The sequence below is a fragment of the Priestia sp. JNUCC 25 genome, from assembly GCF_053667915.1.
In genome coordinates, this window is sequence record NZ_JBSJYE010000002.1 from 1 (window position 1) to 57,354 (window position 57,354).

Consider the following 57,354-nt stretch of genomic DNA (forward strand, 5'->3'; position numbering starts at 1 on the left):
ATGTATCAAATGAGGATCTTTACATTAAGAGACGGTACTAAAAGGAAAATAAAGATCGAAGAGGGAATGACCCTTCAAGATGAGTTAAAAAAGGCAGGAATTACAGAATCAGATATATTTCAAATGCAATTAGTCGTACAAGAGGGTAAAATATAATTCTAGTTGTTCAATTTTGCTAAACAGCAACCAACATTATTTAATGTTGGTTGCTGTTTGTTTTTTGAAAATGATAAAACTTATTTCATAAAGAGACTACTATATGAGTTACTTTTCAGGTGATTTATCTTATATTTAAAAGAGAGAAAAAATTTAGATCTACTTTAAAAAAGAGAATTGACTAAAAAAGAAAAATATATAATATCTACTCCTCATGCATATTAAAGGTGGTCTTAAGATGAGATTAGTAAAAGTAAATATATTAAATTATAAATCGATTAAATACCAAGAAGTTGATGTTTCTGAATTGAATTGTTTAGTAGGACAGAACAATTCTGGGAAATCCACTATCTTGGATGCTATCCAAAGTTTTTATGGAGAAAAAGATTTGAGTGATGAAGACCATTATATGGGTACTAAAGATCAAATAGAAATAGAACTTTGTTTTTCACATTCCTTTAACAAAGAAGAAGTTTCTGATTTTTTTTATGATTTGGAATCCTATAGGCCAGATTCTGTTATTGAGGAACAATCAATACTTGTAAGAAGAGCAGAAACAGCTGAATTAGCTGTAGAAAAAGGATATTTAAAATTTATATTAATTAGAAAATATGGTCATAGAAATTCCAAACTTCATATTACCTTTTATGGAGAAAAAATTAATTTTGAAAAGTTGAAGTTATATATCCCACCTCTTTTCGTAATATCTGCTATAAGAAACCCAGAAACCGAAGCAAAAGCGTTAAAAAACTCAATGTTTCAGCAATTATTAGAAAGGATTCTCTCGGGATGGGAGGATTCTCATCAAATAAGTATCCCAACTGATCAAAGAAAATTTAGTTATAAGGAACTTAAAAGGTTAATGCTAGATAATTTAAAATTAATGTTAAATCCCATTATTAATAAAATAAATACTTATTTCCAATCAAATTTGAGAACCGATTCACTTTCTCTTAATGTACAAGTTAATTTTACTTCTGAAACAACTACTGAATACAAAATTAGAACATTTTTAATTGATAAAAATTTTCCGAACAAAGAAATTGATATACTTTCGTGTGGAACAGGATTACAAAATATTATGATCCTTTCTCTTTTACAAACATTATTAACATTTCAATCTAACATCAACCAATCAATTTTATTATTTGAGGAACCAGAAGTATATCTACATCCATCGTTGCAAAGAAAAATGATAAACGCTCTTAAAGATCTGAGTCTTAATAATCAAGTTTTCTTTACTACTCACTCTCCTGTTATAGTAAGTGAAGTAAACCAGCGAAATATATTACATATTACAAAAGATAAGGTTTCTTTACAAACAAATATTTCAAACTCTTATGCTACGGAAATAATAAATGATTTAGGCATTAAACCTTCTGACATACTTAATAAGAACCACATTATTTTCGTAGAAGGCAAGGATGATGAAACTCTTATTAAAGAATTAATTATTAAAATAACGAATAATCCTGAAATTTTAGAAAGACAAATCGGCATTTTTAATGTCGGTGGTTTTGATAAAATGGAATTTTATGCAAGTGCCAATGTTTTAGTTAAGGATAATGTTAAATCTTCCTATTCAATTATTGTAGACTCGGATGGTGAAGAAGTGAAAGTAAGAAAAAGAAAAATCTTAGAGAGGTGTATAAGTAATGGTGTGGGACTTTGTGAAGATTCTGTATTTGTTTTAAATGAATATGCTATTGAATCTTATTTTCTCAACCCTATACTATTAGCTAATGCATTTCCTGACTTAGAAATAAAAGAAATAGAAGAGTTGACAGATATTTATTTTCAGACATATGAAAAATATCATGATGTAGTTATGAAAAAAGAATTAACACTTATAAAAGAAAATAGACCAAGAGTAAATAAAAGTAAATTTAAGCAATACTTTAAACCTAAATTAATGTTTTATAACGATCAAAATGATATAACAATTCAGAACGCATTAACATTATTTGAATACAAAGATGAAGAAAAGTTTAAAGAGAGTAGAAATAAACTTGTAAAACATTGGACTACCTTCGATAATGAAACATCTATAAAAAGTTTAATAAAATCTAATTCATTAGAGTGTTTAAAGGAATCCAAATTCAAAGAAATTATAGATATTCTTGTGTACATTATAAGAAAAGTTCAGTCCTGATTATTGTAGGTGTATAAAATTAAATAATAAAAACAGACATATTATAAAGGAGTTAATTCTTAAGGGGGATATATGAAAATATTCAAAGATGCACCAAAAGACTGGAGAGATTTAGAGATTAAAACAACTAAAATTTTTTCAGAAATAGGTTGTAATTCATCTAATCAAGTAGACATGGAAACTGTAAGAGGGAGAGTAAACATCGATGTTGTAGCAAAAGATACAACACAGCACCCTCATTTAGTTTACTTTTGTGAATGTAAATATTGGGAATCTGCTATCCCTCAAAATATAATACATGCTTTTAGAACTGTTGTTGCAGATTCAGGGGCTCATTGTGGCTTTATTATTGCAAAAAAAGGATTTCAATCTGGATCCTTTGAAGCAGTGAAGAACACAAATGTATACCTTCTGACCTGGGATGAATTTATTGAAACATTTAAAGAAAGATGGCTAAAAAAAAGAATTGATACATTACACAACATCGCAAAACCATTGTATGATTTTTGTAACCCTACATCTACTTTCTTTCTAGACAATCTTAGAAAATTATCATCAAATGCTCAAAAAGAATTTGAGAATATAATAAAAGAATATCATTCTTATGCTACTATTTCATTAAGACAAGTTTACTATAATACTCTAACAGGGGATTATAATTATGAAGAAGTAATACGCACTATTAATGGCATAAATAAGAGGATATTATGTTCTCAAAGTGTAGAATCTATATCAGATTATTTTGACCTAATGATGAGGAAATGTGAAAAAGGGTTAAAGCAAGTAGATGATTTATTAGAAGAGAGAATACGAAAAAATAAAAGCTTTAATATTAGTTGAATAAGACTATTCTAATTTCGATTTACTTTGAATTTATAGGCAACATTCTTGGTTATTTAGGAAATTAATACTTATATATATAAATACATGTTTTTCAGTAATTTATGGAGAAGTTACAAAATGTATCAAATGAGGATTTTTACAATAAGGGACGGTACAAAAAGGAAAATAAAAATTGAAGGGGGAATGACCCTTCAAGATGAGTTGAAAAAGGCAGGAATTACAGCGTAAGGTGATTTGGGATTAGCAATTGAAGAAATTAAGAAATTTATAAAAAGGTAAAATAAGCAGTGGAATATGTTCACTGCTTATTTTGAACCCTTCCAATATTCACATTTGTTCTTATAAATCCAATTAATTAAAAGCTTGGACAACTCCATAAAATAAATTCAATATCATTATCTTACACTAAGTAGGTACCTAATACTTATCTCGGTATAGAATTAATGTTAACATATGTTACGGGAGATATCTTGATATCTAAACTGTTCTCTAATTCTTTAAGTGCTTTTTTCGAACAAACCCACCTTTGCAAAAATGGTTGTCTATATAGATAATCCTGAGCAATGTCTCTCATTTGACCATGAAAATATTCGAATTTAAGGACAGGATTATTATCTTTACACCAGATGAATGGATTGTTTTTAGATGGATACCATTCGAACATCTCTTGCCATAATAAGGCTGGATAGCAAACCATACTTTGATTATTAAATTCTCCTATTCCACCAGCTTTATATGTCATTCCTAGAGATTGAGTACCGATGGATTGTGGATCAAAGCGCTCTTCATCGTAAAGTGCAAATATACGGCCATTCATGGTGCCTTTTTCATGAATCAATCCTAAGTTAGATTCTTTATCGTGTACAATCGTATTAAATACTACCTCAACATCTGTTGAATGGGAGTACGTATGAAGAACTGCTCCAATTAACACTTCATCTTCGGAAAGTCCAGCGTATAGATGTGGACTAATACGTTTTAAAATCTTGTCCTTTTCTTTTGGTATAGAATCTAACTCGTAATCAACTGGCCACTCATTGACATCTACCGCTGGGTATGGACTTTTAGTAAGTATAAATGGTTCATCTGATTTTAAAAGAACTTGAGCAAGTTTTATTATAGGGACATTATTCCATCTACCCTGGTACAGCTCGTGATAAATTATCTTCAGTAAATTTTCTTTTTGCGGAAGAATATTTACTTTTATTTGACCTGAATGTATAGGAATTGGTTCAGGGTCAATAATATCAGGCTTAGAAGTATTGGAGTATGATGCAAATTTACGCTCGATATCCTCTATATAATCGTCTACAACTATATCAATTTTCCCAAGAAGACTGTGTACCATACCAATTCCATGTAATTCATAGGATAAACCACGCTTTATATTAGGAATATCTAAGACTCCTTTATCTCCTGGTGATAACGCCATAAATGATTCATGTTCAGGATGTATAGGCAGTTCCCATCTAGGATAATTTTCTCCTGTTCTACGCTCTAATCCTCTCAAAATCATCAAAGCCTGTAATTTTAAAGACAGGTCAACCCCTTTATAGCACTTCTGTACAATCTCCGAGAATAGTTCATATACAGAAGGAAGACTGGATGCCATTCTCTCCACAATTAATAAAATTCTCTCTTTAACGCTATGGGATAGGTAGTCCCAACGCTTGGAAATGTATTCTAAATCCATTGGTGATACTTGTGCAATACTCCAGATTCCACGTATTGCCACTTGGATTCTCGTAAGATTATCTGAATTTAAAACTCTAAAAAAATATTGAACCGCATATTCAGACCATGTCTCAGGAACAATATCATCTGGTTGTATTGTAGGAAGTTGAATACGTGTCATATCTGGCAGAAAACCGTTACCTCTAATCCACATTTCATGAAGGGAAAGATGACGATGTAAGCCATCAGTTAAATCTTTAACCCCAACAGAGGTTGCTCGAAACCTACAAAAATCATCTAAATTCTCCGCAGCACTATCAAGCCAAATTCGCTTATTACCCTCAAAATCTAAGTTAGCAATTACTCCTTTTAGTAGTTTAAATCTTACGTTATCACGTAAAAGTGGTAGAAGGGACTGGTATGCTAAATATAAATCGCCCGATCCGTTCCAACTATATGGAGTATGATTATAGGTTATTAATATGTGTACTAATTTTTGAAGGTACTTTGGATAACCAACGGGTTTTTCTTCCTTCAATCTATTGGCAATAACATATACTCCTTTCCATATGAATTTTGAATTATCCGGCTCAACCAATGTGTTAATTGCTTCTTCAATAGATAGATCCTTTATTAAGTGGTAGAACTCTTCTGTGCCCTGATTACTGTCCAATACACCTCCCTCTGCTTCTTCATACCATCTTTCGGGTATTCGATAACGGCTCCTATCCCCTTGGGCATTATATTCTGCAGGTCCTAAGTTTTCCATATCCTCTTCTATTGACTTAATACCATTGATCTTAGCAGCATATAAAATTGCATTTTTTAAATCTTGCAAGTAGCAACGTTCGCTACCATCCTGCCAATTTAAAGCTCCAATACCAAAAGCCCATATTGATAAAAGATCCTGCTTGGAGGCATCCATAGATTCAAGTGCAGCTATTAAACCATTAAAAATCATCTTAACATTATCTATCAGTGGATCTCTTACTTTTTGCGCGTTTAATAGGCTCCACATGGCTTGCGGCCCTTCACGTGCTATTGAACTTGCTATGATAGACTCTACAAAAATATTGGATCTATTATCACCTAATCTTGTAGCCTCCTGGCAAATTTCAAGCAATAACTTCCCTTCTTCTCTCCAGATTCCTGGATTAATTTTGGAAAGCTCTTTATACCATTCTTTTGTATTTTCTAGAACATATTCTTTGTGACCTGTATAGCCAATCATTCCCCATTTTAGAAGATGACGGGCTTCTGTCGCCTCTTCATAGAATCCAATTTCATCTGCAAGAGTGGAGAGCCTATTTACGATTTCAGAGCGAAATGCTATCTCTTCGTGCCAAACTCTTCCTTTTGGTCCACACCAATGAAGAAACCAGTTTTCTAATAACTCCTCATCTCCACGGTTCCAAAGATATCTCCATCCAATTTCCATCATATAGTTCACAGGGTACGATATACAGTAATTGTTTATAAAATCATAAATTGTATAATCAGCTTTTCCACCAATAAGAGTTGAACATTCAATCAAAATCTCTATAATTAATTTTGTTGGTAGATCATGATAATATACGGACTCATTATAACTACGTCTTTTTTGCAATAATACTGCAAGAGTTTGTTTAATCTCACTTATAGTTACAATTTGCTCAGCCGACTTTGTTCCCCTTCTCAAATAGGTACCTAACCATTTCCCTGCAAGAGCACTTCCTCGAAGCATTGCTGATAAGTGACCCCTCTTACGCTCATCTTTCCTTTGTTTAAAATAAACTTCAGTCCCCTGCGCTCCAATATTACTATTATCAAGGAAAGGTTTCGTCCACCCTAAAACAAAACTGATCATACAATAAAGCAGAGCATCCTCTTCTGAATTACTAATTGTGTCAATGTTATTGAGACATTGGAATCCTTCTTCTACTATTGGTTGAACCCATATATTAAACAAATCTTTCCGCCCAGTAAGAAGGCTAAGGCTGGCAGCCTTAATTTGAAATGTAGTAGGAAGCCGATCACGATAAGTCCCCCATTCCTTTAAAGTATAGGTAACTTCAATCCATTTCTTTTCATAGGCTAAACTCATTAAATTCTCTTCTAATTTGCTAATAGAGGAGAAAACTGATGATTGTCTAGAGTAAATCCATTGTTTAGCTCCACCTATTTTTATGGCCTCCTCCATCATTCCATTAGAGAAAAGAGACCATATTTCTTGCTCTATTTTATCCTTGGATTGATAATGTTTTTCTTCGTTAGGCCAAAACAAACCAATATGTTGACTTATCTTCCCCCATTTGGTTACAGTTCTTTTAAATTTTTCATTTAAACCTCGTTCATTATCGATTTCATCGAAAATAACATTCCCAAGAATAATAGCAAGATTAGTTGGTGTTATACCATAAAACCATCGCATCATTAATCCATGAGCACGTTTTTTTTCTTGCGACTCTATAAGACGATAAGCATCGTTGAGTGTGTCATATATTATATCTAACGTCCACGATTCTTTGATAGGTACCCTTCCCTCAGAAAATAGAAGGGGTGGAACATCGGGAATATATTCTAATCTATTCCCCATCCAATCAACTGATTTATACAACTGAACAAGAGTCGTAGTAGCGCAGGAAACAATATGCACACAATCCCATTCTTTTGTATCTGCTACGTTTATTAAGGCATGTTTACATTGTTCTTGTAACTCATAAATTGGTCTTCCTAACGCATACCCTTCCATTACATATTCAGGAGTAAAAGCTCTTGCTTGATCTGTATGACGATTGCTCTTTCTTAATAATTCAAAAAGGCTAGCATGTCTTGCTTCTGCCTTAGAAAAATCTTTCCAGTAAAAATCCGCCATAAGGCTAGCTACTTCACGAAGTCTTTCTGGTTGACCATGTACTTGCTTAGTGAGATGAACTCTAATATCATTATAAGTTAAGCGAAATCCATTAGTTTCTTCTACCACTAGGGGTCGAAGTGAACGAAGTGACTCGGTCCAGTCTGAAGAAGAAACACCTAGTACTTCAGTAAATATCTTAGATAGATCCTCACCTTTAATGCGTTCTTTAGTTAGAGAAAATATACAAGCTAATCTTTGCCCTATAAATGGATATTTTTCTTCAAGTTTCGCAACAGCTGCTGACCAAATTTTATTGTAGTAAATAGATACGCCATCTGTTAATCTTCGTTTTTCTAGAATTTCTTGAAGTTCTTCTATACTAGTAACTCCCTTTGCTTCCTCTATGGCAAAGATAGTTGCTAATGTATTACCTTGAGAAACATCACTAATTAGACGGACAGTTGCTTCAAAATCATCAACATGCATTGGTGAAATTTCAGTAGCGACAAGTTGAGCAATGTCTTCTTGTTGAATTCCTTCCACCTTCCAGTGAGAAACGCCAGGGGCACGTTGTTCTTTTAACCATGATGGATACTTTTCATAAGATTCGGCGGGTTGACCTACAATTAAAAATTTTACATGCTCTGGAACTTCATCAGGGGGAATCAGTGTATCAAGGAATGAGTACTGATCAACACCAGCACGTGCTGCATGGTCAATTCCATCTATTGCAATCACAGTGGGACGTCCACGTTCTTCTCCTAAAACATTTGCTAATCTTAATACCTGAGAGATAAGTTCCTCAAGGGTTAAAAAATCATTTCTAACTGGAATATTAAACTTAGCGAGACGTCCTTTGAAGAAGAAACTACGAATCTCTGTTAATAAATCACCCCATAGTACCTCTGCCTTAGTTGTAATACCAGCATCGGAAGAAAACCTTTCTGTTTGAGGGGTTATGGGTTTAAAAGCATGATAACGTAAATCTATAACTGGATCACGTTGATTTGCTAATGAGCTAACGACACTTGTTTTTCCTTGTCCCGGTAACCCAGAGAGGAATATAACTGGGTTAGTTCCTGTCCTTAAATCAGTAGATAGATCCTCAAGGAGTAGTTTGCGACTTAAAAAAAACGGCTCAGGCGGTCTAAGCATATGCTCTCCAATTAAGTTTTTGGAAGACATACTTAATACTTCATATACATCCTCACGATTTATCAATTCCTTTTTACCGCGATTTGTTGTTCCCCATTCTCTTAAAGCGTGGTCCAGTTGACTAAATAAGCTGGTTGCTTTTTCTGTTGAGACACCAAATGTTGCAGCAATTTTTTTAGTAACTTGAGTTGTAAGTTCTTTTAAACCTGGATGATTTCCCTTAATTGTTAGAAGTTTAAGAAATTCTAATTTTTCTCGGTCATTTGATAATACTTCGAGGCCTTTACACCATTCCTTCCATGCACACCCCCAGTCCTTTGGCATTTTAATATCACTAAGTTTCTTAGCACCTTCAACTTCAATCTGAAAATGTTTTAGAAATTCGTTAAGGGCAGGTCTTTCATATGATTCATTTTTCAGATTATCTGACTTATCTTTCTTAATATTTATCGTTGTAGATGTAGTACCAATCTTTCGATTCGATAAAAGTATAGGTGTACATTTATTCCATTTACTTTTTTGATTTGCCCAAGCTTTTGACATACTTGGTAAAAGGGATAAAATATTCCCAAAAGTGAGGGTATCCTCTTTACGAGTATGTTTAACTTGAATATATTCAGCATTTCCATTGGTGTATGTGACTACTACATCGTCTAATCCCTGAGCCTGTGTGGCTTGTAAGGTTACTGATTCTATATGGTTATCTGGATTAAGCATACTAACTACATAATCCTGGCCAATTGTCCATTCATACCAATAGGGATCTCCAATCCCTGCTGTAGGATTTTTATCATTTTTTGACATGAATTATTCACCTCTTCATAGATAATTGTATATCAATTATTTAAAAAATATATAGACTTTGTTACAACCTATTTGTGACTAATAAATAAAATTAATTTAAAATAGGCCTGTATGTGTTGTTATTAACACAGTAAAAAACCTTTATATTCAAAGTACTTTCATTTAATTTAACTAACTTATAAATCTTATCTTTTTTACATTCGCTTTTTTCATTGCCAGTACGGCTTATAATCCCCCTTTGTTTATCGATAAAAATATCGCGAGGAGAAATGCCAACTTACTACATTGATGAAGCTTACGACCTTCATTATAATCTCGACTGCTCACACGTATGTCTCCAAATTTTCTATTTTTATACTCATTTTGTTTTTCTCTTCCTTCGCCAAAACGTTCGTAAAAGTATGTGTATTTTAGCATACGTTCGTAATTTATTTTCAAACTTAAACGAACGATGAAAATGATAGATTCCTTATCTAAAATAAAAGTCCGTAAAGGTATACTTTTGCGAACATATAATTTTTTGTTTTTTAGAATGTGAGTATTGATATTAAAAAGAAGCCACTACGATTGTTTGGCTTCTTTTTACGTGTACAATGAATTTAGTTGCTATTTTCGTCAGACCATTTGTCTTCACTATCAATCCATTCGTTCTTCTTTAAATCAAAAGATTCTATATCATCATGAAAATCTAGATAAACAGGCAGATTTATTCCATTATCGCCAGCTTTATTCCAACAAGTGATAAACCATTTTGAAATCAATTCTTTCTCAGCAGCAGATATTTCTTCTTCATTTTGTTCATAAAAATCCCAAAACTCATCTGAATGCTCGTCGGCTAGCTCATAGTATTCAAACTCTTCAAGTAGCTCATAACTACCTGAAAAAATGGCACGATTGTTTCCTTCATAGAAAACTTCATTCGCTTCATTGTCCATAGAAAACATCCTAATAGACAAATCAAATGGCTGAATGAAGATTTCAAAGTTCAGTAAGTCAATGTCCTTATAATAATGAAAAGTATGTACTTTTTCGATATTGTTAATTAACTTATCTTCATTTTGTTCAAGTGTTTTCTTTAATGAACCAATATATGAATCAACCGTAAATAACTTATCACCTTTATTTTCTTCCTTTGTATGCTTCCAAGTATCAAAACGCTCATTAATCTTTGTATTAATAGCCTCATAATTATTCCACGTATCTTCTACCTCATAAAGGGATTTTATATGAGGAAATATAGCTTCATAATCATCTAAATAAGTACCTTTATCGAAATCAAAGTAATCTGTTGTAAAGGCCTTTCCTTCCGCATTCAGCATATCGCTGGCAAAGACGCCATCCCATTCCATATATATTTCAGTTCCGGTCATGTTCTTTTGTTTAAACTCTATAATTTCTTGCGCAGCCTCTTCTTCAAATTCTTTGCTATATAAGTTTTCTTCAATAATCCAACCGAGATACATTCCAGTATGAACGAATGCCTGCTTTTCACTCAAGTTACTCGGGAAATCTCCTTCATAATGCCATTTAGCTTTATCATAGACGGTTGTCATGGCCTCTTCCTCTTTCTCTATATCTTCTATTAAGGTAGTTTCTTCTTGTTCACGACTACTTTTTTTATTTAATGAGTCTTCGCAGCCTTGCAGGAACAAAATAATAAACACAAAAAATGGAATGCACTTTAATTTATACAAAATTCCCTCCATGAATTACATTAAAAGTAAATGATATACCACATTATATACTGTAAAGGTTAAACAATATATATTTAACCAATGAAAATAGGATTATAGTAAAAAATGTAGTTTCTAAAAAGCTTGTTTAGCTTAATCATTCTTTGCGGCTATAACTACTTTTTAATTGTTTTGGATCTAGGGCGGGTACACGAAATAATTGCTTTAGAAAATCATCGAAAGTATCTGCTATTTTGATATACTCCCATTCTGTAGTATCGTTTGTTGAAGCTGAGAAGTTTTCTGCGATATATATAACAGTAGGATCTTGTGATCTATTACGATAATCCAACAAGACCCAATAGTGAAAATCCGTCCACAAAACCACAAATTCACCTGTGAGTTTGACTTCTTTTAATAGTTCTTTGGAAGATAAGATACTTATATCATCATTTTCAAAATGTATAGGGTCAATTGAATCAATGTTTGCTCTTCCTCCATAACGAATACTTTCTGTATCGCCATCAGGTAACATAAAGTATCGGTAGTTTAATCCCCCACCATTTCTTATTTTCAGTAAATCCAATAATGAACTAGGTAGCTTAACACCTAAAATAACTTCAGCTTGCTTTATGATTTCATCATTTATCGGATAATCTATACGCTTATATTTGCTATCGTCGCTCCAAAAACTATCTCCCTGATAAAATTCTTTTTTCAAAACTTCACCTTCTTTAATTTAATGTTCAGAAGCTTCATACTCTTGCTTCTGATATACTTTCTAGACTATCTGTAATCCCCTTAATTAATCCTTCTAGTTTATATATAAAATCATCAACTTGGTTTAATTCAGTAACAAGATAAAAATTCACGCGTGTTCTATCTGGAATATCTAGCTTATTATCAAGTACAAACTCGACTCCGATATGCCCTTGATTGTTAAAATGAAAGAATCTAACTTGTACATAGTGAGCAGCACTTTCCTTATCTTCCCCTTGAATCCATTGATATTCTTTTCGTTTTAAGTTTGAAAATAAGATTAGATTATCTTTCAACTGTTTAAGATCTTCAATAGTGGTGTGAAAATAAATATTTGCTTTGCAATGGGGAGAAGTGACAATCATATTTAATTCAAGTAGGGTTTCATCTTCCCAAGTTTTCTTTAATTTAACTTTATACTCAGACATAAAGTATCTCCTTTATTCTTAGCTATTTTTAGACTCACCTTAGCGCTTCACTATCAGCTCTACGCTCCTACAATAAATATTGCATGATTACACCTCATATTTAACGTAAAAATAGTTATCGGAAATGAAAACCCAAGGCTATTATATTACACGGCCTTGGATTTTCTTCTTGTATAAATCTCGATAGCAGCTATGCCAAATGCGACCCCAAAAGCAGTAGAGAATGCCGTTAGGAAATCAGCCTGAGATTTAAATAATATATTAATAATTAAATTACCTCCAAAAAAGACTAGAAAATATAACAAGAATTTTATAGCACCTTTTTTCAAAATCTGTACCTTCTTTCGCTTTACGTGTTGAGTAATTGTTTTAATTCCTTTTTCAAGCTTTTATAATGCCAATTAATATGATCAAGCTCGACCTCTATTTCAATTAATTGATTTATTAGCTTCTCTTGGTCTAGTGAAGAACTAAGAGTGTCTGCAATCAATTGATCAAGTTTATTACTACTTTCGTAAATATCGTTTAAATCAACTGCTAATTCAACATATTCCTTGTTTGAATCGAGTAAGGAAAGCTTCTTTATGAGTTCATCTACAATAGTTGGGTTCATTCTATCTCCTCCCCTTTAATCAGTGTATATTCTAGGTGCTTCAAGCCTTCATAAAATGTTATTGAAGATGGTTAGAAATCTAAAATTGAATCAATGTTTTCGGCATATTCATCAACTAGTTGAGATCCTTTCTCTTCAGCTTCTTCCTCCTTTAATTCCTTATCTTCCAACCACTGTTGATAATGACAAAGTTCATGAGCAATGCTTTCTAACATCGCATACAAGGCATCTATTTTTCCTCTTTCTCTAATCAAGTCTTTATAATCCCCAGTAGCAATACGGATATATGGTTCAATATCTTTTTCGTAGGGAGCAAAGAAAGTGGCTGTTACCAACTCCTTTGTCGTTCGGTTCTTAATTTGATAATCTTTTTTTAGGTAAATAACAACTCGGATAGGAAAACCCATTTGCGTTCTTAACCATTTGCAAAAGTTAATGCACACTATTCTTACTTCTGGGTCTACGCCAGGCTCACTCCTTAATCTTAAGCCTGCTCTAGGATAGTCATTCATGCTTATTTCCTCGCATTCAATCTTTTAGTGACATTAGTAGTTTAATAGAATGGTTTAGTTCCATAAATTTCTTTATTTGTCATATTATCGACTCATTTTATCATACATCATGTATAATAAAGAAACTTAATAATAGAAAGTCGGGAACGAATTGAAAAAATTTCTTCTTTATATGTTATATTTCTCTCTTCTTTATGATGTGGTTCATTTAGTATATAGGACTATAGCAAAATATAGCCTTGAGAACCTCGTTTATGACGCATCTTTAGTAATAAGAGATTTAATTGTCATTTTGATTATCTTTAAGATCACTCGTCCTAAGAAAAAGCGAACAAAGTTTAAGCACTTTCATAATGCGGCTATTATTGCAGAAATGGAAAGAGAATACGAGAAAGCACTTGAGATTAGAAATGAAGGTCTAAAGCTTTCAGGGTTGAGCAATGCGGAGCGCGCGGGTCTACATGCTGGAAATGGAGGAACATACCTCTATTTGAAGGATTATAACAATGCTACTTTTTGTTTTGATAAAGCTTTTGAACTAGTTCAAGAAGAGAAATTTCCATATGATAAACAATACATTGAGGTTATTGATAGTTATGTAAAAGCGAATCGAAAAGAGGATGCTCTTAAGTTAGTGGAAAGTTTATTACAACGGCAATCTTATCATAAGAAATTTAGAAAGTTAGAACCCATAAGAGAGAAATTATTGACATAATACAATCAATCTTATGTAAAATACATGGTCACGACTGGGATGACCAAATGTACAAATTCAATCTTGGTTATAAAACCTTATATTTGAAAATATTTAATGGAGTGTACTTATATTGTTCATCTTAATTAGAAACTCTTTGATATTAGTTATTGTTTTTTATTTATCCATTTATGTCCTACCTGAAGTTTTACATGTTAATGAAACATTTTCAAAATACTTAACTGTAGCAGTTGTTGGAACTTGGCTTGTTAGATCTAATAATAGATGGTTACTTAATATGGCCTCTATACTTTTAGGTTTTTTAGGTCTTGGTCTTAGTTTTATAATTTTCGAATCATTTTTTCTGTAAATACTATCTAGTTCAGGATAGTACATGTGTAAAAGCTGGACTTTTATAAAGTGATTTTGAATAAGGAGTTATTTAATGAAAAGCCATTTAGATGGAATTGTTGTAGAAGGAGAAAGGGTAGGCATTTTTCTTTTAGGCATGTCTGAAGAAGTTTTGCTAGAAAGTCTGGTGCAACCATATAAAAGTGAAAAAAGACACGATTGTACAGTTTATCTAACTAAACACATGTCCTTTTTTATAGGTTTTACATGGTAGAGAAATCTTAGCAAGATTATCATAAAGAAAATGAAGTTTCCTATTATCCCTTAATTAGGTGGTGAGATTTTGTTTAACAAATTTAAACTTTTGTTTACAGCTAAGCAACAGGACGAAGCATCTGATAGATACGTTGAAGTACCAGCAAATGAAATAAATGAAGACTTAAAAAGTCATATAATCGCGTTAGAAAAGTTAGGCGGAAAATATAGTGAGGCTATTGAAAAGGAATACACAAGTAAATTTGAGTGCAACGGAAAGAAGAATTTAAAAATATGGGTTTGTAGAGACATTGATGGAGACCAGTTACCAGATTTAACTTCTAATCATTGCCTAGAAGGCGAGTATCGTTCTCAAGTTTCTATAAACTTCGATGGTTTCACAAATGAAGAGGATGCATATGTGTACTATATACAGTTGTGGTATTACTTTAGTGGAGGCCGTAAAGGTATAGGAACTCTATACGATTTATCAAAATATGACCTAGAAGCAAATATTAAAGAGCAGTTAGAAGTAATACTCAGAGAAGTATAACATTGTATGAGGAAAAAGAAGCGTCCATTTTAAACGCTTCTTTTTGTTGTCTAGAACAGCGACTAAGTATTCCAGGCCCATATATGATATATAGATTTTTAGTATTGATACTCAGTTAAAATCTCGGTTTCTTAAGATGAAGTTTCTTTTTATCTGTTCTTCCTCACCTTCAACAACTTCTGGGTAATATCTAGTTAGAAAATCAGAGAATTTTTCTCCCTTAGAAGTATGTACAAACCTAGAATATACTTCTGTTCCACTTGCTAGCTCTTCGTCTTCAAATAGCTCGAAAGCATCTAAACTTTCTATGTATTTAAACTCTACAAGTTGATCATAAACATTTGTATAACTATCCTCATGTCCCTTTGCTTCTTGTTCTGCAAGTTCGTAAGCTTGATCGAACGACTGGGCTTTAATTAATAAAATACTTTCTTCAAATATTTGATGTTCATTATAATTTGTGTCAATTTTCTCTGGAGTAGGCTTTCCACTAACTATGTGTTTATAAAGAACCTTTACTCCATACCATTTCCATACTAGGGTTTCTCCCTTGTGTGTTTGCATGTAACTACTCCATTCTGAAAAAACATAAAAAGAACAATAGCTAGGTTTAAGCGTAATTAAAAGGGAGACCTATTTTAATCTAAAAAGTCCAAAAACAGATTGAAGAAACTTAATTATCTAATAAGTGTCCGAATTCCCTAGAAGATTAGCAATTTCCTTATTACCATACTCTTTCGCATAAAACATAGCCGTTTTTCCATCATCATCTTTTGTGTCTTTATTTACTCCGTTTTTTAATAATAGTTCAACAGCTTCTTTGTGATTGTAACAACAAGCAATAATTAAAGGTGTTGTACCATCACTGCTCTTGACTTCAACATTTGCTCCATTTTCAATTAACCATCCAATAATTTCTATATAACCTTCCCCTGCAGCTATATACAATGGTGTAAATCCCTCTTCATCTTTTAAATGAATGTTAGAGCCTTCTGATATTAGGAACCTAATAAGATCTAAATGACTTTCTTGTGTGGCCCAATGAAGCATCGTATACCCACCTTGATCTCTTGTATTAATGTCTATTCCGAAATCCAACAGTTTCTTTATCTTTCCTAAATCACCGTAAGCAGCGTACTTAAATATCTTTTCTGTTCTCTTTTCCTGGTTTTTAGCTATTTTCTTTTTTAATCTCTTGTTCATTTTTAATCCCCTGATTTAATAGTTATTATCTTAAATAGAAAATCTCTCTTCGATCTATTACGGATAAGTGTGATCTCACTAGCTAAATTTGAATAAGTTCTTATTAAAATAAGTCAATTATTGAAAATATAATCCCTACTACAATTGAGAGTGTAAAGATTAATTTCCATTTAACCTTCTTTTCTAACCGATAGACATCCAGTTTTTCTAATACAAACGACACGAGCCACATTATAACGATTGATTCAATAAATTCATCTATAAAATTAAAAATAAAATCCATTTGTTCTCACTTTCTTATTTTTAAATATTTACCATTTATTTAAACCATTTATATGTAAACGTTGAAACAAATTTATTCTTGTACTTAATACTCTGTTAACGAAAAAAGAATGTTGCATATACTGTTTTGGTGCTATTCTATTGGGCTTGTATTTATTAACCCCAGAATAAGAAACAACCTGAAAGACACTAAACTCAACCTCTTCATCTTAATCTATTAATTGGTCATTAATTTGTACTACTCTTGAGTCTTCTGGGAAGCTTGAGCACACTTTTTGTATGGATGAATATCTATCCTCGTTTGAAAACAAGAAAAACCCTGCTCCATCATGGAAAATAGTTATGAATGTAGTATCTTCTTCCATTTTAAAAATAGGGGTAGATACGTTTTTCCATCTGCCCCATTCCTTAACTCTCTTGAGCTCAAATCTTATATTTTCAGAGTAAGAAAGTGAATAAAATTGGTTCATATTAGCAAGGTAAAAGGTATGTTCTAATGCTAAGGATAATATACGCGCGTCTTTAATTAGTAAAGTAAAGCGTCGAGGGTGATAGGTAACCCGTTTAAAAAATGTATAGTAGGCTTGTTTTTCCTCTAATAATTCATACCTATATTCTATACCTAATTGATTAAATTCCTCTTCAAACTCCTCTGCCATCATATCATCACAAAGGAATGTAAGATATAAAGGATACCTATCCTGCTTAATTAAGAAATCGCATAAGAATTCCCTTTGTTCATCCCTATCGTCAACGCTTTCCATTGTTTCAGATATAAAGTAAACAGAATCAATAGGTCCTTCCAATTGAACATAGTGCCCCACCATTTCATCAAACTCCGCATTTAACTGCTCTTGTTGAATCCAAATCTCACTCATATAAAACCTCCTTTACATATAAAAGAACCTGCAACAGTAATTTTTCCTATTTGACCTCAAAGATTTGCTGCGTCTTATATAGAAAAATAGTTAGGGTTCGAATTTGTATGTCTAAAACAGCCGTACAAATAACATCTGGTTTCTACTTGAGGCTTATAATCTATAATAGGAGCTTTCCCCTCATAAACTTCTCTAACTGCATTTTTAATAAAAGTAATCTCTTCCATCGTTTCTTCTTCGTATTCTTCTTTAAAATCTTCTTCCTCCTCTGGATCTTGAATGACTTCTTTCATCTCTTTTTCTTTTCTCTGAATAGTCTTAGAGGCAAGTTCTTCAATTTCTTTTGTTTTTGAAAGCTTCCATAAAGAATAAAAATAAGTCGGAAGAAATGCTTCTGAATAAAAATCCCAATCTAACTTAGAGTAAATGTTAACAAACTCTTCATAATCTCCCAGAATATAATATATCTCTGCTATATCAGCTTCTAATGCTTCTTCCTCTTTTTCACTCAAAAAAAGTAATTCTTTTGCAACTTCTCTTGCTTCTGATTCCCTTCCTAGTTGTGCTAGACAAATTCCGTAGCTAAGTAACGGAAACAAACTATAGTTGTTACAGGATCGTAGTGGGTGCGCTTTATGAAAACATTCAGCAGCTTCAGGTAACATTCCTTTTTTGTAGTAACATAACCCCAGATTACTTAAATTTTCTAGTGAAGGTGTTAGATTGCTGCCTTTTTTTAATACATTTATTGCTTCTTCATACTTTTCTTCTTTTATGTACATTTCCCCCATCAAATTATAGGGAAAGTAATGATCAAGTTTGTTTTTCAACAAATCTTCTACTATATCAAATGCTTCTTCATCTGCAATTTCCCATGTAGAAAACATTGATTCCTCTTCTGCATCTTCTTCAGAACTTCTTATTTCTTTAGTATTACTTGTAGCCTCTATAATTGGTTTGCCTTCTGTAAAATAAAAATAAGCTAAATTATAAAGAGTTTGAACAGAGGGGTTAATTTCAGCAGCAGCTTGTAGTTGAAAAAATGCTTCTTCATATTCATTTGTCTCCATAAACACTATAGCAAGCTCATTTCTTAGCTTTACGTTGTGAGGGTCCTGTTCAACTTGCTCCTGCAATTGAAGCGAAACCTTTTCAAAATCTATTTCATCATACTTGCTCATATTCATACTCCTTTTAAACATTAAACTCAATTTCATCTGTAGGCTTAGTAAAGCCCTTTATGTAAAAAAGCAAAATAAAAAGCAACCTCGACAATTGGCAAGCGAGGTTGCTTTTTACAGCTAATATTTGTCATGAGGTAGAAATATTAGTAAATAAATAATAACACATTTTTCTATAAAGACTACATTTTTCCGATTGGGCATATGTATAAAAGGCAGACTTTTTATGCATCCTCCGGTCATTCATCTTTTCAGGTAAACCCCGTTATATCAAGGATGTATAAAAAGCTGCATATCCCGTTCGAACAACAAACTTTGAATCCTTGCCTACCAAGGGTTCTCTTTTTTCGTGTGTTCCGGAAAGAGGTATTATGTTAACTAAAAATGTATGGGGTATTCATTCTAAAATAATTCCATTTTCGAACAATTCTCTTAAAGAATCGGTAACCTTTTCTCTACCTCTACTTAATATCTCTTCAGATTGATCTCCTGAATCGTGGTAAATTTGAAAAACTGGATACTCAGGATTATTGAAGTTAATGAAATACGGATCCCCTGATCCAGAAGGATCAATACCAATACATATATATCCCTTATTTAGAATGGGAATGCCGGGATATGCATTATAGGATTCATCTATCATATCTTTTGGAGCTAAAATTTCAATATATTGTACACCATCATAATCATCCTCAGGTTCATCGGCCTGCCACCCAATTTCCATATGAATTAACGGGAGTTCAGAAATTAAAAAACAATACCAATCTGGAAGCTTTGAACCAAATTTGTGCTTTAACAAATTAATTTCTTCTTCTGTTGCAGTTCTACCTAAGGTTTCTTCACTCAACAACTTTGCTCGTTCTATGAATGATTTTGCCATATTTAAAATAGTGTTTTCCATGATGTCTCTCCATCTATTAATATCGTTTTTATCAATAATATCAGTCAGAGAGCTAAGTTAGTATTAATTCGTTCTCGTAAGTAACATTATGGTGGCCAAAAATACATGGAGTATTGGGAATGAAATAAATAATTTTGTTTAAAAATGTTCTATATAATTCATGTAAAATTAGAACTTAAGAGTTATATCAAACAAAATTAGATACATTTGTAAGGAGAATAGGAATATGAAGCAGCTTTGGAATGAATTTGAACAATGGTTAGAATTAAACTATTTAGAAAGTAAAGATATATTAAATGCGGCAGCTTCTAAAATGGAAATTGCTCAGGCTGAAAAGATAATGGGGTTAGAATTTCCAGAGAGTTTTAAAGACCTTTTACTCATGCACAATGGGCAAAAGAGTGAATGTGTAGGGGTTATAGGCAATTACGACTTGTTATCTCTCGATGAAATAGTACATGGTTGGCAGATAATGAAGGAGCTTTTTGATTGTGGTGAGTTTGAAGATTTTGAAGAAGTAGAACCTGTTGGACCGGTTAAAGGAGAGTTCTGGTGGAACCCCCTTTGGATCCCTATAGTAACTAATACCACAGGTGACTATATATGTATTGACTTAGATCCAGCTGAAGGTGGAAAACGGGGCCAAATTATAACCTTTTGGCACGATTGGGAAGAACGTCAGGTTGTATCAGATAGTTTAGAGAAATGGTTTCACCAAATTGTAACACACCTTAAAAATGGGACTTACAAGCTTGTTAAAGAAGATGGAGAGTTTATGTTTAATAACTATGGCTTTATAGAAGAATAGAAAGCTTTTTAATTTCTTACTTATTTCTACTATATTTCGACTTTCTATAAATCACATTATGTAACTATGATTGTATAGAGTATACATAATGCTTTGGGGTGATTTTCATATACAATTAAACAGTATGAAATGATTTATATTTTTTGTAATTGTGAAGGGAATAAGAGCTTATGGAAAAAATAAATTGGAACAAAACTCAGATTTGGCAAGGGTGTATGCTTTCTTCTATTGCTCATGCAATATCGGTTGCTCAATATCCTGAATTTGCAAACGAACATTCTTGGGATGGAGATAATTATAGTATGCAAGATAGTCAGGGTGGAAGGGGTACTATAACATTTAACAAACATTATTGTGTAGCTGCTTTTCGTAATGATAATAGTGATCGCATTGATGAGCATAAAGACGCTTTAGATTATTTGAAAGAAGCACCACAGGAAGTTCAACAGTTGGCAGAATCAGAAGCTCTCCAATATTTGTTGGATGAAATAGATGGAAATATAGCTCCTGTTATCACTACTGCTTTTTGGTGTATTCAGGAGGATGTTTATTCTCAAGATCCATTCCATGCAATGATTGAACATGGAGGATTTTTGTTAAATAAAGAAACGATGGAAATCGAATCAGCGATAGATGAATTACAAGAGTACCATGATTTAAGCGAAAAGCAGGTACACTTATTAAAATCTCTTTTCAAAAGAAAAATTAGTAAACCTTCAGAAACGATTGTACTTACTGAAGAAGAAGTTCTAATGATTGAAGCTGAAGATGAGGAAGCTCTATCTGAGAGTAGAATTTCTTTTGAAGAGATAGGTATTAAATTTTAAGAGCAGTTAGTAAAAGGCTAAATATCTTTACATAAATCTTATGTAGAGATATTTAGCCTTTTTTATTTCCGATAAATCACATTATAGTAACTGAAAATGAATATGGTATACAACGTCTTTTGAATCCACTTTCTGATAAAATAGTAATTAATAGTAATATTATTATCTGTGGAGGAGTGATTAGTATGTCTGACAAGGAGAAAAAGGAATCAGAAATTGAAAAGCCCAGCCTAGATAGAGCAGGGATGAGGTCTTATATGGGTAACCCAGAGAAATTCGAGTTCTCCTTTTATGGAGTATTGATGGCTTGTGTTCCTTTAATAATAGCTGGGATTTTCATTTGGTATAACTGGTAAAGAGATTGGATCAATTGACCCAATCTCTTTCTTGCTGCCGATAAATCACATTATGTTGACTACGGTTGTATATCGTATACAGCGTTCCTACCAGCCAAATTTATAAATATTTTAGCTAATTCAACCGGTTTTTCCCAATGCGCATTATGTCCGGCCGAAATTTCAATGTATTCCCATCTTTCTTGTTTAGCTCTATCAGCAAATTTATTGATGGGCTCCAGAACAGGATGACTACTCTTTTGGGTGCAATTAATAAATGCACGTGGAATTTGTCTCAGTTCTGCTTTATTCGTTAATTTAATCTTTTGTTCAAATGTTTTAAAAGGATGATCTGTGTTATAGATCGGTCCACTATCAGGTTTTGGAAGTCTGAATCCTTCTCCTTTTGATTGAACAATCTCTTTTGTTTGTTTTACGAATGATTCTGAATATAGATCATTAATTGATTGATTATCTTCAAGTATTAGAGCGTCAAAAAAGATGAGTTTGGAAATCCTATTCGGTAGTTGATCTGCAGCACCAATAATAACCCCACCACCGTAGCTGTGCCCTACTAAGTAAATGTTGTTTATATCCTCAAAGAGTATGGTGTTTACTACATCAGTAATATGGATTTCTAAGTTAATATCAGGTGTTAAAAGATGATTTCGATCGCCTAATCCAGTTAAAGTTAATGAAAAAACTACATGCCCTTGTTTTGTTAGTTCTTTTTCAACTTCTCTCCATGCCCAGGCTCCACCAAAAGCTCCATCACAGAGGACGAAAGTAGCCATATATTCACCTCATCTATTATTTTTTATAGCTATCTTATGTATTCATTTTAAAATACTGATAACCTTTTTAGTTTGATAATAATAGTTGCGTATAAGCAGCTTTATGTTAACTGAAAATGTATGACTTATACAAAGTTAGTTACCATAATGTGCTTTATAGATACTAAAAAATCCTTATACATGGGGGTATAAGGATTTTTAATCTTAAATATATTTGATTACTACATGGTATTAGATTATAATTCTCTAGATTTGTCTCTCGTAGGTAAAATCTGCTGTTCCCCTTTTTCATACAGCCATAATAGTTTTCTTATAATATTAAGACGAGAGACAATAAAAGAGGCAATAAAAGTCGAAAAGATACTAATTATTGCTCCAACTATAACATCAGCAGGGTAGTGCACACCTACCCAAATACGAGAGATCCCAACAACAAGGGCAAGCATAATCCATATGTACCTCCATCTCTTTTGATACATAAAGAAAGTCATACAGAATGCAAAGAACAAAATAGTGTGGTCACTTGGGAAAGAGTTGTCTACTGCTTTCTCAATTAATTTATTTACATTAGATAATTCAGCAAATGGTTGGTTGTTTGAATGCAACGTTCCAGCAATTTTTCCCATCATCTCAGCTAAAATAAAAGAAATAGTAGCTGAAATGATCATCATCCTGTTCCCCTCTCTCCTAGTAAACCAGAAAATTAAAGCGATAAAGGCAAGGACAAAAACCATATATTCAGCCATAAATATAAAAAAATTATTTAAATAAGTATACTCCTTACCAAGATTATTAATCGTTCTAAACAAATCGACATTCATTTCAAATAAATCCATGATTTATATTTCCTCCTTGAATTTATATCCATATAAAAGAAGTACAGATAATCTTCTACAAATTAATAATTAATTTATCTTACATTATCCTTAACTGGAGTTGTATATTGTATTCATCTCAAGCTTCTTTTTTAATAATAAAGTAGTAAAAAGCAGAAATTCCTAAAACGACAAACATAATAATAGATTGATTGTCTTTTTTCACCTTCAATATATTTTATCCCTTCAGTTAATTGTAAATAATTTCTATAAATAATTATAATACGAGATTTAATAAAGCTCACCTAACAATAATGTAAGACGGGCTTACAATTTTGTTAGATGAGCTTCATCTTTTGTTAAGAGTGTCTAGAACACACATTATGTTAACTACACATGTATATTATATACAGCTTAAAAACAGAAAAAACTACCGGCTCATCAGGGACCAGTAGTTTTTTCTGTGACATAATTAGAAGTTAGTTTTGATGTTTTTGCACATCATGAGTAGTTTGTTCAAAGTTTCTACATTAAATTCTAATTAATTACATAAAAGGACTTATATTGAAGGGAATTTGAAAAATTATGTTGAATAAATAATATCAATTTCTAATGTTTTATTATTAAATGTTAGAGTCAGATTAATTCCGATTAGGAAAGTTGGAGGAATTGTGAGTGCTAAAAGAAGATAGTAAGCTTGATCAGGAATGGATAGCTCTTATGAAAGAAGCTTATCAATTAGGTCTCTCAATCACAGAAGTAAAAGAATTTATATATTCAAACCAAAAAGAACCTGTCTCTAAGTGATTCAGGTCTTTTCGGCTTCTGATAATACCTGCTATGTGAACTAAAATTGTATGTAATGTACAGATTGACAGTTATTTAATACTCATTTGTATATAAAATTTGGTTATCTTTTATGACTGAGACCTGGACAGATTCTCTGGGTACTTCAGGAGTGGTTTTTTCTGAAAGAATATATCCTTTTTGATTTAAAGATATTTTTTTTCTTACTTTTGTTCCATCTTCAAATTCCATTTCTATATATTTTCCTTCTTTAATTAATTTATTATTTGTAATATATATACCGAGATATGGAACCCCTGATAAGGCTCCTGTAACCTGTATTGGTAAGGTTTTGTCTATTGGTACTTCCACTCCCTTGTACTCTTCAATTCCTCGTCTGCTTTTTGTAAGGATGTAAGTACCTAATTTAGTATTATCTTTATATAAAATAAGAGCATGAGGATCTGGCTTAGCTTTTACATTCTCCTTTTTAAGAATAGATAGGTTAGATTTTCTTTTATGCTCTATGAAATCGTTAATTTCTCTTTTAGATAGCATCTTATAATTGTTACTGTTATATAAAAAATAGCTACTAAATCCTACTATGATTAATAAACTTAGTAAAATTAATTTAAGATTACGGGATGAAGCCATATTTGTTTTCCCCTTCATTATGTTATTAATATATAACCACATTTTAACATATAAGGGTAAAGTAAGTTAACGTAAGTGTGTTTATGTAAACTAGCATTCCATATGATATTCATTTATTTCCCTCTCTTTATAATGTGTTAAAATGTAATTATAAGGAAAAAAGGGGATGTTTATATGTTTACAGTGGGAATCGATGTTAAGAAAACAGAAAAAGAATTAATCATAAAATGGCAACTTGCTAAATTTAATATTGCACTAGAAGATATTATTGAAGTTACGGAAGACGATACGTATGGCGGTAAACAAGCTGATGCGATCCGGATAGGTTCTCCATATGGAACGACTGATCGAATTTTTATTAAAACTAAGAAGCAAGATTATATACTTTTCACTACAAACAGGGCAACAATCTTAAACAGAATACACTCATAATCAATAATTTTCATGTACATATAATGGCCATATTTAATAATAGACGTGGCCATTAATATTTAGCGTTACTACCCGGAATATGGATTATGTAAATAAAACTTAGGCTAAAGTATGAACCTCATTCATCATTAGGTATGATTTAAAAATTTCTATTTTTGTTATTATTTAATTAACATATAACGAATGGGGGATGGATATGAAGCTTAATCTTGAAGGAGTTTCAGAATTGGTTTTACAAGTGAAATCAATGGATAGAGCAATAGATTTTTGGTCTAATAAATTGGGTTTTCCAATTGTGGAATAGTGGGGATATGAAAATGGCCATTTTAGCGAAAGTAATAAAGAAGAAATTCGAGCAACCTGGTTATATATAGGGGGACATACTAGGCTAGGTCTCTGGCTTCCTAGAAATTTTTCAGCATTAGACAAAATAAAAAAAGAAAAACCAATTTCCAACTGGAAGGGACTCTATGATCAAGGTGGCGTTCATATACATTTCGCTTTACATATAAAAGCAGAGAACTTTGATTCTGCTATTAAAGTATTGAACAGTGCTAATATTGACCATAAGGTTATAGAAGAGGTTAATATCAATATGCAAAAGGAAAAAAGGTTGTATTTTAAGGATACTGAAGATAACGTTGTAGAATTTTACACGTTAGATATGAGAGAAGATTATAAGGAGCGAATCAAACTTTGATTTGCTCCTTTTTTTAAATGGTTGCCGAGAATTGTGATTATGTCAACTAATTTTATATATGATATACAGCCTTAAATTCTATTTTGATTGTATGTTACAATGTAATTATAAGGAAAAAGAGGTTTATATAGGTATGTTAACTGCAGTAGTTTTAACTATTTCAATTTTATCTTTAGCTTGGATTGTAGGACAAAGAGAGCAGCAACGTGAAAAATAATTGATAAGAAGAAAAAGCAATTGAGGTGATTTATATGCAAAGACAACAAGGTATTACTGTACTTTTACTAATGTTAGGAATGGCATCTATTTCTTTAGGGATGGCCATGAAAAATATATTTGAGTACTCTCCTGCTGTAGGATGGCTTTTAGGAACTCTAATATTGATAGTTAATTCTATTTATACAGGTAAAAATATAAAAAAGAAAAGCAATACATAATTAAATTTAGAAGTGCCTGGATAACAATTATCCAAGCACTTTTTATGTCGATAACTGTGATTATGATAAATGAAAATGTATGGGGTATAAAATTCTATTATGTACGAGTCTTAAAGTAGTTCAAGATCCTTACACAATGCTGTAAATACTCATTGTAATAATAGTTTGGACCACTGAAATGACACCTAATTGTATAAAAGAACTACTTCTTTTAGTAATATACGTATCGTATAAAATATTGATAATAAAGAAGCAAATGAGACCTATAATAGCTTCAATTATAAACATTTTTCTACCCCTCCATTTAAATATTCAACATTAGATTTAACTAACTTCTACCTCCATATAACGGATACCAAAAAAGGTGTAATATGTAACGCGATAATTTTTTATTGATTTTTGCTTCACACTGTTCCAATCGTGTCCATTCGGTTTTGCTTGATAACCTTGCACCATAAATTTATCCAGTGGTCTAAGTGACCATTTTCTGAAATCCCCTTCAAGATGCGCTACCTTTTTCTCTTCTTCTGGTGAACTTAAATAGCGTGCTTCACTATTTGTTATTCTCGGTATACTGATAGCTAAAATAATAATAACCCCAATGAAGATGCCCCCATTTAACAAGCGTTTTTTCATCTTGGATATTTCTCCCTTTTTTATTTCATTATATTATATCTATCGATATACGACTAATATATTACGTCAATTAAATTAGTAACGCTTCTTTGTCATATTTGTGCCGATAAGGGGTTATATGTAAACTAACTCTATGGATGGTATTTATAAAGTTAACGTCTCTTTTTCTCATGGTCTTTTTGGGTATCTTTTACTGTTTTAGCCATAGCTAGAAATATAATTAATGCAATGATAATACCCAGTATAATACCTCCTGACAATAGGCTCATCTCCTTTTTAGATTCCTATTTTTGTTAATTATATCATATAGATTAAAGAGGTATCTCAGAAGTATTAAGTACATATAAGTAATATTATGGAAAAATGGATATATATAGTGTTTAAATAGTTAAGGTATTCTTATCTTCTTGTGTTAAAATAAATTTGTATAATTTTGTAAAAGAGGTGAAGGCCAAATGACTAAGTGGAGAGGCGCTGCTGCAATTTGTATAAATGATAAAAACGAACTATTAATGGTAGCTCAGGAGAAGCCGAATCAAACAGAACTATGGTCAGTACCTTCAGGTGGTATAGAAGGCTCTGAGACATATGAAGAATGCTGTATAAGAGAGGTTTGGGAAGAAACGGGATACAAGGTCGCGGTCACTGATAAGATATGTGAACGTGATACGGTCACCTATAATGTAAATGTCCATATTGAGTATTTTGAAGTGGAGTTGTTAGGCGGAGAAAGGAAATTTCAAGATCCAGATGAGTTGATATTAGATATTTGCTGGAAGCCTTTATCAGAGATTAGTAACTTAAAAATGTTATTTGAGGAAGAACGCCAAATGCTGATAGATTACATACAGGAAAGAAAAGGACTACAAATATAAATCTTTAGATATATGCACTGAAAAGACCTTAAACTTTAAGGTCTTTTTTGATGCCGATAATGTTTTGTATGTTAACTGGCTTTTTATATTATATTCATTAATTTCTCACCCTTTATTTAGAAATATAAAGAGAACTTACTATGATAAAATTATAGTAAGTAGAAAAAATTGTAAGGGGAGTAAATTATGAAAAATACAGATTTTCTATTATCTATTGTTCTAAATGTGTTTTTAGCTTACCTCTGGATCTTTCTTATTTATTTAATTTTTGATTTCGTTAAGCTAAAAGATAACGCTTTATTGTTTGGGTTAGTTTTAGCATCCATAGGTACTTTACTCTTTGCAGAGGTGATAAGAAGAGTTAACCCTTTTATTGAATATAAAATTACTCATCCTGTAAAAGTTGCGGGCTTTATATCTTTTGGCTTGATTGCTGTGACCAATTTATATTGGATAAGTTTTTAAAGATGATGATAAAGATTAGAACAAGCAGTTTAAATTAAGCTGCTTGTTCTTTTAAGTGCCGGTAATACGTTTTATGTTAACTAGAAAGGAATAGTTAAACATATACTCTAACACCGGTGTATATAGGGATGTTAAGTATAGGCGTATCTTTTTATAAAGGCCAAATATATGTTGAAGGTTATAAAAAGTGACAGCTTAGTATGAGAAGTTGCCACTTTTATTTTACATGATTAGTAACATTATTTGTGATACAAGAATCTAAAAGAGAATCCTTAATTTCTGCTTTCATATTCCATGATTTTAATACTTCTGTTTCAAATCTTTGTATATCTTTAAAGCTTGTTCATATGTATTGTTGTTCGAAGCAATTTGATAATTTTTTGTACTATCATCTGTATGAAAAATTCCCTTATCATCTATCATTAAAGTTCCCGAAATTTTATCATGATAGACAAATATTATTGATATTGCCTTATCATAATTCAGTTGTTGGTTGGTTTGTCCTATGTATTGAAGTTGATTATAAGAATTAACAAGTGATTGAGCGCTTTCTTGCTCAACTTTATTATCTCCCTCGTATAAACTTTGCCCTAAACCAATATCAACGTAATCTGCTTTGATTCCCTTTACAGAGTTATTACTGCATCCATTTATAATAAGGACTATTATTACAATGCTAAGAATAAATAATAATCTTTTCATAATTCTAATCCCTTCAAATTATTAGTGTTATTACTTTTTAAGCTTTAATAAACACGTCACTATCTTTTTTACTTAGACCTATATATTTAAAATACCTCCTGGAATTTTTTGTGTTATTAATGGTAACATTTATTTTTAAATTTAAATTACTAAAGTGTAAAACTAATTCAAACTTCCCAGAGCGCACATTAGGGTAAATAAGAATGTATATATTACTCGCTTAAAAACAAAGATTTCATTTCAATTTTTTCTATTTTATGAAATAATTGTATGGTTCATTTAAAATATGACAATCAAATTTATAGGGAGAAGAAAAAATGAAATCAGTAAAAAATATTGTATTTTTTGTGCTGTTGTTATTTATTATTTCAGCTTGTTCTAATTCAAAAGATATAAAGCTTTCAAAAGCAGACGCTATAATAACTAATAACAAAGACCTTGTAGGAGTAACTGTTAGAACCATAGGAGAAGGTAAGAATCAAACAACTGTGGACACGGTGTTATACTATACGTTTGTAGTAAAGAACAATTCTAATAAATCTATATCTAATGAAGACTTGAACCAGATAAAACTAAAAATAAAACCTAATCAAGAATTACTATCAGTTGTAGAAGATACAGTAGGATCTAACATTTATAACGTTAACAAGAGCAAAATAGGAGGGGGCCAAGGAATAGAGGAGATTCCAGCTCATGGTACTGGAAAGTTTACTATTTATTATAACTTAAGTACAGATAAACAGGGGAATAAACTACCTTCTATACCTACTAAAGAGGAGTTAAAAAGAATAAAGGAAAATGCTTTAAAATCTACACTTGTTGTCTCAGAAAATGGAGAAGAGATTGCTCACTTCAATTTAAATAAAAATTAGTATGTAATTTAGAAATACATAGAGTAATTAAAGAGAAGACCATTTTAATGGTCTTCTTTTTAATTACTACAGATAAGCTTTATTATCCTAATCAAGGATGCATAGAGTATATTACTTGAACCTAACTAACTTTAGATTTTTCATTCATAGATTCCGTCCTCTAGAAAAGATTAAAAATGTTATTGTTTTATTAGAGCAGATATACTTATTACAACTTTGGTTATTTCCGACAATCTTAATTATGGTAATTATAAAAAATAATACCTTGTAATAAAAGGTATTATTTTTTATAATCAACTAAGAGGTGGAAAATTTGGAAATTAGCAGAGAGATCTTAAAGGGTCATATTGATACGTTGATTTTGTCGTTACTTTATCAAAGGGATATGTACGGTTATGAATTGGCCAAGATTGTTCGAGAAAAAAGTGATGAACAATTTGAACTGAAAGAAGGAACTCTTTATTTGTCTTTAAAGAGATTAGAAAAGAATAATTGGATTTCTTCTTACTGGGGTAGTGAGCAAGGTCCTGGCGGAAGAAGAAAGTATTATAAGCTTACCTCCTTAGGTAAGCAAGGCTTTGAAGATAAGCGTTTAGAATGGCAATTTATAAAGAAAATGATGGATTCGTTTTTATGGGGAGGAACTAAGTGAAGAAAATAGAAGCATTTGTGGATTCTATGTATCTAAATGTAGACGGAGATAAACAAGAAATCGACGAATTAAAAGCAGAAATGAAAAATCATTTGTTTGAATCAGTTCAGGAGTTAAAAGAAGAAGGAAAAACAGAACAACAAGCTATTACAATTGCAATTCAACGGTTTGGTGAAGAAAAAGAAATGCGCGCTGTTATTGGACAATTGTTTGAGATACAAAAAATATTTGCAAAGCGTGTGCTTTACATAGCAATAGTCTGTTTAATATTAACAATATCAATGGGTAGTTTTCTTTGGAAAATTGACGATTCAACTGCTCAAGGATTATCTGAAACAAGTACATTAATATCTAAGGAATTAGAAAATAAAGACGTTATGACCTTCAGTATGAAAAGGAAAATTGAAACTTTAGTAGAGGATACGAATTATATATCTGAAGTCACTATCTATAATTCAAAAGATATAAGAAGTGTTAGCCAAAATTCTGGTGAGTATCATTGGAAATCACAGAATCCAGATTTTCAATATCAAAGAACGATTTGGGCTCCAAAATGGCTAGGGGTGGATTCTTCCACGTCTGGAAATGGAAATGAACAATGGTTTGTACTAATAGAGAGTAGAAGTTTTGATCAATTACAGGTAATTGTAATATTTATGGGTGGAGCTATTTACTGGACACTGTTCACTATTTGGGCAATTATTAATGCTCACCATCAAAAACGGTTACGAATTAGATGGATTTTTATATTTGTAGGGCTTAATGTTTTAGGTTATTTACTTTATTATTTTACAGGAATACGGAGCGTTTCTTCTAAAGAGCATGAGAATTTATATTAAAATTCTGTATCCTCTACCTCAAAGCTAATATATACACTTATAAACTAATATGGTAAAATTACTCATATTTTGTCGTTAGGAACTTAAATTTTGTTGGAGGTTACAAATGAGTTACGGCGTTTCAGTATTTTTTATATTAGTGCTTATGTGTATTATTGCAAGTCAGTCTTACTTACCAAAATGGTTAAAGTGGTTAGTTGGTGTCTACTATTCTTTAGGAATATTACTTTTTAGTTATCTTCAAACTCGTTTAGCCGATAAATGGTATGTACATACTCCTGTTCCAGACGAGTATTGGGATGCAAATTCAAGATTAACAGATCTATTTGCTGCTGTGTTCTTTATACCTGTCTGCATACTTTTTTTCATACTATATTATAACTGGTTCAAAAAACTAAAAAAGCCCCTACATCGTGTGTATTTGGGAATTAGTGTGGTTCCTGTTTTACTTATAGGTTTTGTATGTTTCTTTATGTTTGAATTCTTGTATGGGTATAGGCCTTAAAATCATATTACATTCTACTACTCCAAAACTAAGCGTACAAAAAATAAACCTTTGCTAATATAAGCAAAGGTTTTTCAAATTTATTGGAATAGGGGGAATACGTTATTAGTTTGGCCAGATCTATAGATTCATATACATATATCTTTAAAAATAAATCTTGTAATCGACTATAATTACGCAGAATAACTTTTTCTATTTATCATAATTAGTTATGTAAATATTAAAGTATCTCATTTATTATTAAAGTTTTACCATTTACTCTTATTGACGACAAATACATAGTTTTTCTACAAGATATGTAATAGGTAACGCTATTTTTAATAAAATAAGTTAGCTTTTACTTTTATTAATAACTTAAAATTAAATTTATATAAAGATCATTATATTTTATACATATGTACCACATATTATAAAACTGCATAATTTATATAAATAATTAAAATAACGAACAAATTGTTGTCAATTAAAATAAATAGTGAAACTTTAATAATATACGAAGTACTTTAGTATTTACTTAACAATTAATAATAATTGAGTAAGAGAAAAAGTCGGTATCTTTTAAAGTAGAGTCGATTATAAAATTCGTTTTTAAATCTATATGTATTAGTATATCTTTTAAGGAATTGGAACAAAATGTAATTAGAGTACCTTCCGACGTTGGTATTCGTAACACGATTTTCTAATTGTCTGTATGAGAAAAAACTACCGTTGGCGAGGAACGGTAGTTTTTTCTATTTTAGGCTGTATATGATATTCATTTCTTATTTCTTGTTAAGTCGGGTAAGCGAGGGGCATCACTGCCCCTGACTCCCTTAAGAACCGTACGTGAGCCTTTCAACTCATACGGCTCAAGCCTCCCATTGCAGGTCCATTTGCTGTCGTATCCTCATCACATACCATATCGGTAAGTAAAACGTACGCCGACGCTCCAAATGGAGGTATACATAACAGTACGTTTCTTTCGTCAGAAGATAGCCACAACCTTATGTTCCTACGAGAGACCAATGAGAAGTCAGCTCCCTTTCGGGCCTATCATAGGCTTGTCCGTAAGGACGATAGTATCATCCAGTTATACAGTTTACTGCTTTCCTGTTCTCTTTCGAGATAATGGCATTTGCTTTCTCTCATATCCTTTCCCCTCTGCCACATTGTTTGACTTTGCAGTCACCCTACTGTTTACACAGATGACAAAGGGCTTACCAAGTTCCGCATCTTATAGATACAACGAGTTTAGGTGGGTTCTTTACTCCGGGTAAGATACGGGACGCGTCACAGCAACTTTATGAACCTGCTTTTCCTCTTGCTAATAGCTCAGAAATTGTAACACATTCGTACCCTTTTTCTTTTAGGATTGGTAAAATACGTTTGAGAGCCAAAATAGTCTGGCTTTTTCCATTCACATGGTCGTGCAAAAGAATAATATCTCCATTTTCTATATCATTTAATACATTATGAACAATATAATTCACCCCAGGTCGATCCCAATCACGCGTATCATGCTTTTGAGACCACAACACAACTCGCAAGTTAGATTGTTCCACCACTTCCACGAGCTTTTGGTTGTAAAATCCTTGAACGGGTCGAAATAATGAAGGCTGATACCCACTTATATTAGAAATAGCTTTCTGAGTTAATTCAATTTCTTTGATCAATTGTTTCTCGGAAACATTGCGAGTCCAAATCAAATGATGAAATGTATGGTTTCCCACTTCATGACCTTCTCGTATTTCCCTTTCAATAATAGGTGCATAACGTTCTACACGAGACCCTACAACGAAGAAAGTCGCTTTTGCATCGTATTCTTTCAAGAGATCTAAGATTTGTACCGTTTCATCTGATGTTGGTCCGTCGTCAAACGTAAGCGCTATTTTCTTCTTTTGGATAGGAATCGAGTGGATGACATGCTCTTGAGGTAGAGAAACAGAAAGTAGTGGACTCTTTAATGAATAGGCGTTAATTTTTTTTCCACTCATTATGAAAGAGGCAACTAAAAATACTCCAACCAACAAAGCTATCCGTCTCATAAGCATCTCCTTCTTTAAAACGTTATACGTTAAGGTAACCTATTGAGCAATTTTCATGTATAAGATATCTATGTTAACGATGAGTATGCTTGAGGGAGTAAAGAATTCTTTCAGTGTTTATTGTAATAACGTGCTTTTGTACGTCTCTTCTCCTACTGTAAAGACCTAGTTAAATTCTGTCTTTACAACTGTACTAACTCTAATGAGGAGTATTATTTAAAATCAAAGATTGAATGACATTAACTGCATGAAAAGCCGAATGTTTTTGTTGCTTAGTTACAAAGGAATTTCTTTGGTTTATATGAATTGGATATCCATCACCTAAAAGCCTTATGATGTTAGCTTTTAAATCAGAGGCATCTTTCACAAGAGTACCTGCATTGATTTCTACTAAAAACTTGGTATTATCCTGTTCCTGTCCACCTAGTGGTTGATAAAGAAGGATAGGGATGTTTAAGGCTAATCCTTCTGAAATAGTAATTCCTCCTGCTTTTGTAACCATTACATCACAAACAGCCATAAGCTCATCTATATAGTTAACAAACCCCATAATGCTTATGTGGTGTTTTGAATCTTTCAGAGAGCTCTCTAAGGACTTCTTAATCTTTTTATTATGTCCACATATAATAATAATCTGTAATTCAAAAGGGCATTCTTCTAGAGAATGAACAATCTTATCAGGGCCACCGATTAAACCATAACCTCCACCCATAATAAGCATAGTAGGGATATTGTGCTTTAAACCATACTTTTGTTTAATTTTATCTTTTGGGTGCAAATCTGAGAATTTTGGGTGTATGGGTATTCCAGTAACCTTAATCAACTCATCATTTACACCAAGTTGGTTCAAACCACAGCTTATATTGTAGGAACCCACAATATATTGATCGGTATAAGGATAAATCCACATACTATGAACCGTATAATCTGTGATGATAGTAACAGTAGGAATGTGCGTTAGATTACGCTTCTTAAGATATGACATCATACCTGCTGCAAAAGGAAATGTACTAATAACAACACCTGGTTGTAATTTGTTAATTAATTCAAGAATACTCCAAACTCCTGTTCTTCCTACTACCTTCAAAAAAGACGAAAAATGATTGGCTTCTCTTGATTTTGTATATAGGTAATTATAAAAGGATGGGAACTCTGTTACTCCTTTGATGAAAATTCGACGACTAATATTACTAACAAAAGGATACTTATAAGCAGTTATATCAACAATCACAGGTTCAAGATCAGGTTTCATCAACTTGATAGCTTCTTCTATTGCACGCGCAACTTGATAATGTCCTTCGCCATAACTACCTGTTAATATTAGAGCTTTTAATTTTTGATTATACATTTTACCACCCACTTACTAATTAATTATTCAATTACAAAATTTATGGTTTACAACAATCTTTTCATATACCTAAATTTTTTTCTCTTATTATTTTTTGTTCAAAGCGCTTTTCTTGATATTGTAGATAGAATTCAATAGCTATAGCTACATAATATTTACATGGATAAATTATATATAGTGTAGACACTCCCCTTAAATGCTATAATATGGAATTATAATAGACGTGAAAGGTTTTATCTATCCATGAACAAAAGAAATGTAGATACTATTGTTTTTTCCTTATGGTTTGTCATTTTATTTTTTCTGTGGGTCATTATCACATTACTCATAGGCACTAATGGACAATGGTGGTCGATTTACCGCCTAAATCCACAAGAATATGGTCCTTGGGCTTTACATGTGTCCGAGATGAAAATGTTAATAGCAGGAGGTATTTTTCTCCTAATAGCTTACGTCATGACCTTTTTATGTAAAAGAAAATGATAAAGAAGCCACTAATTGCATGAACATCCCCTTTTTCGCACATACTCGTACGGAGGTGGTGTTTATGGTTAATCAGTTAGAAGCTCTTACCCAGCATGTTAATGATAAACAATACGATTACTGGCTTCATCATGATTTATTTAGTGTTCAATGGTGGCTAATTGTGATTTTAAGTGCGCTCTTTCTATTCATTTTTTATCTGCTCGTTGACCGACAACGAATGGTATTTATTCTCTTAGTCTTTTTCATTAGCTTTGTGTTAGTAGGTATTGTGGATGAACTGGGAAAGTTCTTTGGTGTATGGAGCTACCCTCATCAATTCCTAGTATTTACTCATCGGTTTAATTCCGTCGATTTTGCGGTTATCCCAGTTATACTTACGTTGGTGTACCAATTCTTTAGCAAATGGAAGTTCTATTGGATTGCTTCTCTTATCGCGTCAGCTTTTATTGCTTTTATTGGCGTACCGATATTTACCTTTTTTCATTTGTATGATTTGAATCATTGGAATACATGGAAGGCATTGATAACCATCTATCCAATTGGATTATTCATCAAAGTTATTAGTGATTTCATCTATTCTAATCAACATAAGTAGCCTGTTCTATAGGGTTTGTTATTCTAGATGAATAAATAAAGCACAGAAACGCATACTACTTAAGGACACCCAAACAACTAGGTTCCTCTCCTAAAAAACGACTAATGAGATGTTTAGTCGTTTTTTATTTCATATAGGTATAACAATACCTATAAAGCATACTTAATCGTAGAAATAAAAAAAGCTCACCTTAAAAGGTCAGCCTAAATAGGGGAATTCTATAGAAAAATGCTGTGTCGCATTGATAAAACTTATAATAGCATCTAATAGTGAAAAATTGGTGAAATGTAGTCTACTTACCTTTTTACAAATTTCTTCTTTGAGAAAATGAAGTCTATTAAGTCTGAGCTCAATACAGTCCACGCTCTTATACATCTTTATTCTATTAAGACCTATGAAAGTTAACTGTTTTTTGGTCACCCCCTGTCCGTTGGCTTTATCAGATTTTATAATACCTTTACTTAGGATTGGTATTGTCATAACCTTACTTGGAGCAACAATAGGATTTTTTCTCTCCAAACGCAGCAAAAAGAGCTTGAACGTATTAGTTCAGGCTCTTTTTGAGGTATACAGCGTAACTATTCTTCTTTGTGATTATATTTAACTAATTTTATAATTTGATTATTGGAGTCTTTTAATGCTTCTGGCATTCCAAATTGGTTAATGTTTATTTTATAAATAAGTGTGTCTGTCGTGTTTAACTTTTGTTTTCCATCTAAGATGACAATTCGATGTGCAAAGGTGATATTAACAGAGTGAGTATATTCGCCTGATGATTTCTTCTTGATTTTTGATATTTCGATTGAGACATCTTTATTCTTTGAAGGCCAAACTTCAACATGTCCAACACCTTTTTTGTATTCATTTAAATAGTAATGCATGGTATCAGAACTACTCCAATTTTGTAGTGAGTGATTAATGTAATCTTTCACTATGGCATCAGTAACTATTGTTTCATTTGCATTTATAGGCGTACTAGCAGTTGCTGAAGCTAGGTTCTTTGATTTCATTTCGTTAGTAGTATATAGACCAATTGAAAAAAGCAGTAGAAATAATAATATTCCAGAGTAAATGATTAATTTTTTCATCATATCACCTCAGCTTTAAATATATGCTAAAGCTATAGATATATGTGTACATGCTATTACAGGTGCTGGCAACAGCTATTATATAAACCCCGAATGTATATCAGGTTCACATTTAATTTTATAAAAAGATAGTTTACTTCAATTTACTCTGGTAAATTAAAGTAAGGTAGATATAAATTGAGATATAAGGGGTCTCTTATGAAAAAGAAAAACTATTTACGGTTAGCGATTATTGCTGTACTTTTATTTTTAGGAGGATATTGGTACTACAATAGCATAGCCATTTGGGGAGCATCTGATAATGGGATGTGGAAAGCGACATATCGAAAGAATTTTGATTATGTCGAGGGAGGATGGAATGGAACCATTAAACAAAAATCAGGACCAGCTGTTACTGTAAAAGAAGTGAAATTTACTGATAATGGAAAACAATTAATGTCAACTGGCGATTTTGAAGAAGGTGTTTCAGAAGATGGAGAAAAAACAGTCCTATACCCTCTTTCAGCAGAGTTTTATGGACTAGGAGATCCACCTAAAAAAGGCCATGTTTATAAATTGTATGTAACTTGGACAAATAAAGGAAAAGAAGAGACTGATATGTTTGTTCTTAAGTAATTATGTTATGTAAAAGGATTTCTATGTAGAAATCCTTTTTTTAGTGCCCAGAAACAACATTAAGACAACTACGATGTATAACATATACAATTTTCAGTTAGAAGGAACCATTTTAAATACATATTTCAATATAATCGAACTAATGCCAAAGGGTATTGAACAACTTAGAGCAAGAATAAGAAATGGTTTAAATTCTAAGAAAATACTTATACCATCACTTAGCGAAAATATTAATAATATGATTGAAGTCCCTATAACTCCAGAAAGGGCGTACAACAGGAATTCAATTAAATCTTTATACTTCTTTGTATCTCTTATAATCGCGTCAATCATCATAGAAAAAGGTATACCAAATATCAAAACAAATGGAATAACGATCAACCCAGTCACGAATTGGCCAATAAAATCAGTAAAATCTATATATCCCCCTTCTATGAATAAAGCTGAAAAAACCAAACTACCGCAGATGGATGAAATAACCACTGGTATAAATCTTTTTACCATAAATGTAGTCTCCTAATAGAGTTTTACAATTTATATTAGCATTTGTATCAACTCTAAATTTAATAAATTGGCTAGCTTTTTTTATCAGCTTCAAACAATTCTATGATTTTATCAAGTTTCTTATCAATTTCAATTGAATGCTTGCTCTTGGTTGAAGAATTAATAAGCAATCTCCGAATAAATAGCGTAAAAGAAATCATGAAGAGAGCAATAAGACCAATGATTATAACCAAATATACTATAGAAATCACGTTTGAATTATCTATAATACTTCACCCTTTTCCATTTTCTGATAATATAACATATTTTTATGACTTCGAGTTCGAAAAATGACCTTAATTATAGAGGTATATTCGATAGTACTGATTATGTTAATCAAAATTGAATATAAAAAAGCGTCTAAAAAGGTAAATTACTTTTTATGCGTACATAAAGGTTTATTATATTTACTAAATAGACATTCTGTCATTTGATTATAGATAGTCCGAAAAGGTGTAGCTTTTTAGACTATTGAAAGTTATAGAAGAACTATGTATTTCTCGACAATAGTGATTTTAATTTTCTTTAATTATACTTGAAGGGCTCTTTTTATTAGGCAAAAAGACAAACTTCGAATCAATAATGAAATGTAGTGCGATAGGAACCCACAAAGAGCCTGTCCCCACAAAAAGAAAAAACATAATACCACCTAAATAGGAAGTGAATAGCACTCCTTTCCAGCCTTGGTATAGATGAACAATTCCAAATAACAGACTTGAAATAATTCCAATTACAACGATAGATAAATGAAAAGGGAGGTGGTCCAAATAATGAAACATTGCACCACGAAAAATAATCTCCTCGCAAACTCCTGCTGTAACTGCTATCAAAAGAAAAAACAGCCTTTCCTTAAAGTTTGATGGCAACAAAAATTGAATACTCTCATCATTTAATCTTTCGGAAATTTTCTTTCTTGCGTTTTTGGAAAAAGAAATCATAAAAACAAGGATTGCAATACTAATTCCTGCTCCCACTCCCGCAGACAGTAAAAAATCTTTATCTAAAGAAAATAAAGGTTTTTTAATGGAAAATAAGTTGCTAAATGTGTGTTTAGTCAAAAGCCAATAGACTAAAAATATGGTGACCAATATCCATTGAGTAACAACAATTTCTCCGTACATTCTCCACTTGTTTAGTTGGTTACTTTTTATTTTCTTTAAATAAAAATAATCCCATACTGGATATCCCACAATAATTAATAGTAAAAACAGAGTAAGAAATATCATGTTTATCACCTCTTAGTTGTTAAATATTTTCAAACCCAATTAATTATAACATTGTTATTTTTAGTAATTAGAATAAATTATGTTTTATTTTCCAATTGCAAACAATTAATACTGTAACCATTCTTATATTGGATATTAACAAAAGACAGGTGTTAACGTTGAGACATCTATCTAGGACCCTTATTTAATGAACAAGAGAAGCTACCCCCTTCTCCCAAAAGGTAGTTTCTTTTGTTTTTAAGTTCTATATCAACTTTCTTATATCTCTAGTTTTCATAAAACCATTTACCGGAATCAAAAAAAGACATTCAATTAAGATGTCTTTTTTGTTGGAGATAAGAAATTATCCAACTAGTAACAAAAGTAACAGGAAAGATAAGGAGCATCATAATGACAAATAATAATTCAGGAAGTGGCAACAATCCGCCACCACCTGGTACCCCCCCCTCCCCCGCCAGCTTATAGACGTAAGGAAAGTCACATCAAAAGAGAAACAGGCTTTACAAAAACAGGGGCTAGCCAAAAAAACAAGCGAAGTAATGTGTAAAAAAATCGGTGCTTGTACCGTTTTTTTTAAATTTTTAAAAACATTTTGTTGTTCAGTTACTTAAAAAATAACGGTTATTGCTATTTGTTCATTTCTATAATCATAGCAATAACCGTTACGGCCCATCCAATAACCAACAACACAGGTAGTGCCAGTGTTAAAATGAAATCAAAATTATCAAGTTCCTGTTTCTCTTTTGGATTATTCATGTTAGATACATCCCTTCCCAGTGTAAGCTTGATTATGAACCAAATCCCTCTCCAATGTGTAATAGCAAAGCGAATCCTGCTAATATTAGGTTAAAAGACACTCCTAGAATAATAAAATAGGAAATTCTTGAGCAAACGGCAAATGCCACTCCGAGTACAGCTAAAATAGTTAAAACCGTATCCATTTGATTATTAAACGCGCTCGGACCTCTGTTTATTAAAACATAAAGGCAGCCTGCTAAAAATGTAACGACTGATAGATACCCACTTATAGTCTTCAATAGAGTTCCTCCAGTCTGGCATCACAGCAAGTAGCCAACTAGTTTATTTTTGTGATTCCTTATATTTAAGTGTTTTCAAATCGTAACGAGCAATTTCTTTCTTGTTTCGGTAAAGGACTAGATCTCCTTCTCTTGCTTTTTTTCTAAGCTTTTCAAGCTTATCTTTTGGTGGAGAAAGAGGGACAGCGTCATTCTTTTCGTTAGCACCTAACTCATAATCTAAGTTAATATGACCTTTACCTTTATCGTTAAAATCGTTAATTCCAATACCTGTTCCTAAGCCTTCTTTCGTATGAGCAAATACATTGTATCCTAGTACTTCTTTTGAAGTGGAAATTAAGGAGTCATTCGGAATAACTTTAACATCCATCTCCGAGTTAGGTTTGTGTAATTGCTTACGACTATTCTTATAAATGTCCATTGAATAATAAAGTGAGTTACTTACGATTTGTTTTGTTTTACCGTTCTCATCTTTTGCTTCTGTACTACCTGTTAGTTTTGCATCGTTGACAATGGACACGTCAAAATTTTTAATACTAAAAGGTCCTTCTTCTTTTTTAGCTGAAGAACAACCTGCCAACCCTCCAATTGCTAACATGCCAGTTAAGACACATGCCATAATACGCATTTAATTTCCTCCGTTCGTAGCTGTTGTGTTTACTATATATGTATGTGCTAAATAAGCGATTCATAAGCAGTTACGCTTATTTTTCAATAGGTTTTAAGTCTTCTAATGAATAGCGAGCAATTTCTTTTTTATCTCGTGTTAATACGAGTGTCCCATGTCTCGCTACTTTTGCTAGTTTCTTAAGTTCTTTATCCGGTGGCGCTAGAGGAATATAATTATTTTTAACCGTTGCTCCTACTTCATAATCGACACTTACTTTTCCTAATTTTGTAGCATCGAAACCTACCATGCCCATGCCATATCCATATTTGTCGTGGTTCTTCTTAAAAATGTCCACGCCAACAATATCTTTAGATGCTTTTTTTAGGTCTGGATCAGGAATGATAGTTGCTTCAAGAACATCCTTGTCCTTTTTAAATTTGTCGCGGTCTCCGTTTTGTTTCATCTTAAACTCGTAATATAGTGCTTTGTTCTTTACATCAACCTTTTTTCCACTGTTGTCTTTCGCAAAAGTTTGGCCAATAAGATGAAAGTTATCTGTAATGGCTACATTTACGTTTTTTACTGTATAATCTGGTTGCTTCTCGCTTGTTGAATTGGAGCAAGCTGCTAAGGATGTTGCTAGAAATATACTAACTAACACTATTGCTATTTTCTTCATGTTGTCACCTCTAGATTATTTTACCATATAAGGAATTTAGATGGGGGTTTAATAAAATTATAAAAACTATAAATCTATATAGTTTTATAGTGATATAAACATATTTTTAAAGAGTTTTATGGAATGTCTTTTAATACATAAAAAACATGTGTTAGGAGGGGAAATTATGACGGATATTCTTACCACCTACGTTTCCAAAGGAGGCACGGGTAAGACAACAATTACAGTTAATTTTGCTGCAATGGCTGCTAGCAAGGGAAAAAAGGGTAAAGAATTCGATTATGAAAGTGGATGTAGTTATGAGACGTTTTCAAACAAGGAAGGCTGGCAGAATGCTCTCTAAGAACTAAAAGTGAGCTGAAAAGCTCACTTTTTATATTCATACTACCGATAATGTGTTTTATGGTGCGACATTCTAGGTACTCTTAGTAGCCTGAAAGTCTAATTCAACCACTGGTTTATATAGGAGTTTACCAAAAACAACTAATATTATCGTGATTGTCTTCCTAACTTCGTTTATATTGGGAATGAAGGAGGAGAGACAAATGAATTTAGGAAATAAATTAAAAGAACTTCGAAAAGAACATAATTACTCTCAACAACAATTAGCAGAAAAACTACATGTAACTGCACAAGCTATTTCAAAATGGGAAAACAATAAGTCAGTTCCAGATATAATCAACCTTGTCCAGTTAAGCGAAGTATATGGTATTACCCTAGATTATCTAATAAAATCAGATAAACAGTTACAGAAGAAGCTATCTATCAACAATATGCGTTTAAAAGTTTTTAACCTTTTTGTAGTAGCTTTTATTTTAGTTATGATCTTAACCTTTAGTATCTTGATAAAAGCTCAGTTTTTTATGTCTAATCATAGCTTAGGTGGATGGCTATTTGTAAGTTTGGGATTTTTATTTATTGTCTTTTCGTTTTTAAGCCTGTATTGCTACATAGTAAAGAAAAAGTATTTTATATTCCTTTGGAGTGCTTTTTTAACGTTAGGCTGCATCGTATTTGTGGGGCTGTTTTATGACTATATTATGCAATTACTATTTCCCTTATAAAGTGGTTGTAATTAATGAATACCATATGCAAAATCAGTTAACATAATGTAGCTTACAGGAACGAAAAAGAGCACATAATCATTTACCGGTGCTCTTTTTCTCTTTTTTAGATATTAATACAGATTAATAGATAAACCAATAAACTAATGGTTATACAATGATCAAAATAAATCCATTTTCAAAATAAATTTTGTTAAGATTACAATATATGTATGGGAAGATCAAATGTTCATGCAGATACATTTGGCATACACAGAAAGGGGAAAGAAATTTGTCGATTTACCATAAAGTAATTGGAGATGGATATCCCATCGTTATGTTGCATGGTTGGACACTTGACCATCAAGTGATGTTAAATGCAATGGAACCGTTATTCGAGAAACGAAGCCATTGGAAGAGAATATACATAGACTTACCAGGGATGGGCAATTCCGAGCCTCAATTATCTATTCAGAACTCTGATAATATTTTAGAAGCGATATTATGTCTTTTGGACGAAATTATACCTGACCAACAGTTTATTGTTTGTGGCAATTCATATGGAGGATACATTGCCAGAGGTATAGTTCATTCACGTCAGGAAAAAGTTCGTGGATTACTACTAATGGCACCATTGATTATACCTGAACATGATGAAAGAGTGGTGCCCCAACAGACTGTTCTAAAGAAAGACAACGACTTGATATCACGTTTGTCTCCAGAGGAGGCTGATGAATTTTGTTCCATGGGGGTAGTCCAAGGTCAAACTGAATGGGAGAGGTTTCAAAATGAAATTTTACTTCCTTCTAAACAAACAAATCATGAATTTGTAAACAGCATTCGTCAAAATGGATATGGCTTTACCTTTGATATTTCATTTAAACTTGAGCATCCCACACTCATTATAACAGGGCGTCAGGATAATGTAGTGGGCTATCAGGATGCGTGGCAACTAATCGAAGATTACCCAAGGGCAACTTTTGCAGTGCTTGATATGGCTGGTCACAACCTACAAATTGAACAAACTGATGTATTTAATGAATTAGTGCATAACTGGTTAAACAGACTTGAACTGGACAACCTTTGATTGGTATAACTTATCTTTATACTCATACTTAACATAATCAAAGTTATCGGAAATAAGAAAAGAATCTTTTACCAAGATTCTTTTCTTACTATGTATTACGGATATGATTTATCATTGGATTAGATTTTAGGTTAAATTTAGTTATAAAAGATTCAACGATAGCTTTAAATAACTTGAACAATATTAGATATCCTACCAATGTACCTAAGAAATTGAAAATGACATCATCAATATCAACAAATCTAAACGTATATCCTGCGTACAATGCTGTTAACAATTGTCCCATTTCAAACAGTAAACTAGAAACTAACCCAATGTATATTACTTTTTTTAGGGATACTTTTATTATAAAAGGCAATCCAAATCCTAATGGAATAGCCATTAAAATATTATAAAAGCTTGTCATAGAAAAATCATGTTTTAGTGGAATCAAGTTCATGTCTCTCCAAACATTTTGACCCCCAAAGGCTTTACGTTGATCATCATCTATATAAATTGGAAATTGAGTAAGATTGATCACATTGCAAATATATATATACATGACTGTGAAACAGAAAAGATATGTATAACTTTTCTTAAACTTTAATTTCATAACCAATGCAATAATACAATATAAAACTATAAAACTATTCAGAATGATACCGTTAAAATAGATAGCCATGCCATAACCTCCTCTAAAAGTATTTATTCTAACAAACTCATACTTTTGTTGTATCTTTCATAAAAAAGACAACTAACTATATAGCTGCCTTTTTTTGTCTTATTTGCTTATTTATTAAATATTGGCTTATCAACAAGGCTAGATAACCTATAATTGTGCCAAACGTGTTGAGTAAAATATCATCAATATCCGAGCTACGACCTATAAAATATTGAATAAATTCAATTAAACCTGTAACAGATAAACCTAGGATTGTTACTTTTTTAATTGAATAATATCTTCTCCAAATAAGAGCTACAAAAAAGCCTAAAGGTAAAAATAACATAACATTTGCAATTAAATTTAAAAGAGATACGCTATTCCACTCATCAACATTTGTATTCGTTTGAAAGAAGTATTCGTAAAGGGTATGAAAAGGTATGATATTTACATGAGAAAGTTCGTTTGTAAAATAAATATCAAAAAAAGGCTCTCCAGTATCTGTAACGATACCCGCATTCCAATTTGGAACAATGGTTTGAGATGCTAAACCAACAAGATATAATACAAACAAACCTAAAATAAGTTCCTTCTTGAAAGATGTTAGCTTTCTTTTCTTTTTAAAAAAAATAAAACGAAACCCTACATAAAAGGGTAATGCAGCTAAGATATACCCAAGCATATCTTCTACATATAAAGTGATTAAACCCATTAAAACTATTTCAACACCAATCTATTCTAAAATAATAAGACCACATTATACCATTAAATGAAATAATAAGTAATAAATATCTGCTGAATGATAATTTAGTCAACATAATGTGTGTTACCGGAACAAATAAAAAGGTTCCCTGAGATAAGGGAACTTTTAGAGAATTTATTTAATCCATTGAAATTCCTTCAGAAACCAATAAGCTAGTTTCACTTTTTCTACGATTTTATCTACCGAAATTGTCCCCACTTTAAGAGATTTACTATCGTGTATACTTTGTAGGAAAGTTAAATTTCAAATTTTATAATTCAAGGATAACAAATTCAGAAAATTATTTTAATATAATTTATAACCACATCTACAAATCCGTCACCCTTCACTCTCCCATGTGATTAATCGCTTACAATGTATGTTAAACAGAATATTTACCTTTTTCCGAAATATAAAAACCGTGTTTACATACATCTATAACTATTATATTGTTATAAGGAAATTTATTCTATAAGAGATGTAATTAATGAAATTAAAGAAAATTATTCTATCAACTGCTTTAGCCACAACACTTTTATCTCCAGTTGCAGCAAGTGCAGCATCAACTCCTGATTTTAATTTTGAATTTAAACATCAGTTAACATCAAGAAGCTACGCTTTAGGTGGTAAAGATGTAAAAATCACTACTACAGCTGATACATATGGCGAAGCAGGTAACTTTACAATTGAATTATATAGACTAAAGAGTGGCGGAAAATCTACTTTCTTAGATGCTAAAACGTTTAGTAAAAATGGAACAACTTCCCGAGTTTATTCAAATGGTACAAAAGGTAGCTTTTACATGATATTTAAAAAATCTGCTACTTCTCTAAGTACTGGAGGATATGGGTATATTGACAACAATTAATCCAAAGAATTTATAATCTTGTATATGGCAGGTGTTAAAATAGAATGCTAACAGAAATGTTTCCTTTCATTTATGGTTCGTGGTTTTTAGGTATTGTTATATTAATTCTTTTGGTTAACCGTATAGTCTTGAAAAAGAAATATAAATTCGAAAAGGTTTTTATGTTATTATTATCAATCTTTTATTTAATAGGTTTACTATCTGTAACATTATTTCCTATGCCTGTAGATAACAATTTAATCCAATATCGAATTAGTAGTGGAGATAATGAAGTAAATAACTTTATTCCTTTAAAATCTATTATTGGAGCGATAGATGGAAATTTCATTATGTCAATGATTCATCAACTAGGTGGAAACCTTATCCTATTGTTTCCTTTGGGAATTTTTATTCCAATTTTGTTTCCTAAACTAACAAAATGTAAGACAATTGTACTTATAGGATTTTTAGTCTCTCTTCTTATTGAATCATCACAGTTTACTATTTCTTCAATTATAGGATTTACATATAGAAGCTTTGATGTAGATGACCTACTACTAAACACAATTGGTTCTGGAATTGGTTTTCTATTTTACAAATACATATATGTGAAGATTCTAAGAGATGAAATATTTGGATTAAAATAAAAGCAGCCAATTTTATGGCTGTTTTTATTTGTCTCTCCAGCCTTTAGGGTTGAATGTTGTACTTATTTCGTAAGACTGATCTACCGAGTATAGAATACTTAATCAATTATTAACGATGTTCAATATAAATCATTCAAAAGGATACATATATTTGGACGGTGAAAAAGCCAATAATAAAAAATCTATTCAATATTTGTAATAAACCTTATTGTACTTATAAAAGGTGATTTTATCATTTAACACCCTATAGAAAAACTCACAATTTGTCGTCATTTAAAGTAAATAGTAAAACCTTAATAATACATAAAATACTTTAGTGTTTACTTAATGAATAACAAAACGAAGATAAGGTTATTTCTTTATAATATAGTCAATCACCACACTTGTTTTTAAAGATATATGTATATGAATCTACAAATCTGGCCAGACTGGTAACGTATACCCCCTATTCCAATAAATTTGAAAATCCTTTGCCTATATGGGCAAAGGATTTTTTTTATTTCCATATCATACAGATGGGTAATTTCATCATTAAGAAAGTACTCTACGTATAAAATCCTCTCAATTCAACATTTATATAGACCTTATAGATTAGCCTAATTCAATAAAATGTATTTTGTTAGATAATTAGAATCATATTATTTTCACAAAAAGAACAAATATGGAAGAAAATAAAATATAATGTAGTTATAAAAAATGCATAAGAGGGAGTAAAAATGATGAATAAAAAGAGAATACTTATTGCTTTATTGGTCTTGCTTGTATTTGGGGGCACTATACAAGCACAAGCTGATGTAAGTGTACGTGGGTACTACAGAAAAGATGGTACTTATGTTAGACCTCATATGAGAAGTGATCCAGATGGCAATTTTAACAACAACTGGTCCACTAAGGGAAATATTAATCCTTATACCGGAGAAGAAGGAACAAAGACTTCACCAAGTGATAGTGGTTCTTACGATTCTTCTTATGACTCGAACTATGACTCATCAGATAACAATTATAATGATTTAGATGATTCCTATTCTGATGACACTTATTATAACGAAGATACAGATTACACCGACGATAGTTCTTCAGGTCAAGAATATGGCGAGAATGGTTATATATACGATACAGATTCCGTAGATAATGAAGATGCGATGGTTGCAATGGATACGGTCTATAAATACTTTGATAAATTAAATGAAAAAGAGTACAAAGATGCCTATAACTTATGGAACTCTAAATGGAAAAAGAAACATTCTTATAAAAAATTTAAAAAGGGATACAAGGGTGTTACACACGAAATAACTACAATTTCTATTGATTCAAGCGATGACGGTAAAGTGATTGTTGAGGGAGACGTAGCAACAAAAGAAAAAGGTGAAAAACATAGCTACTCTTTTATTTACAAAGTAAAAGTCAGTGAAAGTGGCAAAGGAAAAATAACAAAAGGAACGTTGGTAAAGTCATATTAATATAAGCAGGCTCAAGACTGCTTATCCTTTTACTCGTGCAACAGGATATTGCAAATTTTCTATGTAAAGGTTGCATCAGCTATGCAACCTTTATTAAAACATCATGTTCAACAAAATGAACATAACGTTCTCCAAACCTGAACATATATGTTCACTTTTAGTTAATATAAAACCATTTTTAGGAACAAAACAAGCTCTGACGATATAACGTTAGAGCTTTTTTTATTAGGATTTCTCCTTAATATCAAATTCAAATATAGATTTCTTCTCGTCTTTAGACATTCCAGTAAAAAACTTTTTATGTACTCTTAATTTTCTCGTCTTTTTAGGCAATATCGTTTCTAACCATGTGACTCCCATAGGAGTATGTTCTGGTTGAGCATTTACTTTTTGAAGAAATTCTTCATATTGTTTTAAAATCTCTTTATCTATGAGCGAAACATCTTGTTTTCTACTTTCATAATCAAGCCTAGCAAGATCTTCTGCTGTAACATGCCCTTGAATCTTTTTCACAACCCCAATTTCAGAAGGCATACGCTCACTATTTAAAGATACAAAGAAGTAAAGATAGTTTGGTAAACGAAAAAGTCCCTTTTTTGTATCTCTTTTATTCGCAATATAAAGCCAATCTCCTTGGTTGCCATAACAATTTAACTCTTTATCATTGAGCCCAACTAGCATTTTTTCGTACTTTTTCATGAGAGTAACCTCCTTATAGATTTATAAATTAAATTACATCTTTTAATTTATAAATCTTATATACATTTTTAGTTAACATAGTCAACATTATAGGAACTGTTCATAAATAAAATGTTTTGTACCTATTTAGGACATTAATTCTTTACTAGATTCTTTTAAGTACTCCAGGAATTTATGTATTAACTTCTCTTTACCACCTTTGGGATAAACGACGCTAAATTGTATAGTTTCAGGTTTATAATCAACTAAAGGAATCGTAATGATATCGCCATTCTTTACATAAGCATCATTTAATAACATGACATCTGTAAGTAAACTGATAGCTAAATTCTCAGCTATCATTCTTTTGATGGCTTCTGAGTTATCTGTGGTACATAATACATTAAACAAACCTACACTCTGCTCATAATTGTCAATATAACTACTCCAATTTTGGCCACTGTAAATAACTAATGGGTGGTGCCTAAGTTCTTTAACTTTTAGCTTGTTTTTAGATGCGAGTGGAGAATTTTTCGACACACAAACATTCATTTTTCCTTCTAGAAGCGACTCAATAGTTAAAGACCTCGAAGCCTTATGGCTCATTTCATCAGAAAGTATGATTAATCCTATATCTACGTCATTCTTTAGAACTCCTTCTGCAATTTCTTTACTCCCTATTTCTCTAATAGTTAATTTAACTTTTGGAAAGTCTGATTTAAATTTAGAAAGTACTTGAGGCAAAAGAGTGATAAATAAGCTTGGAATAGAAGCAATGACTAATTCTCCACTATAAGAACTATTTAAATACATAGCTTCATCGCGAATTTCATTTACTTTATTTAAAATTTCATTTGCTATTCTTATGATTTGTCTACCCTCGTTTGTAGAAGTGGTTCCTAGTCTTGATCGCTTAAAAATAACAACTCCGATTTCCTTTTCCAACAAGGCAATTGACTGACTAATTGCTGCTTGAGATATATGTAAATTTTCAGCAGCTAAGGAGATTGAGTGAGTTCGATCTACTTCAGCTATATATTGCATTTGCTCTAAATTCATATTTTGGAGCCTCCATTTAATATAAGTATTGATTATATATACATAATAAATAACAGTTTTACATAAGTAGAATTTATATATAAACTAACGTTATCTTAAAGCTTTAAGGAAATACACGTTTAGATTTTAAGGAGCGTTTACATTGAAATACATTATTTTCACCATTATAGCAGGCTTTTGTTACTCACTAATGTCTGTATTCATAAAACTAGCTTATAATTTTTCTAACGAGCCAACCATTACATTTTTTAGATTTTTTTCTGCTTTAGCTATGTTGCTTCCATTGTATTTTATATCTGGCAAACCGTCCATAAAGACAAAAGTACCCTATCTTCACTTGATAAGAGGAACATTTGGCTTTTTAATGTTTACTTTATATACAATCTCATTGCAATACATACCAGTGGAGAATGCATTAGCTTTAAATTCAACTTATCCTCTCTTTATTCCATTGATCCTTTTCTTTGTGTTTAAAGAAAGTATTTCTTTTAAAACAGTTATAGGGATCATAGTAGGATTTATAGGGGTTTATATAATTATTAATCCATCTGCAAGTGATTATATGAGTTGGGCAGCTATATTGGCTTTAGTGTCAGCTATTTGTTCAGCTGCTTCAAATGTTACTATTAGAGCGTTAAGAAAAACAGAAAGCAGCTTTAGTATTGTTTTCTACTTTTTCTTAATTGCTACAATTGTATCTTTCTTTTATATGTTACTAATGGATACGCAAATAAACACCAGAGCCATCTGGCTTCTCCTAGGAATTGCAGCAACAAGTTTAGGATCTCAACAATTATTATCTTATGTACTTAAATATTTACACCCAAACTTAGTTTCTTCACTCATGTATAGTTCAATTGTATTTGGATTTCTATTTTCCTGGTTGTTTTGGGGTAAAACACCAACTGCTTTAGAAATAGTGGGGACCTTAGTCATTATTAGTGGAACAATCATGTTAAAAAGTAAAACTACACCAGTTAAACAGGTTCAAAAAAGATCATATAAATAAATAAGACCTTCGAAGAGGATGTATAAGATATACAATCATAGTTAACATAATACAGCTTCTAGGAAACAAAAAAAGGTGTCCCTTGGTAAATTAGCACACCTTTTAATTATTTAATCAATTAATTCTTCTTCATGAAACAAATTAGTTCTTTTCTGTTACGATTATTAAAAACATCGGTCTTCTCGTTTCATGTACCATTTCAGGGATACTTTCTAACATTTCATTCCTTCATAAAATCATTAATGTGATGATACAATCTCTCAGGATGGGTGAGATTGACCATATGGTCAGCACCTGGAATTTCTATGATGTGAGCATCTGAGTGCTTTCGAAAGTAATCAGCAACACGAAGGTTATCAGGTGAATCCTCCTTACCAATTATCAACAATGTTTTAGTCGTCAATTCTCCTAATCTTTCGATTGCCAATGGTTGCTGCCAAATCAATTTAACGGCTGGCCATTCAAACATTCGATTCATATGGTGCTTGAGCATTTGAACCATTAAACCCCGTTGGGGACTCATCGTTAGAACACGATACGATGGATCGCTGAGCAAAAGCTCAACCATCTTATCTATATCTGGGGCAGCTTGATGAATCTTCTTCATGTTCTCTTCAAATTCTTTGGAATAGGTAAACCCAGATAATCCAGGCGCAAGCAAAACAAGTTTTGAAACCCTTTCAGGATAATTCAGAGCGAATTCAGTAGCAATTTGGCCACCCATTGAGTGACCGATAAGCGTTGCCTGGCTGATTTCTAGATGATCAAGTAGTGACAGCAAATCTTTAACAGGGTTGACATCTTCTAAAGGAACCGGTGATTTCCCCGTCCCACGTCCATCACAAGCAACCACCTTATAGTGTTTTGCTAAAAGAGGTACCATAAATGTCCAGTTCCTTACATCAGCACCACCAGTTAGGAGAACAACAGGATGGCCATGCCCATTAACTTCGTAATACAAATCCATTGAAATTCCTCCACCCATTACAATTTAATATTATTTTATTGTCGAATGAAATTTTATTCATTGTTCAAAAGTGGTAGTAGGGTATCTTTATTTTAAAGAGCCAATCACCTTGACATCGACTTATCGCCATTCAAATAATTTACTTCGTCTCATTTATAAAAAACCCTTTATGAATTCTGTCCATTGTATGTTCCTAAGTTGTATATAGTATTTATTCTTAGATACCATAATGTTTATTATCGGTAATAGCACAAATAACTCCGTTTGAATAAATCGAAACAGAGCTATAATGAGTATGAAAATTTCCTGATTAATTACAGCATTTTATATATTTCAATAAGATTATTATCTGGATCCCGAAAATGTGCAATACGCGATCTCCATTCTTTACGATCGTGTGGTTCAGTAACAAATTCAATCCCATTTTCTCTTAAATAATCATAGGTCTTATCAACGTCTTCTACTTCAAATTGAAGCAAAAAGTTTGATGGGGATTCTCTATCTAAAGACTTGTTTTCCTTTCCAATTACTTCTGTCATGGCCTTTTGAGATAAAAGCTCAATTTTCGTTTCCCCATTATTGAAAAGTGCATACTCCATTTCTTCCTCATACCAACTTATTGGAATTCCTAATAAATCTTTATAGAATTCAGTACTCCTTTTAAAATCATTAACTAATAGTCTGATTTGTAGCAGCTTCAATTCAATCTCCTCCTCATGATATAATTCTCTTTATTTATCAAAAGACCTTCGTGCTTTCTCACCCGTGTACCCTGCACATTTTTAGTTAACCTAATAGAAGTTATAGATAATTATAATTGTCCTTTCTTAATCGTGAGTTTTCAATTTTTCTAGCTTTTCTATGTCTCCATTAACTATTACATCAATATGTGCAGAAATAATATCGATATTTAAATCCCACCATTTAATCTCTAATAATCTATTAATAATTTGTTCTGGGAAACGTTCTCTGATTTTCTGTGCAGGATTTCCTCCAACAATCGTGTAGGGTTCCACATCCTTTGTAATAACTGACTTGGCTGCTACAATGGCACCGTCACCTATATTAATTCCGGGCATAATGACTGTGTCCATTCCAACCCAGACATCATTTCCAATTATCGTATCTCCCTTAAACGGCAATTGATCTAGCGTTGGTGTATGTTTTTCCCAACCTTGCCCAAAGATATTGAATGGATAAGCTGAGAAGCCATCCATCCTATGATTCGCTCCATTCATAATAAATTTTACGCCGGGGGCAATGGCACAAAACTTCCCTATAACAAGTCGATCACCAAAGAACTCATAATGATACAATACTTGATCTTCAAAGGATTCTCCCCTTCTCGCATCGTAATAAGAATAGTCACCTACGATAATATTTGGCCTAGTAATTGTATTTTTAATGAATTGCACAACGTTATTTCCTTTAATTGGATATTTATCTGTAGGATCTGGGCTGTGTGCTTTATTCGATTCCATAAGTATTCACTGCCTCTCATGGTTTTTGGACAAAACTCAATCGACCTAACTTATTACATTCCTCTGCGAACCATAAGGCTTTATCAGATCCGACTACAATACCATGCGGCTCTGCATTTGCTGTAGGAATAGGATATTCCGTAATTTCTCCGTTCACGGTAATACGTCCTATTTGATTGCTTCCCCATTCAGTAAACCATAAAGCTTTATCAGGACCTGTTACAATTGCATGTGGACGAGCATTCAGGGTAGGAATAGCATACTCATTTATAACTCCAGAAGTGGTAATTCTGCCAATATTATTGCCGTTAATTTCTACAAACCAAAGTGCATCATCGGGCCCATTTGTAATCCCTATAGGACCAGCTTGTTCTGTAGGTAACTGATACGTAGTTACTCCTCCTTCTAACGTGATACGCCCTATTTGATTACTTTGATTTAGAGTAAACCATAAAGCTTTATCAGAACCTGCCACAATAAAAGAAGGGTAGGAAGCAGGATGCGGTAGATCATACTCGATTATTTCACCTGATGATAATATTCGTCCTATTCTATTTCCCTTCATTTCTGTGAACCAAATGTCTCCGTTATGTCCTTCAGTTATTCCAAAAGGTCCTGAATCTGGGTTAGGTAGGACATATTCCATAATCTCTCCTGTTATTGTTAGTTTTCCAATTTTATTAGCTTTATTTTCTGCAAACCAAATGTCCCCCTGAGTTGTAGAAGTAATGGATAGCACCCCTGCACCACTAGTAGGGACATGAAAATGTTTCACCTTACCTTCTACAGTCATACGCCCAATTTGATTGGTTTTATATTGTGTAAACCAAAGTGCGCCGTCTTTTCCTGAAGTAATCCCATAAGGTCCTGAATCTACATGAGGCAGTTCGTATTCTTTGATTTTTACGATCAAATAAATTCCTCCCTTTCTTTATATAAAATCTTTTTAGTAATTCGTTATAAAATAATTAGATTCCTGTCAAAGAAGTCTTTTATACGACGAGCAAAGTTAGTTAACATAATCCAGATTATCGGCAATAAAGACGTTATAGGGAATTTATGATATAATTTAGGTGTACTATACAACTAAATAGAGAATATAAGTAACTTACCATTTCATTAATCTTAATACACTTTTCAACATGTTTAGTCCTCTAATCCTCATCTATTAGAGGACTTTTACTTTTTTAGATACTAGGAGGAAAATCTTTGCCCTATATACAACAAGAAAAATTATATGCTATCAGAGAAAATATTTTACAACGAAAAGAAGAGCTAGCTGAAAATAAAAGAGAAGATCTTGCGGAGTCTCATAATATCTATACAGAGTTGACTACTTTTCGCTTGGATCTTCTTACCACTTATGCCGATTCTCTTTTGATGGAAAAAGAGGCAGCAAATGAAGTCATGGAACAATGGGGAAACAATATGGCTAATTTATTAGTCAATCACGGACTTCCCTTAAACCTAGCTTTAGAGGAGATTAGCTATTATCGAGATGTAATCGGGGAAATAATCAAAGAAGAAGCAAAGAATAATGATTTTTCCCTCGATGCTTTTTATCAAATCATTTCTCACTTTAATAGCATTGTAGATAACGCGATCCAATTCGTAAGTAAGTCGTATATAAAAGATTACACTGAAAAAATAAATTATGCTCAATATGCCATTGATGAATTATCTGTTCCCGTTGTCCGTATGACAGAAGAAATAGGTATCCTTCCTCTAGTAGGTGATTTAGATACCAAACGAGCACAATATTTGATGGAGAGTGCCTTAGAGAAAGGAAGCCAATATAAATTAAAATGGCTTATTATTGATTTATCAGCAGTTCCTATTATTGATACGATGGTAGCAGATCAACTTTTTAAAGTAATAGCTGGGCTACAGTTATTAGGAATTGAAGTCGTCATTAGTGGGATACGTCCGGAAATCGCTCAAACCATGGTAAGCTTAGGAATAAAGGTTGAGGAAGTTAGAAGTTTTTCTAGCTTACATCAAGCTGTTCAGTATACGAATTCATTTACAGAATCTTTAATTTGAATATTTCTATATATCCTGAGCAAACTACTCAAGATGCCGTAAGGCATTCTTCCTTTGATAAGATATGTGTAACAGAAAAAAACTACCTCTTTTGACTGGTAAGAGATAGGTTTTTCTGTTTTTAAGCTGTATATTTTATACATTTCTAGTTACCGCAATGTCATTTATCAGAAGCAACTTTTAAAATAAAAGAGCAGGCTTAAGCCTGCTTTTTTATTTCATCTTTACTCTTTAAAACATCTTTTATAAACAGCTGATATAAGCAATTGATAATGGATATAGCAATTGATAAAGCAAACAACTGAAAACGAGTCATGTTTACCACTTTATAAACCTTTAATTTTTCTGCAAGTGTAGTTAAAGGATACGCGAACATATAATCAAATAAGCCATAATAAAATAACGCTAGAGTTATTTTATTAAGGAGTACTCAGATAGAACACACTTTATGTTCCCTTTCAAAAAACTATTTTCACTTCTAGAAATTAATGTAATATTTGCGCCTAGAGAAAAATTCTCTATTTCTCCTATATTTGGTTAAGCTCTAGATATTCTTTTAAAGTTTGCTGTAAAGTCCCTTTTGCTTCTGCTTTATCCTCAAAGGAGATTCCTGAGTGAATCATTGTGCGCACTAAGTCAGCACGTAAACCTGTAAGAATAACTTTACTTCCCATCATTGAAATGCCAGTTAATATTTTTTGAAAATGGTCAATAACATGCATCTCCATGTTAGCAATTCCGGATAAATCTATAATTAATGTTTGAATCTTTAAATCCGAAATGGCTATCAAAACTTTTTCCTCAATCGTTTGAATACGATTGAGATCAATCATTCCAATCAACGGTAATACAGCTACAGATTGACTAAGGGGTATGACGGGCACCGATAGATGTTCAACTAAGTCCCTTTGGGAGGCAATTAATTCATCTTTATACTCGGAATAACTAATGAGAAAAGTGTTAAGAAACTGGTCAATCTTATCGTTAATTCGCTTCTCTAAGGCATAAAATTCTTCACGACCATTAAAATGGTTATTTATTCGATCATATTGATAGAGAAAATGCCATAATGTTCGCCTAATAGCCTGTACCCACTCTAGTTTGAAAGCAAGAGTTAAGGCATGCTTTGCCCAGGCTATCCCTTCTTGTTGAGCGAAAGCAACGAGTTGTTCTTCTTTTTGTTCTACGACATATAGAGATAATTTTTGAGCATTTTTTAAAAGATCAATATTTCCGGTTTCTAAAATGTCATTAATCTTAGTGGCCACATTAACTGCCTCTGATAAGAGTTTATCCTGGAAAATTTGTTTGTTATCTTTAATAAAATCGGTCATGTTCTCTCTCTGATTGTAATTAATATCCA

66 protein-coding genes and 1 pseudogene (1 of these 67 only partly in view) are annotated in these 57,354 nt (G+C 32.1%); 29 read left to right on the forward strand and 38 right to left on the reverse strand.

The genetic code is table 11. The features are described from left to right. The 3 genes from JNUCC25_RS26580 to JNUCC25_RS26590 all read left to right on the forward strand — a co-directional run bounded on the left by JNUCC25_RS26580 (position 1) and on the right by JNUCC25_RS26590 (position 3,148). Entirely contained in the window at positions 1–156 is a 156-nt protein-coding gene (locus tag JNUCC25_RS26580) for a hypothetical protein (protein ID WP_368896138.1), read from the forward strand. 238 nt (positions 157–394) lie between these two features. After that, on the forward strand, positions 395–2,308 hold the full coding sequence (locus JNUCC25_RS26585) for an ATP-dependent nuclease (RefSeq protein ID WP_454223337.1): 1,914 nt from the start codon (positions 395–397) through the stop codon (positions 2,306–2,308). Positions 2,309–2,380: 72 nt separating this feature from the next. Further along, positions 2,381–3,148, forward strand: coding sequence for a restriction endonuclease (locus JNUCC25_RS26590; RefSeq protein WP_454223338.1), 768 nt, complete (start codon positions 2,381–2,383; stop codon positions 3,146–3,148). Between the two features lie 427 nt (positions 3,149–3,575). On the opposite strand, the gene JNUCC25_RS26595 is transcribed toward JNUCC25_RS26590, so the two are convergent. The 7 genes and pseudogenes from JNUCC25_RS26595 to JNUCC25_RS26625 all read right to left on the reverse strand — a co-directional run bounded on the left by JNUCC25_RS26595 (position 3,576) and on the right by JNUCC25_RS26625 (position 13,605). Next, positions 3,576–9,620, reverse strand: coding sequence for an ATP-binding protein (locus JNUCC25_RS26595; RefSeq protein ID WP_454223339.1), 6,045 nt, complete (start codon positions 9,618–9,620; stop codon positions 3,576–3,578). Between the two features lie 1,130 nt (positions 9,621–10,750). Beyond that, positions 10,751–11,173, reverse strand: a pseudogene (locus tag JNUCC25_RS26600) (DUF7832 domain-containing protein); the annotation flags it as partial. A 277-nt stretch (positions 11,174–11,450) separates the two neighbouring features. After that, the gene (locus tag JNUCC25_RS26605; RefSeq protein WP_454223340.1) at positions 11,451–12,014 is read right to left on the reverse strand and encodes an SMI1/KNR4 family protein; all 564 of its coding nucleotides are present in this window, start codon (positions 12,012–12,014) and stop codon (positions 11,451–11,453) included. A 34-nt stretch (positions 12,015–12,048) separates the two neighbouring features. Further along, positions 12,049–12,480 carry a hypothetical protein gene (locus JNUCC25_RS26610; protein WP_394549276.1) on the reverse strand — a complete coding sequence of 144 codons (432 nt, stop codon included), beginning with the start codon at positions 12,478–12,480 and terminating at the stop codon, positions 12,049–12,051. 146 nt (positions 12,481–12,626) lie between these two features. Further along, entirely contained in the window at positions 12,627–12,809 is a 183-nt protein-coding gene (locus tag JNUCC25_RS26615) for a hypothetical protein (protein ID WP_048022150.1), read from the reverse strand. A 20-nt stretch (positions 12,810–12,829) separates the two neighbouring features. Next, on the reverse strand, positions 12,830–13,093 hold the full coding sequence (locus JNUCC25_RS26620) for a hypothetical protein (protein WP_247807229.1): 264 nt from the start codon (positions 13,091–13,093) through the stop codon (positions 12,830–12,832). Between the two features lie 71 nt (positions 13,094–13,164). Beyond that, positions 13,165–13,605, reverse strand: a complete 441-nt coding sequence (locus JNUCC25_RS26625; protein ID WP_247807230.1) for a hypothetical protein — start codon at positions 13,603–13,605, stop codon at positions 13,165–13,167. 151 nt (positions 13,606–13,756) lie between these two features. On the opposite strand from JNUCC25_RS26625, the gene JNUCC25_RS26630 reads away from it, so the two are divergent. The 3 genes from JNUCC25_RS26630 to JNUCC25_RS26640 all read left to right on the forward strand — a co-directional run bounded on the left by JNUCC25_RS26630 (position 13,757) and on the right by JNUCC25_RS26640 (position 15,458). Then, positions 13,757–14,320, forward strand: coding sequence for a tetratricopeptide repeat protein (locus tag JNUCC25_RS26630; protein ID WP_168761505.1), 564 nt, complete (start codon positions 13,757–13,759; stop codon positions 14,318–14,320). Between the two features lie 424 nt (positions 14,321–14,744). Next, positions 14,745–14,924 (forward strand): hypothetical protein, encoded by a 180-nt coding sequence (locus JNUCC25_RS26635; protein WP_155008227.1) that lies wholly within the window; start codon positions 14,745–14,747, stop codon positions 14,922–14,924. Between the two features lie 69 nt (positions 14,925–14,993). Then, positions 14,994–15,458, forward strand: coding sequence for a hypothetical protein (locus JNUCC25_RS26640; protein ID WP_108674922.1), 465 nt, complete (start codon positions 14,994–14,996; stop codon positions 15,456–15,458). Between the two features lie 111 nt (positions 15,459–15,569). Here JNUCC25_RS26640 and JNUCC25_RS26645 read toward each other — a convergent pair whose 3' ends face one another. From JNUCC25_RS26645 to JNUCC25_RS26670, 6 genes are all read right to left on the reverse strand, one after another. Next, entirely contained in the window at positions 15,570–16,022 is a 453-nt protein-coding gene (locus tag JNUCC25_RS26645; protein WP_108674921.1) for a DUF4288 domain-containing protein, read from the reverse strand. A 117-nt stretch (positions 16,023–16,139) separates the two neighbouring features. Then, positions 16,140–16,661 carry an ankyrin repeat domain-containing protein gene (locus JNUCC25_RS26650; RefSeq protein WP_454223341.1) on the reverse strand — a complete coding sequence of 174 codons (522 nt, stop codon included), beginning with the start codon at positions 16,659–16,661 and terminating at the stop codon, positions 16,140–16,142. Between the two features lie 103 nt (positions 16,662–16,764). Next, entirely contained in the window at positions 16,765–16,944 is a 180-nt protein-coding gene (locus JNUCC25_RS26655; protein WP_108674919.1) for a hypothetical protein, read from the reverse strand. A gap of 208 nt (positions 16,945–17,152) precedes the next feature. Then, entirely contained in the window at positions 17,153–17,821 is a 669-nt protein-coding gene (locus tag JNUCC25_RS26660) for a hypothetical protein (protein WP_247807232.1), read from the reverse strand. A 74-nt stretch (positions 17,822–17,895) separates the two neighbouring features. After that, the gene (locus JNUCC25_RS26665) at positions 17,896–19,002 is read right to left on the reverse strand and encodes a tetratricopeptide repeat protein (protein ID WP_454223342.1); all 1,107 of its coding nucleotides are present in this window, start codon (positions 19,000–19,002) and stop codon (positions 17,896–17,898) included. A 397-nt stretch (positions 19,003–19,399) separates the two neighbouring features. Then, complete coding sequence (locus tag JNUCC25_RS26670; RefSeq protein ID WP_454223343.1) at positions 19,400–19,903, reverse strand: SMI1/KNR4 family protein; 504 nt, start codon at positions 19,901–19,903, stop codon at positions 19,400–19,402. Positions 19,904–20,129: 226 nt separating this feature from the next. Here JNUCC25_RS26670 and JNUCC25_RS26675 point away from each other — a divergent pair, with 226 nt between their 5' ends. The 3 genes from JNUCC25_RS26675 (at position 20,130) to JNUCC25_RS26685 (ending at position 21,894) form a co-directional block, all read left to right on the forward strand. Then, positions 20,130–20,711: an SMI1/KNR4 family protein gene (locus tag JNUCC25_RS26675; protein WP_454223344.1), complete on the forward strand. Its 582-nt coding sequence runs from the start codon at positions 20,130–20,132 to the stop codon at positions 20,709–20,711. Positions 20,712–20,881: 170 nt separating this feature from the next. Continuing rightward, entirely contained in the window at positions 20,882–21,538 is a 657-nt protein-coding gene (locus JNUCC25_RS26680) for a hypothetical protein (RefSeq protein ID WP_454223345.1), read from the forward strand. Positions 21,539–21,723: 185 nt separating this feature from the next. After that, positions 21,724–21,894: a hypothetical protein gene (locus JNUCC25_RS26685; RefSeq protein ID WP_221818468.1), complete on the forward strand. Its 171-nt coding sequence runs from the start codon at positions 21,724–21,726 to the stop codon at positions 21,892–21,894. A gap of 59 nt (positions 21,895–21,953) precedes the next feature. Here the strand turns inward: JNUCC25_RS26685 and JNUCC25_RS26690 are convergent, their stop codons facing one another. Together JNUCC25_RS26690 and JNUCC25_RS26695 are read right to left on the reverse strand one after the other, a co-directional pair. Next, positions 21,954–22,667 carry an alpha/beta fold hydrolase gene (locus tag JNUCC25_RS26690; protein ID WP_454223346.1) on the reverse strand — a complete coding sequence of 238 codons (714 nt, stop codon included), beginning with the start codon at positions 22,665–22,667 and terminating at the stop codon, positions 21,954–21,956. A gap of 236 nt (positions 22,668–22,903) precedes the next feature. Further along, positions 22,904–23,503, reverse strand: coding sequence for an undecaprenyl-diphosphatase (locus JNUCC25_RS26695; RefSeq protein ID WP_454223347.1), 600 nt, complete (start codon positions 23,501–23,503; stop codon positions 22,904–22,906). Between the two features lie 654 nt (positions 23,504–24,157). On the opposite strand from JNUCC25_RS26695, the gene JNUCC25_RS26700 reads away from it, so the two are divergent. Next, the gene (locus JNUCC25_RS26700) at positions 24,158–24,289 is read left to right on the forward strand and encodes an anti-repressor SinI family protein (RefSeq protein WP_454223348.1); all 132 of its coding nucleotides are present in this window, start codon (positions 24,158–24,160) and stop codon (positions 24,287–24,289) included. Positions 24,290–24,364: 75 nt separating this feature from the next. Here the strand turns inward: JNUCC25_RS26700 and JNUCC25_RS26705 are convergent, their stop codons facing one another. Beyond that, positions 24,365–24,922 (reverse strand): hypothetical protein, encoded by a 558-nt coding sequence (locus JNUCC25_RS26705; RefSeq protein WP_454223349.1) that lies wholly within the window; start codon positions 24,920–24,922, stop codon positions 24,365–24,367. A 174-nt stretch (positions 24,923–25,096) separates the two neighbouring features. On the opposite strand from JNUCC25_RS26705, the gene JNUCC25_RS26710 reads away from it, so the two are divergent. From JNUCC25_RS26710 to JNUCC25_RS26720, 3 genes are all read left to right on the forward strand, one after another. Further along, a complete protein-coding gene (locus JNUCC25_RS26710) occupies positions 25,097–25,354 on the forward strand; it encodes a SunI/YnzG family protein (protein ID WP_454223350.1) in 258 nt (85 codons plus the stop codon). A 196-nt stretch (positions 25,355–25,550) separates the two neighbouring features. After that, the gene (locus JNUCC25_RS26715; protein WP_454223351.1) at positions 25,551–25,658 is read left to right on the forward strand and encodes a VOC family protein; all 108 of its coding nucleotides are present in this window, start codon (positions 25,551–25,553) and stop codon (positions 25,656–25,658) included. A 647-nt stretch (positions 25,659–26,305) separates the two neighbouring features. Beyond that, positions 26,306–26,491, forward strand: coding sequence for a hypothetical protein (locus JNUCC25_RS26720; protein WP_454223352.1), 186 nt, complete (start codon positions 26,306–26,308; stop codon positions 26,489–26,491). Positions 26,492–26,620: 129 nt separating this feature from the next. Here the strand turns inward: JNUCC25_RS26720 and JNUCC25_RS26725 are convergent, their stop codons facing one another. Together JNUCC25_RS26725 and JNUCC25_RS26730 are read right to left on the reverse strand one after the other, a co-directional pair. Then, entirely contained in the window at positions 26,621–26,779 is a 159-nt protein-coding gene (locus tag JNUCC25_RS26725) for a hypothetical protein (protein WP_454223353.1), read from the reverse strand. A gap of 36 nt (positions 26,780–26,815) precedes the next feature. Further along, on the reverse strand, positions 26,816–27,127 hold the full coding sequence (locus JNUCC25_RS26730; RefSeq protein WP_454223354.1) for a hypothetical protein: 312 nt from the start codon (positions 27,125–27,127) through the stop codon (positions 26,816–26,818). A gap of 455 nt (positions 27,128–27,582) precedes the next feature. On the opposite strand from JNUCC25_RS26730, the gene JNUCC25_RS26735 reads away from it, so the two are divergent. Beyond that, complete coding sequence (locus tag JNUCC25_RS26735; RefSeq protein WP_454223355.1) at positions 27,583–28,002, forward strand: NUDIX hydrolase; 420 nt, start codon at positions 27,583–27,585, stop codon at positions 28,000–28,002. A 186-nt stretch (positions 28,003–28,188) separates the two neighbouring features. Further along, complete coding sequence (locus tag JNUCC25_RS26740) at positions 28,189–28,467, forward strand: hypothetical protein (protein ID WP_454223356.1); 279 nt, start codon at positions 28,189–28,191, stop codon at positions 28,465–28,467. A gap of 300 nt (positions 28,468–28,767) precedes the next feature. On the opposite strand, the gene JNUCC25_RS26745 is transcribed toward JNUCC25_RS26740, so the two are convergent. Next, complete coding sequence (locus JNUCC25_RS26745; RefSeq protein ID WP_454223357.1) at positions 28,768–29,169, reverse strand: hypothetical protein; 402 nt, start codon at positions 29,167–29,169, stop codon at positions 28,768–28,770. Positions 29,170–29,486: 317 nt separating this feature from the next. Between JNUCC25_RS26745 and JNUCC25_RS26750 the strand changes: the two genes are divergently transcribed. From JNUCC25_RS26750 to JNUCC25_RS26765, 4 genes are all read left to right on the forward strand, one after another. Then, positions 29,487–30,041 (forward strand): hypothetical protein, encoded by a 555-nt coding sequence (locus JNUCC25_RS26750; protein ID WP_454223358.1) that lies wholly within the window; start codon positions 29,487–29,489, stop codon positions 30,039–30,041. 313 nt (positions 30,042–30,354) lie between these two features. Further along, on the forward strand, positions 30,355–30,693 hold the full coding sequence (locus JNUCC25_RS26755; RefSeq protein ID WP_013060031.1) for a PadR family transcriptional regulator: 339 nt from the start codon (positions 30,355–30,357) through the stop codon (positions 30,691–30,693). Further along, a complete protein-coding gene (locus JNUCC25_RS26760; RefSeq protein ID WP_454223359.1) occupies positions 30,690–31,532 on the forward strand; it encodes a permease prefix domain 1-containing protein in 843 nt (280 codons plus the stop codon). Before JNUCC25_RS26755 ends, JNUCC25_RS26760 begins: the two co-directional genes overlap by 4 nt. 106 nt (positions 31,533–31,638) lie before the next feature. After that, positions 31,639–32,037, forward strand: a complete 399-nt coding sequence (locus tag JNUCC25_RS26765) for a hypothetical protein (RefSeq protein WP_053487885.1) — start codon at positions 31,639–31,641, stop codon at positions 32,035–32,037. Positions 32,038–33,317: 1,280 nt separating this feature from the next. Here JNUCC25_RS26765 and JNUCC25_RS26770 read toward each other — a convergent pair. Together JNUCC25_RS26770 and JNUCC25_RS26775 are read right to left on the reverse strand one after the other, a co-directional pair. Further along, positions 33,318–34,061: a polysaccharide deacetylase family protein gene (locus tag JNUCC25_RS26770; RefSeq protein ID WP_454223360.1), complete on the reverse strand. Its 744-nt coding sequence runs from the start codon at positions 34,059–34,061 to the stop codon at positions 33,318–33,320. 199 nt (positions 34,062–34,260) lie between these two features. After that, complete coding sequence (locus JNUCC25_RS26775; protein ID WP_454223361.1) at positions 34,261–35,409, reverse strand: MGDG synthase family glycosyltransferase; 1,149 nt, start codon at positions 35,407–35,409, stop codon at positions 34,261–34,263. 547 nt (positions 35,410–35,956) lie between these two features. On the opposite strand from JNUCC25_RS26775, the gene JNUCC25_RS26780 reads away from it, so the two are divergent. Beyond that, on the forward strand, positions 35,957–36,490 hold the full coding sequence (locus tag JNUCC25_RS26780; RefSeq protein ID WP_454223362.1) for a CBO0543 family protein: 534 nt from the start codon (positions 35,957–35,959) through the stop codon (positions 36,488–36,490). Between the two features lie 578 nt (positions 36,491–37,068). Here JNUCC25_RS26780 and JNUCC25_RS26785 read toward each other — a convergent pair. Next, positions 37,069–37,578 (reverse strand): hypothetical protein, encoded by a 510-nt coding sequence (locus JNUCC25_RS26785; RefSeq protein WP_454223363.1) that lies wholly within the window; start codon positions 37,576–37,578, stop codon positions 37,069–37,071. 198 nt (positions 37,579–37,776) lie between these two features. Here JNUCC25_RS26785 and JNUCC25_RS26790 point away from each other — a divergent pair, with 198 nt between their 5' ends. After that, positions 37,777–38,193 (forward strand): hypothetical protein, encoded by a 417-nt coding sequence (locus JNUCC25_RS26790; RefSeq protein ID WP_454223364.1) that lies wholly within the window; start codon positions 37,777–37,779, stop codon positions 38,191–38,193. A 93-nt stretch (positions 38,194–38,286) separates the two neighbouring features. Here the strand turns inward: JNUCC25_RS26790 and JNUCC25_RS26795 are convergent, their stop codons facing one another. The 7 genes from JNUCC25_RS26795 to JNUCC25_RS26825 form a co-directional block, all read right to left on the reverse strand. Next, a complete protein-coding gene (locus JNUCC25_RS26795) occupies positions 38,287–38,697 on the reverse strand; it encodes a hypothetical protein (protein WP_454223365.1) in 411 nt (136 codons plus the stop codon). A gap of 71 nt (positions 38,698–38,768) precedes the next feature. Further along, entirely contained in the window at positions 38,769–38,966 is a 198-nt protein-coding gene (locus JNUCC25_RS26800) for a DUF4083 domain-containing protein (RefSeq protein WP_454223387.1), read from the reverse strand. A gap of 285 nt (positions 38,967–39,251) precedes the next feature. Beyond that, complete coding sequence (locus tag JNUCC25_RS26805; RefSeq protein ID WP_377238852.1) at positions 39,252–39,857, reverse strand: CPBP family intramembrane glutamic endopeptidase; 606 nt, start codon at positions 39,855–39,857, stop codon at positions 39,252–39,254. A 732-nt stretch (positions 39,858–40,589) separates the two neighbouring features. Beyond that, positions 40,590–40,718: a hypothetical protein gene (locus JNUCC25_RS26810; RefSeq protein ID WP_377238853.1), complete on the reverse strand. Its 129-nt coding sequence runs from the start codon at positions 40,716–40,718 to the stop codon at positions 40,590–40,592. Positions 40,719–40,750: 32 nt separating this feature from the next. Next, positions 40,751–40,999, reverse strand: a complete 249-nt coding sequence (locus JNUCC25_RS26815; RefSeq protein ID WP_377238854.1) for a hypothetical protein — start codon at positions 40,997–40,999, stop codon at positions 40,751–40,753. A 43-nt stretch (positions 41,000–41,042) separates the two neighbouring features. After that, on the reverse strand, positions 41,043–41,627 hold the full coding sequence (locus tag JNUCC25_RS26820) for a hypothetical protein (RefSeq protein ID WP_454223366.1): 585 nt from the start codon (positions 41,625–41,627) through the stop codon (positions 41,043–41,045). 76 nt (positions 41,628–41,703) lie between these two features. After that, the gene (locus JNUCC25_RS26825; RefSeq protein WP_194758420.1) at positions 41,704–42,288 is read right to left on the reverse strand and encodes a hypothetical protein; all 585 of its coding nucleotides are present in this window, start codon (positions 42,286–42,288) and stop codon (positions 41,704–41,706) included. Positions 42,289–42,454: 166 nt separating this feature from the next. Here JNUCC25_RS26825 and JNUCC25_RS26830 point away from each other — a divergent pair, with 166 nt between their 5' ends. From JNUCC25_RS26830 to JNUCC25_RS26840, 3 genes are all read left to right on the forward strand, one after another. After that, positions 42,455–42,631: a nucleotide-binding protein gene (locus tag JNUCC25_RS26830; RefSeq protein ID WP_430031564.1), complete on the forward strand. Its 177-nt coding sequence runs from the start codon at positions 42,455–42,457 to the stop codon at positions 42,629–42,631. Between the two features lie 202 nt (positions 42,632–42,833). Next, complete coding sequence (locus JNUCC25_RS26835) at positions 42,834–43,352, forward strand: helix-turn-helix domain-containing protein (protein ID WP_454223367.1); 519 nt, start codon at positions 42,834–42,836, stop codon at positions 43,350–43,352. Positions 43,353–43,623: 271 nt separating this feature from the next. Further along, the gene (locus JNUCC25_RS26840; RefSeq protein WP_377259532.1) at positions 43,624–44,418 is read left to right on the forward strand and encodes an alpha/beta fold hydrolase; all 795 of its coding nucleotides are present in this window, start codon (positions 43,624–43,626) and stop codon (positions 44,416–44,418) included. 88 nt (positions 44,419–44,506) lie between these two features. Here the strand turns inward: JNUCC25_RS26840 and JNUCC25_RS26845 are convergent, their stop codons facing one another. Further along, entirely contained in the window at positions 44,507–45,079 is a 573-nt protein-coding gene (locus JNUCC25_RS26845; protein ID WP_454223368.1) for a VanZ family protein, read from the reverse strand. 76 nt (positions 45,080–45,155) lie between these two features. Beyond that, positions 45,156–45,770, reverse strand: coding sequence for a VanZ family protein (locus JNUCC25_RS26850; protein WP_454223369.1), 615 nt, complete (start codon positions 45,768–45,770; stop codon positions 45,156–45,158). A gap of 517 nt (positions 45,771–46,287) precedes the next feature. Here JNUCC25_RS26850 and JNUCC25_RS26855 point away from each other — a divergent pair. From JNUCC25_RS26855 to JNUCC25_RS26865, 3 genes are all read left to right on the forward strand, one after another. Continuing rightward, a complete protein-coding gene (locus tag JNUCC25_RS26855) occupies positions 46,288–46,668 on the forward strand; it encodes a hypothetical protein (RefSeq protein WP_454223370.1) in 381 nt (126 codons plus the stop codon). 44 nt (positions 46,669–46,712) lie between these two features. Next, entirely contained in the window at positions 46,713–47,294 is a 582-nt protein-coding gene (locus JNUCC25_RS26860) for a VanZ family protein (RefSeq protein WP_454223371.1), read from the forward strand. A 716-nt stretch (positions 47,295–48,010) separates the two neighbouring features. After that, complete coding sequence (locus JNUCC25_RS26865; RefSeq protein WP_289922290.1) at positions 48,011–48,754, forward strand: hypothetical protein; 744 nt, start codon at positions 48,011–48,013, stop codon at positions 48,752–48,754. Positions 48,755–48,979: 225 nt separating this feature from the next. Here JNUCC25_RS26865 and JNUCC25_RS26870 read toward each other — a convergent pair whose 3' ends face one another. Both JNUCC25_RS26870 and JNUCC25_RS26875 read right to left on the reverse strand, forming a co-directional pair. Beyond that, positions 48,980–49,453 (reverse strand): hypothetical protein, encoded by a 474-nt coding sequence (locus tag JNUCC25_RS26870; protein ID WP_289922288.1) that lies wholly within the window; start codon positions 49,451–49,453, stop codon positions 48,980–48,982. 126 nt (positions 49,454–49,579) lie between these two features. Then, positions 49,580–50,491, reverse strand: a complete 912-nt coding sequence (locus JNUCC25_RS26875) for a LysR family transcriptional regulator (protein WP_289922286.1) — start codon at positions 50,489–50,491, stop codon at positions 49,580–49,582. 142 nt (positions 50,492–50,633) lie between these two features. Here JNUCC25_RS26875 and JNUCC25_RS26880 point away from each other — a divergent pair, with 142 nt between their 5' ends. Then, a complete protein-coding gene (locus tag JNUCC25_RS26880; protein ID WP_289922284.1) occupies positions 50,634–51,500 on the forward strand; it encodes a DMT family transporter in 867 nt (288 codons plus the stop codon). A gap of 220 nt (positions 51,501–51,720) precedes the next feature. Here the strand turns inward: JNUCC25_RS26880 and JNUCC25_RS26885 are convergent, their stop codons facing one another. From JNUCC25_RS26885 to JNUCC25_RS26900, 4 genes are all read right to left on the reverse strand, one after another. Then, a complete protein-coding gene (locus tag JNUCC25_RS26885) occupies positions 51,721–52,467 on the reverse strand; it encodes an alpha/beta fold hydrolase (protein WP_454223372.1) in 747 nt (248 codons plus the stop codon). A 314-nt stretch (positions 52,468–52,781) separates the two neighbouring features. Further along, the gene (locus JNUCC25_RS26890; RefSeq protein WP_098239582.1) at positions 52,782–53,168 is read right to left on the reverse strand and encodes a VOC family protein; all 387 of its coding nucleotides are present in this window, start codon (positions 53,166–53,168) and stop codon (positions 52,782–52,784) included. 126 nt (positions 53,169–53,294) lie between these two features. Continuing rightward, positions 53,295–53,948 carry a Vat family streptogramin A O-acetyltransferase gene (locus JNUCC25_RS26895; protein ID WP_454223373.1) on the reverse strand — a complete coding sequence of 218 codons (654 nt, stop codon included), beginning with the start codon at positions 53,946–53,948 and terminating at the stop codon, positions 53,295–53,297. A 16-nt stretch (positions 53,949–53,964) separates the two neighbouring features. Beyond that, positions 53,965–54,861, reverse strand: coding sequence for a Vgb family protein (locus JNUCC25_RS26900; protein ID WP_272812449.1), 897 nt, complete (start codon positions 54,859–54,861; stop codon positions 53,965–53,967). 296 nt (positions 54,862–55,157) lie between these two features. Between JNUCC25_RS26900 and JNUCC25_RS26905 the strand changes: the two genes are divergently transcribed. Continuing rightward, on the forward strand, positions 55,158–55,991 hold the full coding sequence (locus JNUCC25_RS26905; RefSeq protein WP_272812448.1) for an STAS domain-containing protein: 834 nt from the start codon (positions 55,158–55,160) through the stop codon (positions 55,989–55,991). 527 nt (positions 55,992–56,518) lie between these two features. On the opposite strand, the gene JNUCC25_RS26910 is transcribed toward JNUCC25_RS26905, so the two are convergent. Beyond that, positions 56,519–57,354, reverse strand: partial view of an STAS domain-containing protein gene (locus tag JNUCC25_RS26910; protein WP_116327454.1) — the 3' portion only. It continues 1 nt past the right edge of the window; 836 of the gene's 837 nt are visible here — the last part of the coding sequence; the start codon is cut by the window's right edge — 2 of its three bases fall inside, at positions 57,353–57,354; its stop codon occupies positions 56,519–56,521.

Bases quoted from the DNA above. Each gene is read 5' to 3' on its own strand.
- JNUCC25_RS26580 (WP_368896138.1), top strand. From the start codon at position 1: ATGTATCAAATGAGGATCTTTACATTAAGAGACGGTACTAAAAGGAAA.
- JNUCC25_RS26585 (WP_454223337.1), top strand. From the start codon at position 395: ATGAGATTAGTAAAAGTAAATATATTAAATTATAAATCGATTAAATAC.
- JNUCC25_RS26590 (WP_454223338.1), top strand. From the start codon at position 2,381: ATGAAAATATTCAAAGATGCACCAAAAGACTGGAGAGATTTAGAGATT.
- JNUCC25_RS26595 (WP_454223339.1), bottom strand. From the start codon at position 9,620: ATGTCAAAAAATGATAAAAATCCTACAGCAGGGATTGGAGATCCCTAT.
- JNUCC25_RS26610 (WP_394549276.1), bottom strand. From the start codon at position 12,480: ATGTCTGAGTATAAAGTTAAATTAAAGAAAACTTGGGAAGATGAAACC.
- JNUCC25_RS26620 (WP_247807229.1), bottom strand. From the start codon at position 13,093: ATGAACCCAACTATTGTAGATGAACTCATAAAGAAGCTTTCCTTACTC.
- JNUCC25_RS26625 (WP_247807230.1), bottom strand. From the start codon at position 13,605: ATGAATGACTATCCTAGAGCAGGCTTAAGATTAAGGAGTGAGCCTGGC.
- JNUCC25_RS26635 (WP_155008227.1), top strand. From the start codon at position 14,745: ATGAAAAGCCATTTAGATGGAATTGTTGTAGAAGGAGAAAGGGTAGGC.
- JNUCC25_RS26645 (WP_108674921.1), bottom strand. From the start codon at position 16,022: ATGCAAACACACAAGGGAGAAACCCTAGTATGGAAATGGTATGGAGTA.
- JNUCC25_RS26650 (WP_454223341.1), bottom strand. From the start codon at position 16,661: ATGAACAAGAGATTAAAAAAGAAAATAGCTAAAAACCAGGAAAAGAGA.
- JNUCC25_RS26655 (WP_108674919.1), bottom strand. From the start codon at position 16,944: ATGGATTTTATTTTTAATTTTATAGATGAATTTATTGAATCAATCGTT.
- JNUCC25_RS26660 (WP_247807232.1), bottom strand. From the start codon at position 17,821: ATGAGTGAGATTTGGATTCAACAAGAGCAGTTAAATGCGGAGTTTGAT.
- JNUCC25_RS26665 (WP_454223342.1), bottom strand. From the start codon at position 19,002: ATGAGCAAGTATGATGAAATAGATTTTGAAAAGGTTTCGCTTCAATTG.
- JNUCC25_RS26670 (WP_454223343.1), bottom strand. From the start codon at position 19,903: ATGGAAAACACTATTTTAAATATGGCAAAATCATTCATAGAACGAGCA.
- JNUCC25_RS26675 (WP_454223344.1), top strand. From the start codon at position 20,130: ATGAAGCAGCTTTGGAATGAATTTGAACAATGGTTAGAATTAAACTAT.
- JNUCC25_RS26680 (WP_454223345.1), top strand. From the start codon at position 20,882: ATGGAAAAAATAAATTGGAACAAAACTCAGATTTGGCAAGGGTGTATG.
- JNUCC25_RS26685 (WP_221818468.1), top strand. From the start codon at position 21,724: ATGTCTGACAAGGAGAAAAAGGAATCAGAAATTGAAAAGCCCAGCCTA.
- JNUCC25_RS26690 (WP_454223346.1), bottom strand. From the start codon at position 22,667: ATGGCTACTTTCGTCCTCTGTGATGGAGCTTTTGGTGGAGCCTGGGCA.
- JNUCC25_RS26695 (WP_454223347.1), bottom strand. From the start codon at position 23,503: ATGGATTTATTTGAAATGAATGTCGATTTGTTTAGAACGATTAATAAT.
- JNUCC25_RS26705 (WP_454223349.1), bottom strand. From the start codon at position 24,922: ATGGCTTCATCCCGTAATCTTAAATTAATTTTACTAAGTTTATTAATC.
- JNUCC25_RS26710 (WP_454223350.1), top strand. From the start codon at position 25,097: ATGTTTACAGTGGGAATCGATGTTAAGAAAACAGAAAAAGAATTAATC.
- JNUCC25_RS26715 (WP_454223351.1), top strand. From the start codon at position 25,551: ATGAAGCTTAATCTTGAAGGAGTTTCAGAATTGGTTTTACAAGTGAAA.
- JNUCC25_RS26720 (WP_454223352.1), top strand. From the start codon at position 26,306: ATGCAAAGACAACAAGGTATTACTGTACTTTTACTAATGTTAGGAATG.
- JNUCC25_RS26725 (WP_454223353.1), bottom strand. From the start codon at position 26,779: ATGTTTATAATTGAAGCTATTATAGGTCTCATTTGCTTCTTTATTATC.
- JNUCC25_RS26730 (WP_454223354.1), bottom strand. From the start codon at position 27,127: ATGAAAAAACGCTTGTTAAATGGGGGCATCTTCATTGGGGTTATTATT.
- JNUCC25_RS26735 (WP_454223355.1), top strand. From the start codon at position 27,583: ATGACTAAGTGGAGAGGCGCTGCTGCAATTTGTATAAATGATAAAAAC.
- JNUCC25_RS26740 (WP_454223356.1), top strand. From the start codon at position 28,189: ATGAAAAATACAGATTTTCTATTATCTATTGTTCTAAATGTGTTTTTA.
- JNUCC25_RS26745 (WP_454223357.1), bottom strand. From the start codon at position 29,169: ATGAAAAGATTATTATTTATTCTTAGCATTGTAATAATAGTCCTTATT.
- JNUCC25_RS26750 (WP_454223358.1), top strand. From the start codon at position 29,487: ATGAAATCAGTAAAAAATATTGTATTTTTTGTGCTGTTGTTATTTATT.
- JNUCC25_RS26765 (WP_053487885.1), top strand. From the start codon at position 31,639: ATGAGTTACGGCGTTTCAGTATTTTTTATATTAGTGCTTATGTGTATT.
- JNUCC25_RS26770 (WP_454223360.1), bottom strand. From the start codon at position 34,061: ATGAGACGGATAGCTTTGTTGGTTGGAGTATTTTTAGTTGCCTCTTTC.
- JNUCC25_RS26775 (WP_454223361.1), bottom strand. From the start codon at position 35,409: ATGTATAATCAAAAATTAAAAGCTCTAATATTAACAGGTAGTTATGGC.
- JNUCC25_RS26780 (WP_454223362.1), top strand. From the start codon at position 35,957: ATGGTTAATCAGTTAGAAGCTCTTACCCAGCATGTTAATGATAAACAA.
- JNUCC25_RS26785 (WP_454223363.1), bottom strand. From the start codon at position 37,578: ATGAAAAAATTAATCATTTACTCTGGAATATTATTATTTCTACTGCTT.
- JNUCC25_RS26790 (WP_454223364.1), top strand. From the start codon at position 37,777: ATGAAAAAGAAAAACTATTTACGGTTAGCGATTATTGCTGTACTTTTA.
- JNUCC25_RS26795 (WP_454223365.1), bottom strand. From the start codon at position 38,697: ATGGTAAAAAGATTTATACCAGTGGTTATTTCATCCATCTGCGGTAGT.
- JNUCC25_RS26805 (WP_377238852.1), bottom strand. From the start codon at position 39,857: ATGTACGGAGAAATTGTTGTTACTCAATGGATATTGGTCACCATATTT.
- JNUCC25_RS26810 (WP_377238853.1), bottom strand. From the start codon at position 40,718: ATGAATAATCCAAAAGAGAAACAGGAACTTGATAATTTTGATTTCATT.
- JNUCC25_RS26820 (WP_454223366.1), bottom strand. From the start codon at position 41,627: ATGCGTATTATGGCATGTGTCTTAACTGGCATGTTAGCAATTGGAGGG.
- JNUCC25_RS26825 (WP_194758420.1), bottom strand. From the start codon at position 42,288: ATGAAGAAAATAGCAATAGTGTTAGTTAGTATATTTCTAGCAACATCC.
- JNUCC25_RS26830 (WP_430031564.1), top strand. From the start codon at position 42,455: ATGACGGATATTCTTACCACCTACGTTTCCAAAGGAGGCACGGGTAAG.
- JNUCC25_RS26835 (WP_454223367.1), top strand. From the start codon at position 42,834: ATGAATTTAGGAAATAAATTAAAAGAACTTCGAAAAGAACATAATTAC.
- JNUCC25_RS26845 (WP_454223368.1), bottom strand. From the start codon at position 45,079: ATGGCTATCTATTTTAACGGTATCATTCTGAATAGTTTTATAGTTTTA.
- JNUCC25_RS26850 (WP_454223369.1), bottom strand. From the start codon at position 45,770: ATGGGTTTAATCACTTTATATGTAGAAGATATGCTTGGGTATATCTTA.
- JNUCC25_RS26855 (WP_454223370.1), top strand. From the start codon at position 46,288: ATGAAATTAAAGAAAATTATTCTATCAACTGCTTTAGCCACAACACTT.
- JNUCC25_RS26860 (WP_454223371.1), top strand. From the start codon at position 46,713: ATGCTAACAGAAATGTTTCCTTTCATTTATGGTTCGTGGTTTTTAGGT.
- JNUCC25_RS26865 (WP_289922290.1), top strand. From the start codon at position 48,011: ATGATGAATAAAAAGAGAATACTTATTGCTTTATTGGTCTTGCTTGTA.
- JNUCC25_RS26870 (WP_289922288.1), bottom strand. From the start codon at position 49,453: ATGAAAAAGTACGAAAAAATGCTAGTTGGGCTCAATGATAAAGAGTTA.
- JNUCC25_RS26875 (WP_289922286.1), bottom strand. From the start codon at position 50,491: ATGAATTTAGAGCAAATGCAATATATAGCTGAAGTAGATCGAACTCAC.
- JNUCC25_RS26885 (WP_454223372.1), bottom strand. From the start codon at position 52,467: ATGGATTTGTATTACGAAGTTAATGGGCATGGCCATCCTGTTGTTCTC.
- JNUCC25_RS26895 (WP_454223373.1), bottom strand. From the start codon at position 53,948: ATGGAATCGAATAAAGCACACAGCCCAGATCCTACAGATAAATATCCA.